This window comes from Pseudoalteromonas sp. S2893, from assembly GCF_005887105.1.
Classification (GTDB): Bacteria; Pseudomonadota; Gammaproteobacteria; order Enterobacterales; family Alteromonadaceae; genus Pseudoalteromonas; species Pseudoalteromonas atlantica.
Map to the genome: position 1 here is coordinate 1 of NZ_PNCY01000017.1, position 56,570 is coordinate 56,570.

The window sequence follows — 56,570 nt, forward strand, 5'->3', positions numbered from 1 at the left end:
ACTATTATGCTTGTTGAATAATTGCAGTTATCACAAGCTTCATGTTGATTTCCCTGATTGGTTACTAAATTTAGTAATGATTGAGCCAGCCCTTTTAGCTGGCTTTTTTTATGCCTTTAGTAAATGTTACGCCCTACCCCCCACTACCTTTATTCGTTATGATGGCATGTCTCTAAATTTTATAAGTTTATTTTATGTTTACTCAGTTATTAACGCATATAGATTGGTTAAGTGCCAGCGCAGGGCTTGCAACAGGGCTCGTACTATATGGCCTAGTGTCGCTCCCTTCTCGTAATAAATTAAAACAACACATTAGCGAGCAACAGCAACAGTTATCGTTATTACAAAACCAGTACGACAATAAACAGCTGCAATACACCGCCTTATTTGATGAGCACGAGCTGCTCGAGCAATCACATCAAGAGCAACGCGATGAAGCGCAGCATTTTAAAACTCGCTTTAGCGAGCAAGAAAAACAAAGTGTTCAATACAACCATTTTTGGCGTAAAGCCGAAGGCGAACTTAGTGCCTTGCGACAGCAATATAACCAGCGCGATATTGAGCTTAATAATATGCGAACTACGCTTGAGCAAAAGCAGCAAAACTTTACCGAGCAGCTTGCACAAATAGAGCAAAGCAAAAATGTGCTTAAAAAAGAGTTTGAAAACCTAGCTAATAAAATTTTAGAAGAAAAATCGCAAAGCTTTAAAAGCCTAAATCAAGAAAGCATTGAGCAACTATTAAAGCCAGTTCAAGGGGAGCTAAAAGGCTTTAGAGATAAAATGGAATCGATTCACGTTGAAGACTTAAAACAACGTGCTGCCCTTAAAACTGAGCTACTGCACTTGCAAGCTAAAAGCCAAGCTATTACCGAGCAAGCCGATAAACTTAGTAATGCCTTACAAGGGCAAAAAAAGACCCAAGGTAATTGGGGTGAACTGATGCTCGAAAACGTACTCGACAGCGCAGGCCTGCGCGCGGGTACCGACTACAAACGCGAAGTATCGTTTAATACCGAAGACGGTCGACTGCGCCCCGACGTAGTGGTGTATTTACCTCAGGGCCGCCACTTAGTGATTGACGCTAAAACATCGCTAAATGCTTATACTCGCTACGTTAATGCCGAAAACGAGCTAGAGGCTAGCCAAGCGATTAAAGAGCATGTAAATGCAGTTACCGCGCGTATTAACGAGCTTGCCAGTAAATCGTACGATCGTCTCCCAGGTATAAATTCGCCTGAAGTAGTTATTATGTTTGTGCCTATAGAATCTGCATTTGTAGAGGCGCTTAAATATCAAAGCGATATTTACCAACAAGCTATCGAAAAAAACATTTTAGTTGCTACACCAACTACTCTGCTTACAAGCCTTAATATTGTTAAACAGCTGTGGCGCTTTGAAGAGCAAACTAAATACTCTAAAGAGCTGGCGAATCGTGCAGAGCGCTTTTATAACAAGCTCAATGGCTTTTTAACGAGTATGGAAGGTGTTGGCAAACAACTAGACCGCGCAAAAGAAAGCTACGATAAAGCCTTTTCACAGCTTTACCGTGGTAAAGGCAACTTAATTAAACAAGCTTCAGAATTTAAAGAGCTAGGTGTATCGGTTCAAAAAGAGTTACCAAACGAAAGCGTAGAAAAAGCCCAATTAGAGCTGGATTAAGTTCGATTTATCTCTACTGTTTTATACATTAAAAGGAAGGTTAATGGTTTTTCCCTTACTCAATTCGCAAAGGTTAGCGTTAACCCCTATTAGTTATGAGGATAGAGACGCTATTTTTGCTCTTGGTACTGTGGAGCAAAAATAGCGTTATTTAAGTTTTATGGCTGAAAAGCTAGCAAACGCTGAGGCAAAAGTAATTGAATACATAGACGTATATTACGTAGAAACATTATTTTGGGGCGCAAGTTCTCATACTATTGCGGTTGGTTGGCCTCTAGTGCCTGCCAAATTACAAAAGCTTTATATCAATTTTCATGGTAAAGCGCCGCAAAACTAATACAACTTAAGCTCACATGTACTCGCTTACGCCTTCAATACTCCACCTCATTCAATAACTCATTTATTTTTTCATCGCCAATACACTCTCCATTAGACCAACTTGCATTAAGTAGTGTAATTAAATTACCAATACGCTCAGACTTACGCTGTAGCTGCTCAATTAGTGCATTAGCTTCATGTTGTTTTTGAGTGAGGCGCTCAATAATGGCGTTGTGATCTAGCTCCTCATTAGGCTTACGCAGGGAGGGGATTTCTTCAAGCGAAAACCCTAAACTTTGTGCAAACTTAATCATTTTAAGCTGCTCTACACTGGCTTTGTCGTATTGCCTATACCCGTTGTTATTTCGCGTGCCGTGTGGCAGCAGCCCTATACTTTCGTAATACCGTATGGTGCTTGCTGCAATACCTGAGTGCTTAGCTAGTTCACCTATTTTCATTATTGCCTCTACTATAAAAAAGCGGGTTGACCTTAAAGCTGACTTTAAGGTTATAGTGCCTGTAATGTCAATTTATGGTTTATATGTATGTCTGAGTTTGAACAATCTGCTGTATTTACGCCCTTTACCCTACCAAGCGGTTTAACGCTTAAAAACCGAGTAGTAAAAGCCGCTATGGAAGAGAACCTCGCAGAGGCCGACCTAACGCCATCGCAAGTGCTTAAAAATGTATACAACGAATGGGCAAAAGGCGGTTGCGGGTTAATTATTACCGGCAATGTTATGGTTGACCACCTTGCCATGACAGGGCCAGGCGGCCTTGCCCTTGAGCAGAAAACCGATATAGCGCCTTTTGCAGAGCTTGCTCGTTTAGGGCAACAAAACGACTGTAAAATTGTGATGCAAATTAATCATCCTGGCCGCCAAGTATTTAAAAAAATGGGGGGTAAAGCGCTAAGTGCCTCTGATATTGCGCTTAATATGGGTAAGCACTCTCACTTATTTGCCCAGCCAACAGCTATGGATAAAAGCGAGATTAGTGATGTTATCGCTCGTTTTACCCATACCGCGCAACAGGCCGAAAAAGCAGGTTTTAATGGCGTGCAAATACACGCTGCACATGGCTATTTATTAGCGCAGTTTTTATCTCCACTAACTAATAAGCGTGATGACGAATGGGGCGGTAGCCTTGAGAATCGCGCGCGATTATTACTTGAAATAACACGCAGTATTAAAGCGCAATGCAGCGCCGGTTTTTCGGTATCGGTTAAGTTAAACTCAGCCGATTTTCAGCGCGGCGGCTTTGAACCGCATGATGCGCAAGCAGTTGTTAATATGCTTAGTGCATTAAAGCTTGATTTTGTAGAGCTTTCGGGCGGAAGTTACGAAGCACCGGCTATGCAAGGTCAAACAGGCGATGAGCGTACACTTGCACGTGAGGCGTACTTTTTGGAATTTGCCAAAGCAATTAGCGAGCAATCAACCATACCCATTATGACCACCGGTGGCATTAGCCGATTAGATGTGGCAAATAAAGTAATTAGCTCAGGCGTAGCCCTTGCGGGAATGGCGACTGCGCTGGCTTATCAGCCTAATTTAGTTAATGCGTGGCAAAGTAACTCAGTGCAGCCGCGGTTAATGCCGCGCGTTACTTTTAAAGATAAAACCCTTGCAGGGCTTGCCACTATGGCGCTGGTAAAAAGACAAATTCGCCGAGTGGGCCAAGGCAAACGCGTTAAAGCAAATGCCTCGGCTATTTTTACTTTAATAAGTGACCAAATACGCGCTGCAAAGCTTACAAAGCGCTATCGAAAACGCTTTGCAAAAGAGCTAAATTAATTAGCTCTAGTTTAAACTGATATTTTCTATGCCACACTTGAAAGCGTTGATTGATGGGCGTTAGCATATGCCCAGTTAACGCACTCTTGCGCTAAAATAGCGATGGTATCTAGGCAGGTGTCTGGCGAGTGTTTGGCTTGTTCATTTAACACAAGCGGTATTTCGGTACAGCCAAACAACACGCAGTCAGCGCCTTGAGCAAGCATTAAGTCGTATGCCTTGCTTAATAAGTGGCGACCTTTATTTAAATCGCCCGCTTTTACGGCGGTTATGCCATCCATTATGGCTGCTTGTTGCTGAGAGTTTGGTTCAACAAAATCAATATTGTGCTGCTTAAACGCATTTTGATAAATGCCCATATTAAGCGTAGCGGTAGTGGCTAAAATACCAACCTTTTGTTTGCCCGTGGCTTTTACTTGTTTTATAACGCTTTTTACAATGCTAATGGTGTGTACATCGGCATTTTTAGTGAGCGCGTCGTACCAGTAATGTGCGGTATTACACGGAATAACAATACAACTAACACCTAAGCTTGTTAGCTCTTTAAAGCCTTTTTTAAGCTCAAAAAATGGGTTTTCGTCTTCAAGACCCATTAAAAATTTTGTTCTGTCAGGAATTTGCGGGATATTCCTTATAAACATAGGTATGTGCTCTTGATCATTTTTAGCGGGCGATAGCGCAATTACCTGATTCATAAATGAGGCGGTAGCCAAAGGCCCCATTCCACCTAATACGCCAAGAGTTCTAAGCATGATTGCATTCCGGTTATTGAGTTTATAGGCTTAATTTATAGTGTTTTATTTAGTTTGAATAATGCTATTATTTTACCACCCATGCACAAATTGCATAACTAAGTGGTCGCTATGAATATTGAAAGTAAATGGTTAGAAGATTTTTTAACGCTCTCGCACACAAAAAGCTTTTCGCAAGCGGCAAAGCTTAGGCATATTACGCAACCTGCATTTAGTCGGCGTATAAAAGCCCTTGAAGATGCCCTTGGCGCAGCCCTAATCGACCGAGAAAACTTGCCTATTACCCTTACCCCAAGCGGTAAAATATTTCATATAACGGCGCGTAATTTAGTTAACCAAATGAATACCTCGGTTAGCATGCTTGAGGAGTTGTCGGTGCAGCAAAATTATTCTGTAAAGGTCGCGGCCGCACATTCTTTAGCGAGTTTTTTAACCTTACAACTCGCTAACTTTCAAACACAAGATGAGCGCGACATTGTACTTAATTTAGAGGCTATAGACGTAGATAAAGCCACCGAAGCGCTAGAGCAAGGAGAATGCGACTTACTTATTGCCTTTGATAACGAACGCCTTAAACTGCCGCCGTTTAGTCATCAAAAAATAGGTAATGCTAAGTTGTTACCTGTTAGCGCCTGTGACGAGCAAGGCAAAGCCTTATATAACCTAGAAAGCGCAGCGCCTATACCGCATTTAGCCTACAGCCTCGACTCCTACATGGGGCGGCAGTTAGAGCCTATTATATCGGGCGCTAAGCTTAAAAAGGTGTTTGTTTCATCCATGACTGAGCTTTTAAAAGTGCACGCTGTTGCAGGTAATGGTATTGCCTGGCTGCCCGACTACGTTATATCAAACGAGCTTAAAAATAATACCTTGGTAGTTGTCGGGAGTGAGCACCACTGCGTGCCAATAACTTACTATGCTTACAGGTATCATGCGGCTTTGCACCCCGGTGGTGAAAGTGTCTGGAATAAATTAACCGAACTTAATATAAAGTAACTGTAAACCCCCGTTACAGTTTGGCGGTTTAGTGTACGAACCTTTGGCTTAGCATTAAGAGTAAACAGCTATAAGGCAGAATATAAATGTTTATTGGCACTATTTATAAAATTAAACAGTGCCAAAAGCTTAAGTAAGTTTAAAAGCCAAATTTTCCATTATTGTTTTGCCATTGTGACTTAGCAGGAATCGTTTGAATGGTGTCCCAATGTTCTACAATTTTGCCATTTTCAACACGGAATAAGTCATAAAACGATACGTGTTTATTCATAAATGTACCTTCGTTTACTGCTAGTACAAAGTTGCCTTGGCCTAAAATAATATGGTTTTTACTCACGACCATTGGCATGTCTAATTTAGCTAACTCACCCAACGCCTTACCTAAGCCATTTAAATCGTCTGCTATTGCTGGGTTATGCTGCATATACGCGCCTTTTCCATTGCTAATAAAGTCGTTTATTTTTGCCATATTACCGTTAATCAAAATGGTATTCACAAAGCCTTTAACTAGCGCTTTATTAGCGGCTGTTTTATCTAAGTCGGTAATAGTTGTTGCACCATCTAGCTGAGTACGGCCACTTGGATTTGCAGGTGCTATAGCTTGTAGATTATCCCAATGTTCAACAATTTGGCCGTTTTCAAATTTAAAAATATCAAAGCCTACTTTTGGGCCAAAAAAATTGTATTCGGTATGGGTTACTGTGTAGTTACCATCTGCAAAGGCGCGTTTTACTTGTGCTTTTGCACTGCCTTTTGGCAATTGCTGCATTGCTTGTGAAAAACCAGCTAGGCCATCTTTAACGTCTAAGTTATGTTGTGTGTATTGGTTTGGATTTATGTAGCTAATCGCTTTTGTATCACCTGTTTCTATACTTGAAATAACTGCAACAGCTTTATCGGTAATGCTAACAGCTGCTTGATCTGAAGTGTTTTTTCCAACGTTTGCACATGCACTTAAGCTAACAATTGCTGTGGCTAAAATACTGCGAGTAAATAGTGATAGTGGTTTCATTGTAATGCCCTAATATGTTTGTATGCGGGCATTTTATGTAATGTTTAACATTTACAGTAGAGTGTAAATGGGCGCTAAAATGGTAAAAGTCGAACCTAAGCCATTATTATAAAATAGCCTTACTATGAGCTGCCTGAAATTGACTTGGCGTTGCCCCTGTGTGCTTTTTAAAGTACTTAACAAAGTTGCTAGCGTCATCAAAGCCAAAGTCGTAGGCCAGTTTTTGGGTTGTTATATTACTTATAATTAGGCGGCGTTTTATTTCAATTAAGGTAAACGCGTCAATCATTTGCTTTGCTGTAAGGCCGGTACTTAATTTACAAATACTATTAAGGGTTTTATAGGTTGTATGCAGTTTGTTTGCATACCAGTTAGCATCGCGAATAGTTAAAAAGTGGCTTTGTAGCAACTTATAAAAAGTACCCAGTTTAATACTTTGCTCAGGGTTGATATTGTCGTGGCGCAGTTCTGGGCGAAGCCTATGCAATCCTAAAACCAGTGCGCTAAATAAATACATTACAATGAGAGGATCTGATTGTGAGTGCGCAATTTCTATTTTCATTTCGTTAATGGCATTTATTACACGCGCTTGGCTATGTTCATTAAGCTTAAGTAATGGCGTGTGCTGTTGGCTTAAATGAGTTGGCGTGTAATTAGGTAAGCGCATATTGGTATGTACACGGTCTAAAAATGTTTGTGTAAATAATACTACATAACCCGTTGGTTGTTTAGCAAAGTCAAACGCGTGCACTTGGTCGGGTTGTAAAAAAATAAGTGTGCCTGGAACAAACGGGTATTGTATAAAATCAACCATGTGACTCCCAATGCCCTGCTCTATACAAATAATCATATAAAACGAAACTCGGTGCGCCATTTGCGGGTCGTGAGAATGAATATTACGCTGATACAAATCACTCAGAGGTAATATTTCAAGCTCTGCATTTGCCGACTTTTCGTGGTTAAAGCCAATGTTGGGTATGTCCATTCGCACTTATTTTTGATGTGTTTTATAAAGTGTATGTGAGTTAGCTTGGGCTTATCAAGTACATTAGGAGTTATTAACCCACTTTTTATAAGGCTGGTACTTGTCGTACAGTACATTAAAAACGTAGGTGTATATGAGTATAAACACTAAAAATCTTGCCTCTAGCATAATGGCTGTAAACCAGCTTACATTTAAATACCAAGCAATTACGGGAAGCGTTATTACTACCATACCTAGCTCAAAGCCACATACATGAGTAATACGCGTTATTAAAGTGCGTTCTAAACGGTTATGGCCTGCTAACTTATCAAAAATAATGTTGTAAATATAATTCCAGCACATAGCAAATAACGATAAACCAATCCCTACTATACTCATTTTACCCGCCTCAAACCCTGCAAATAGTACAGTGCTTGGTATAACAATAGCTAAGGCTATTATTTCAAACATAACAGCCTGAAAAATACGTTCTAGTGTGTTCATAAATAACTAATTTAAAGAATGACGATACGGGTATTTTCATTCATTATTAAGATATTAAATAGTTAACTAGTATCGGTAAAAACGATATTTTTAGTGTTGAACAATTACATGCATTTGTGGCAACGGTGGATTCGGGGTCGTTTTCGGCAGCAGCAAGGCAATTAGCTAAAGCGCAGTCGGTAATAAGCCAGCATATAATTAACCTTGAAATAGACTGCAATGCCACTTTATTTGAGCGCACGGGTCGCTACCCACAATTAACCCAAGCGGGGCATAAATTGCTCCCTCATGCACAAGCTTTATTAAATCAGCATCAACGGCTTTTAAATTCGGCTCTAGCATTAAACGACTCAACCCCAAGCGAGGTAACTATAGCCTTAGATGAAGGGATACCATTTAGCGCTATGGCAAGTGTTGTTGAGGAACTAAATAATGCGTACCCAAATGTAACGCTTGAATTTTTAAGTGCCTCAAGCCTCGATGTTATTGATTTACTAAAACAAGAAACCCCACTAACAGGCATTATTTTTAGTGAGCTTAATTTACCCACAAACTTAGATTATGAGTGCATAGGTAGCGTTAACTTTGATTTATATGTAGCTAAATCGCACCCATTGGCAAAACAGGCTGTAAAAAATATTGATAGTTTACGTTTGTATAGGCAGCTGTTAATTCGCTCGCGTAATACGCAAACCAGTAGTTTTCAGCTAAAGGTAAGCCCCGACGTACTTTTTGCCGACAACTACTACTTATTACTACAGCTAACATTACAAGGGCACGGCTGGTGCCTATTACCAGAGCATGTAGCGCATGAGGCTCTGCAGGCTAATGAGTTGGTTAGGCTCCCCATAGAGTTTGAAAAAATGCAGTGGCACGCTAATGTTGATATTTTACAGCACCAAAAATACAGCGACCTCGCTATTTTTAAAACACTTAGAAAACTGCTACGAAATATTTTATAACGCTTATGTACAAGTTTTATTATGGATTTTTACGTCCATAATAATTGGGTGTTTTGTCTCTTTTTTAATAGCGTTGATAAAGCCAAAATAGCGTCATCAACACAGAGTATTAACTAGCTAACGAGGCAACTCCCATGAAAGCAATCGGATATCAAAAAAGTTTACCTATCGAAAACGAACTATCATTACAAGACATTGAACTTGAAACGCCAACAGCACACGGCCACGATATTTTAGTAGAAGTTAAAGCGGTATCGGTTAATCCGGTTGATTTTAAAATTCGCCAAGCAATGCCAGCAGCTGAGGGCGAGTATAAAGTAATTGGTTGGGATGCAACTGGGGTTGTTAAATCGGTTGGCGAAAACGTATCGTTATTTAAGCCTGGCGACAAAGTATGGTACGCAGGCGACATTACGCGCTCAGGCAGTAACGCGCAGTTTCAGTTAGTTGACGAGCGTATTGTTGGCCATATGCCAAGTTCGCTTTCGTATGGCGAAGCCGCAGCATTGCCGCTTACCAGCATTACTGCGTGGGAATTATTGTTTGACCGTTTAAACGTAGCTAAAAACGATGATTCTAAAAGCATTTTAGTTATTGGTGCCGCCGGTGGTGTGGGCTCAATAATGGTGCAGCTATTAAAGCAGCGCACTAAATTAAATATTATTGCCAGTGCTTCTCGTGCTGAAACAATATCGTGGTTAGAAGATTTAGGTGCCGACACTATTGTTAATCACCGTAACCCGTTAAGTGAAGAATTTGCAGCTAAAAACTTAAGCGAAGTGGATTACGTTGTTAGCTTAAACAATACAGAGCAGCACTTACCTGAAATTGAAAAAGTAGTGAAGCCACAAGGTCAATTTGCCCTTATTGATGACCCTGAAACACTTAATATTGTGCCATTTAAAAACAAAAGCGTGTCGGTACATTGGGAGCTTATGTTTACTCGTTCGTTATTTAAAACCGACGACATGCAAGAGCAACACGTTATTTTAAACAACGTAGCCACTATGATTGACCAAGGGCAAATTAAAACCACGGTAGGTGAGCACTTAGGTAAAATTAACGCAGCCAATTTACGCAAAGCGCATCAGCACCTTGAATCGCAAACCGCTAAAGGTAAAGTGGTGTTAGAAGGCTTTTAAGGCCTTTAGCTAATATGGTTTTTTTGAGTATACCCAAGCCCCTAACGGGGCTTTTTTGTGGCTATTATTTATATAACTGATTGTAATTAGGAATATGCTTTACCCAAAATGCAGGGCTGCCAATATACTCTTGTACAGTTTTTATAAATTCGCTCACCAGTGGTGTTTGTTTACGGTGAGGATACAGCGCATAAATACCGGTGCCCGATGCGCTGAGCTTATAATTAGTTAATAGCGGCACTAGCCCCATTTCGTCTATGGGTTTTTCTAGGTTAAATAAATCTAGCATCACATACCCTAAACCCGCTTTTGTGGCATCAAGCATGGCGCGTACATCGCTTACCTTATAGTTGCCTTTCATTTTGTGGGTTTTGTATTCATCACCATGAGGCTGAGTGCTTAATTTTATTTGATCTAGGCTTACATCGCCATTGCCATAAACCACCGCAGGTAAGGCGATAAGTTCTTCAGGTGTGCTTGGCATACCATGGCGTGCAATAAAGTCATTAGAGGCAACCAAAGCAAAGTGCATGTCAGATATTTTTTTTGCCATTAGATTGGAGTCATTCAATTTGCCAATTCTAAATGCTAAATCGTAATGATCGGCAATAATATCGTTGCGCTTATCATCAAGCATGAGGGTTATTTTTACCTCAGGGTATTTTTGCATAAATAAATTAATGGCAGGCTGCACATACTGCTGCCCAAAAAACATGCCCGAGGTAATGCGCAAAATACCTTTAGGTTTTGCTTGGTAGGAGTCGGCAATGCTATGAATATCACTGAGCGTATCAATTAAAATATGCGCTTGCTGGAGTATTTCCTCCCCTGCGGAGGTAAGCGAAAACGAGCGCGTAGAGCGATTAAGTAACTGAATACCTAAGCTGCTTTCTAGCTTTTTAATTTGCTTTGAAAGCGATGAGTTATCCATATCGTGCAGCGCCGCGGCTTTTGCAAATGAGCCTTGCTGTACTACATCAACAAATAACGCTAATTGGTTGGTGATTGACATCTCACTCTCCTAAATCCCAATAAGGTGTATCGGTGTAATAATTGCTCGCAAAATCAACAAACGCGCGCACTTTACTAGGTAAAAACTGCCTGTTTGCGTACACCATATAAAGCCCTATTGGCTCAGGCTCGTAGTCTTTTAATATACGCACAACTTTACCTTGTGCCAGCGCCTCACCAGCTATAAATGTTGGCTGCATGGCAACACCACCACCGGCTATAGCGGCATTGAGTAGCAGGTCGCCATTGTTAGCAACTAGGTTACTTTCAAGCTTTAACTCATTTTTAAGCTCGTTCGCTCCACGTAGCTTTTTGGTGGGCTCGGTGTGTGCGTAGCGTAAATAGTTATGTGATTGCAGCTCTTCTAAGGTAGTAGGTGTGCCGTGCTGCGCTAAATAAGAAGGAGAGGCAAACACCGCTAACCTAATAGGCGCTATTTTTTTAGCAATAAGTGATGAGCTTTTTAAAACCCCAATGCGCAGCGCTATATCAATACCTTGCTCAACAATATCAACAAACTGGTCGGTAAGGTTTAGATCTAATTTTAAATTTGGATAACGCTTTTGAAACTCAACCAATAGCGGTGCTAAGTGCTTTACCCCAAACGACATAGGGGCACTAATACTGAGCACACCAGAGACATTTTCGTTTAGGTTATCGAGCGAATTTTCCATGTCGTCTATATCGTCTAGCACCTGTAAGCAGCGGGTAAAATAGTGATCTCCCGCCTCGGTAGTGCTTACTTTGCGCGTGGTGCGGTGCAGTAATCGGGTAGCAAGCCCCTCTTCTAGCGCAGACACATACTTGCTCACAAGTTGCGGCGATATGTCGAGCTTATCGGCAGCTTTAGAAAATGACCCCTCTTGTACAACACTTACAAAAGTCTTCATGGTGGTTAGCTTATCCATTATTAGCAATGCCTTGTTTATAATTTTTAAATAAAGATCGTATTAATTATGTTTATAAAAACAGTTAAAGTCCACACATCGCATTTTTGCACAGTTAGTGAGTTTTTATAGCGTTATAAACACATTTTTTTGCGTAAATAACTATTTATTTACAACAAAATGGAGTTAATACGTGCTACTGCAGCAATCACGCTTCTTTTTATCCATTCTAACGCCAAGTCGGGTTTATTAATAATGCAGTATCGCTGTACGTGAATAAGCACGCTTATATTTTTATTAATGACTAAGAGATAAAGCCATGAAAAGATTAAACAACAAAGTAGCCATCGTTACTGGTGCAGCACAAGGTATTGGCGCTGCTTATGCAAAAGGTTTAGCTCAACAAGGCGCTAAAGTTGTGCTTGCTGATTTAGCCGACCCAAGCGCAGCTGTAGCTAAGCAATAGGCTGCAAAGTAGATGTAACGAATAGTTAATCGTTAGATGCCATGGTAAAACAAACCGAAGCTGAATTTGGCCCGGTTGAAATATTAGTTAACAATGCCGCTATATTTGCTGCGCTTGAGCTTAAGCCATTTTGGGAAATATCTGAAGACGAATGGGATTTAGTTATGCGCGTAAATGCCCGCGGGCCTTTTCAGTGTACCAAAGCAGTGTTGCCTAGCATGCGTAAATTAGGCCACGGTAAAATCATTAACATTGCATCGGGTACATTTTTACGCGGTGCACCTATGTTTTGCCATTATGTGGCATCTAAAGGCGCGGTTGTTGGGCAAACACGTGCGTTGGCCACTGAGCTTGCTAACGATAATATTTTAGTTAATTGCCTATTAGTTGGCTTAACCGAAAGCGAAGGCGTTAAAAATAACGCACAGTTTGATAAAGCTAAAAATAGCACACTAGGCTCACGAGTAATTAAACGTGCAATGGAGCCTGAAGACTTACTTGGCCCTATTTACTTTTTAGCCAGTGAAGACAGCGATTTTATGACCGGACAATGTATTAACGTTGATGGTGGCGCAATTAACTACTAACACGCCTGATTGCTTATTTAGTGTTAATTTAAAAGCCGATGTTTACGCATCGGCTTTTTAACGAGGGGGTAAATAAAAATCAGTTTAACAATACTGTATTTATAATATCTCAATGCGGGCTTTATTTATTAACAAATAAAAGCCAATAAAATAAGGGGATATTAATAAAATCCTTAGGTATTACCATGGCTCAACCTGCACTATTTATCTCTCACGGTTCACCTATTATGGCCGTACAGCAATCGCCAACGTCTGACTTTTTAAAAGCGCTTGGCAAGTCACTCAACACGCCACGCGCTATTGTTATTTTTTCGGCGCACTTTGATATGGCCCACGATGAAGCGGCTCATAATATTGTAATAACCGCAGGGCAAGCGCCTGAAACCATTCACGACTTTTATAATTTTCCTGCGCATATGTATGACATTAAATACCCTGCGCCAGGTCATCCTGAGATTGCGGGTAATATTGCAACGCTATTTAAAAATAAAGGCATCACAGCAATACTCGATGAACGCCAAGGCTGGGATCATGGAGTATGGATACCACTGCGCTTAATGTACCCGCAGGCAAATATTCCTATTGTACAAGTATCTATAAATACTCGATTAGGCGCAAAAACCATGTATGAATATGGGCAGTTACTTGCCCCTCTTCGTGACGATAATATATTAATTATTGGCTCTGGTGGCATTAGCCACAACCTACGAGAAGTGTTTAAAACCCCTGCTACACCTAACCGTGTACAAATGGTAAAAGCGTTTACCCAATGGGTTGAACACACGCTTCTAGCGCAAGACACGCCCGCACTTTTAAATTACTTAACCGATGCACCCCATGTGTTATTTAACCACCCTACCCAAGAGCACTTTTTACCACTCTTTGCTGCTTTGGGCGCAGGCGGCAAGCAAGTTGAAAAACTCTTTAGTGATATTGAAATGGATATTTTAGCGCTTGATACCTATAAGTTTTATTAATTTTAATCAGCGCGCTGCAAGCGCTTTGTGTTTTTTTAATCAAAGTGTAATGGGGGTTTACAAAGCGTATGTTGGGTTAAGAGCAGCAAAGCCCAACATAAAGTTATAAAGTGGGCTTTAACGCAGCTTTTTAATGTAATTAGATGTGGCGCTATTTTTATGCGCGTCACCATAAATAATTGGTGACGGATAGTATTCTGCGTCTAACTGTATGGTGGAGGCAACATCTTCACCAAAATAATCAGCAATAAAAGCAAGGCACATATCCATACCTGCTGAAACACCCGCACAAGACCAGATATTGCCATCTTCTACAAAGCGTTCTTCAACTACGGTTACGGTGTTATCTTTTTTAAGGTGATCTAGAAAAGCCCAGTGGGTGGTTACTTTTTTATGCTTAAATAGCCCCGCTTTTTGCATTAAATACATACCAGTGCAAATAGATAAAACACTGTGGCAGTTTTCAGCTGTTTTTTTAAGATAATTAATAACGTCAAGGTCTTCCATTGCTATACGTGCACCACTACCGCCAGGTATAAATAATACATCGGGCTGCACTGGGTCAGTAAAATGATAATCGGCACTAAAACGCATGCCGTGCTCACCTGAGGGAGTCATAGAATTTAGCGATATTAATTTGGGTTTTTCACATAACCCCTTTTCTGCCAGCAGACCTATTAGTTCCCATGGACCAACTAAATCCAGCTCTTCAACTTTGTCGTAAATTAAAAAATATATTTTCATACTATGTTATTTAGTCCTTTAATTTTTTAGCTTTTAAATAATTTGCCTAACAGGGCTTTCACATAACTGAGGGAGCCTTTTTATTTAAGCTATAGAGCCAGAATTTTATGCGTTTATTAAATCATTACTTGGGTCAATTTTATTTTTTTGGGCACATTTCTCTTCCTGTTGGGTCTGTGCCTAAAACACTCTCATAAAGGCCACTTAATTCTTTAATCGGCCGGCCTTCATCATCGGTTATAAATAACCCCCAATTTACATATTCGTTATCTTCAACAACTTCGGGGTCATCCATTAGGTAAGTCATACTAAATATCATTTCTGCACCAATACATCGAGCGAACTCTGTAATCGCATTTTTGCTAACACCTGCGTCTATCATTTCTTTGATGGAGTGCATCATTCCGCTGTATGGGCCATTATCAGTTGGATCATAATTTTTTAAGATGTGCTGAATCCATTCATCGTTGTCTGGAACGACATTACTCCACGCACCCTTTAAAAATAAAAACCTAGCCAGCTGAGGGATACCTTCTTCTATTTCGCTCTCTGCCCACTGTTCAGGGTTAGAAGCTCCAAACTTTCGAAAGGTTTCGGTTAACTCTTGTTTGTTCATTACGGGTACTCTAATTAGTTGTTAGATTTGGTTATAAACAATCTACTTTCACTTAATTTGTGATTCCACATAGCTTTAAAAAGTCATGTCGTTGTAGGTACAAGTGATCAATTAATTTTTACCACTGTTTTAGGATCTTTGTATCTAGCCTCTGGTTTATTTGGCTATAAAATAGGGGAGCTAGATGAGTCGTAATTACCTTCGATAGTCGTCATCTGAGTACTTATGAAGTAATCTACTTTTATAACCAGAGCCTGTGAGAAGGTCTTTTAGAAAGTTATCGAGATATATATTGTCAGCTTCTGTATTAGATACTGGGTTTGTCTTTGAAAAAAATAGAGTCCATGCGCAATCTTTCTGCTTAGCAAACCTGTATACACCTCTGAGATCTGTATTAGGTAGTATATCAAAATACCACCTAGGAGACTCTTTTATAAATTGCCCATATGTGTACTCAAGTTGCGGATCGCTCGATGGATCATCAATATTTTTGATCCCACCTTTATCCTTCCATTTGTATAATTTTCTGTAGCCCTTTTCAGCTAAATAAGCATTAACGTTTTTAACTATATCTTTTTCATCACTTCGGTCGCATATTAAACCATACTCAACAGCATCCATTTGAGACTCCATGTGTTTTAAATATTGGCATTTGTATTTATACAAAAGCTAGTTGCTCGAACTTATTGAAGGTCAGCATTTTCGTAACTATCTTATAGTTATAATTTTGGAGTTCCAAGCGTTTGTTAAACTTTAAATCCCTAATTAATGCTTGTTGATTTTTACAATAACTCTAATAGTTTTATTATGACTTTATTCCACCGCTAAATTTACAACAATTGCGAACTTTAATTTAAAAGGTATTAGTTTTTAGCTCTTAGATTGAGTTAGATCTGCCTTAATTTGTGTCCTCTTACCCAAAATTAATTATGGGCGGCTACTAAAATGATCATCCATATAGATAAAATCCTTTCAATTATTATGATTTTAATGCTCCAACTTTTAAAACAGATAAGCTTTATTAATTTGAGCAATCGTTCAAAGTAAGTTAAGCTCAAAACGACTAACCTACAAGTATCTTAAATTTATTGGGAGCAAACATGGCAACCACACTCGCATTTGACGTATACGGTACGCTTATAAACACTCACGGCGTGCTGTCTTTACTTGAAGATATGATAGGCGATAACGCGCAAAAATTTTCAAATACATGGCGCGAAAAACAATTAGAGTATTCGTTTAGGCGTGGGTTGATGCAAAACTATATTCCATTTTCGTTATGTACAAAACATGCCCTAGATTACGCGTGTTTAGCGCACAAAACGCAGCTTAGTGATGATCAAAAGCAGCAATTGCTTGAGCAGTATAAAATTTTACCCGCCTTTGACGATGTGAAAAAAGGCCTTGAGCAACTTAAAGCGCAAAATTACCGGTTGTTTGCATTTTCAAATGGCGCTGCTGATGCGGTAAATAAATTGCTCGAAACTGCAGGTATTAGTGAGCTTTTTGAAGGTGTAGTAAGTGCCGACGATATGAAAACATTTAAGCCAAACCCAGGTGTTTACAGCCATTTTTTACGCGAGACCAATTCAACGGGCGCAAACACGTGGCTTATTTCGAGTAACCCGTTTGATATTACCGGCGCTATTTCACATGGTATGCGCGGAGCATGGATAAAACGCTCTGAGGATTCTATTTTTGATCCGTGGGAAATTCAGCCAATCACCGTAGCCACCGATCTAGTGGATTTAAAAAATAAGCTTGAAGATATCAATTAAGCTGCATTTTTTCTTTTATATCCCTCTTTAGCACTTAAGGTTTAACCGAGTTGTAAAGGGGGGTTACCTCTTATAGTGGTACTGCCCACTTATAATACGTTCGCTTTTTGCTACCCCCTCTCATCTCTCAACTCTTATATTTTAACTATCGCACTATTTTACAAACTGTCATTATTTAGCACGCATTTTGGCACCTTCTCATAGCTCATTTTATACACTTTGTTAGTTTTAAAAGTAATTCCTTATAACTAATCAGTCACTCCTAATTGTGAAAATAAACCTATATCTAACCCTTAATCATTATTGTAAATGCAAATTGTTACCATTAAGATCCTCAACCCCAATACAAGTACAACCAAGGAGCGAATATGTCACAATTACAATCGGCGCAGCTCAGCCCTGTCGAAAATAAAGCAATATTTGAGCAAAACGGGTTACCTCCTCAATTTAATCTCGATCAGTTTATTAACTACCAAATAGCGTCGTTGCAGGGGCTTTCGGCTGTACAACAAGCTATGGCTAAAGCGCAAAAGCCGTTTTCTGGCGTGTCTGTTAATACGCTTGCCGCCACTGTAAATGATGTCGATTTAGCCAAACCTCTAGCTGATTTCCCAGCGGTATTAAACGAGCTTAAAAGTGTGTATTTAGATCACGCTGTGTATTTTCATCATCCGCGTTATATGGCGCATTTAAATTGCCCCGTTACGTACCCTGCGGTTGTGGCTGAGCACATCATTGGCGCAATCAACACTTCGGTAGACACCTGGGATCAAAGCGCTGGCGCGACCCTTATTGAACAAAAATTAATTGATTGGAGCTGTGAAAAAGCAAAATTACCTAGCACTGCCGATGGTGTTTTTACCAGTGGTGGTACGCAATCGAACTTAATGGCTATGCTTGTTGCTCGCGAAGTTGCAGTGAGCCGCTATGCACCTAATCATGAAGTAAAACTGCAAGGCTTGCCTGAAGTAGCCTCACGTTTTCGTATTTATTGCTCTGAGGTTGCGCATTTTAGTATTCAAAAGGCAGCGGCATTACTGGGCCTTGGTTATAACGCGGTAGTGCCCGTGGCTACAAACAATAAAATGCAAATGGATATGGACGCACTTAACCACGCAATTGCGGATTCTAAAGCTAAGGGCGATTTACCTATCGCTGTGGTAATTACCGCAGGTACAACCGATTTTGGCTCAATTGACCCTGTTGAGGACATAGCAAAACTTGCTAAAAAAGAGCAGCTTTGGTGCCATGTTGACGGCGCATACGGCGGCGGATTATTGGTAAGTGAGCATCACCGAAGTGCTTTAAACGGCATAGAACAAGTAGATTCAATTACCATTGATTACCATAAATCGTTTATGCAACCGGTTAGCTGCAGTGCTTTTTTATTAAGTGACAAACGCCACTTTAGCCATATTACCCTTTACGCTGACTATCTAAACCCGCTTGCTGAGGCCGGCAATGGCACGCCAAATTTAGTTGATAAAAGCTTACAAACCACACGCCGTTTTGATGCCTTAAAACTGTGGTTAACACTGCGCACCATGGGTGAAGCGCCACTTGGGCGAGCGTTTGATAAAGTAATTGGCCTTGCTCGTCAAACCCATATTGTGCTTAACGACCACCCTGATTTTGAAGTTATAAATTACCCAGAGCTTAGCGCACTGGTATTTCGCTTTGCGCCAGAGGAGCTAAAACATAACCCCGATTTACTCGACACCCTAAACCTGCACGTACGCCAAACATTCTTAAATACTGGTGAAGCCATGATTGCGCGCACCAAAATTAACGGCCGTCATTACCTTAAATTTACGTTACTTAATGCCCAGTGCCAATTGAGCGATGTACGCGCCGTGCTTGAACAAATTAGCACTATTGCGTGGCAAACGTATAAGGAGCAAAAATAATGAGTAACCAACCTTATGACTTTATAGCCATTGGCCTTGGCCCATTTAATTTATCGTTAGCGTGTTTAAGTGAGCCGCTAGAGGACGTGAAAAGCTTATTTTTAGAGCAGCGTAGCCAATTTGATTGGCACCCTGGAATGATGCTAGAAGGTGTTACCTTGCAAACGCCGTTTATGTCTGACTTGGTGACCCTTGCAGACCCTACCAGCAAGTACAGTTTTTTAAATTATGCCAAGCTTAATAATCGCTTATACCCATTTTATATTCGCGAGAGCTTTTTTTTACTGCGTAAAGAGTACAACCTCTATTGCCAGTGGGTGTGCTCGCAGCTTAGCAACGTAAGCTTTGAGCAAAGTGTAACTAAGGTTGAGTTTTGCCAGCAAAGTGAGTGCTATACCGTTACCTGTAAAACCCCAAATGGAGAGCAACACTATGTTACGCGCCACTTAGTGCTTGGCACCGGCCCTGCCCCATATATTCCTGATTGTGCAGTGCAAAGTAATTCTAATAATGTACTGCACAGTAGCGATTTTTGCCACCGCCTTGATGAGCTAAAAGCTGCTAAACGCGTTACGGTTGTAGGAGCTGGGCAAAGTGCGGCTGAAATTTATCACACCTTATTACAACAAGCTGTGCCACAAGGTTTACAACTAGATTGGATTGCACGATCGCCGCGTTATTTTCCGCTGGAATACACTAAACTCACCCTTGAGATGACCTCTCCTGAGTATGTTGATTACTTTTATAATTTAAAAACCGAGCAACGAGATTGGCTTAATCAAAATCAAAAAAACTTATTTAAAGGCATTAATGGCGATTTAATTAACGACATTTTTGACACCCTTTACACGCAAAGCCTAGATGGGCCCATTTCTACCACATTTAAAACTAACAGCAAGCTTACTAATACACGTAAAAGTGCTGGGCGCTTAGTCACTGAGTTTTATCATCAAGAGCTAAATGAAGCCTTTGAAATAAAAACCGATTACTTAATTTGTGCCACGGGCTTTAAATACAAGCGCCCTGCTTTTTTAAACCCCATTGCACAGCAACTTCCAGAAGATGAACAAGGCCGCTACTTAGTTAGCCGCGAGTATGCGGTAGATAGCGAACAAAAACGTATATTTGTACAAAATGCAGAGCAGCACACCCATGGTTTTGTAACCCCCGATTTAGGCATGGCGTGTTATCGCAATAGTATAATTTTGCGCGAAATACTCAGTTATGCGCCGTATCAGGTTGAACAAAAAATTGCTTTTCAGTGTTTTGATTTAAGCGATGTAGAAACCCATTCACAGCAAAAGAGTAACGCCGCATGAGTTTACGTTTAGCGCTTATTTTGCTTACGGTTATTTCGGTAGTGTGCGACACCTTATTACTGCCGTTTTATCCGCAATTTTTTGCCAGCGAATTTTCTGTAAGTAACCCCACACTTATTGGCGTGTTTGTAGCTAACTGTTGTATTACCGTTATGCTCGCGCTGCCACTGTGGGCAAAGGTTGCCAAAAAATACCACGAGCTGGCTCTTTGGCTTGTAACGCAAGTGATTGCCGCCTGCTTTGGTTTACTTTGTTATTTTGCAACTAACGTGTGGGAATTTTGGTTTTATTATCAGCTTATGTTGGTGCTTAAAGCCAGTTACCTGCTTATTTACCCGTTTGCACTGCGTTTAGAGCAGCAAAGTAAGCATCTTTCTATTATTGGCTTGTTTTCGGTACTTATGCACTTTGGTGCTATTGGCGGCGCGTTAGTGGGCGGGTACTTTTTTAGTATAAATGCACCGCGTTATGCATTGTTATTAAGTGCTGCGGGCGATGTTATACAAGTGCTGTTGTGTGCCTATTTAATGGTGAGCTTAAAGTTAGGTATTTATCAGCACGCGATTGAAAGCGAAAAACCGCGTACTCGTACGCCGTACTTTATTTGGCAATTTTGCTTTATAAGCGTGGTGGTTTATTTTAGCGCGTTTTTAATTAGGCCGTTTTTTACTACCCACTGGCAAGGTATGAGCGCACAAAGCAGTGCATTCCAAAGTGCGCTTGTGTACGCCATTCCTGCTTTTGCAGCCCTACTTATGCTGTTGTTTAACCACTTTAGGCAGTACTTACCTCTTCCTACGCTTAGCCGCACTAGCACGCTATTGTGTGCACTTATTTTTGGCGCTATTGGGCTTTATTTACAGGCGCAAGGGTCGGTGTGGTTAGTGGTTAGCTCACGCGTTTTATACGGTATAGCATTGTTTCAGGTCATGGTTTTATTAGAAGTGATGCTATTTGCTAAAAGCGAGCCTGCTCACTACGGCAGTGATTTTGCCAAGGTACATGTTGCGCAAAATATTGGCGTTATTTTAGCGTCGTTATTAGTGGGTATGAGTGTGGAATATTTTAATACCACCGTGCCTTTTTACTTTGCTGCCATTGGCTTTGCAAGCCTTGGCGCTATTTTGCTATGGCGCGTTAAATTTGTTGGCCAAGCTGCACACACAGCCACTTAATAATTAAAAAGATTTAGGAGTTTTTATGTATTTTTCATCTTTTGTAACCACGTTACAACACACTGGGAATGTGACTATGCGGTTACTACAGCAAAGCGATATGCCCATAATTTGCCAGTGGCTTACACTACCTTACGCCCATTTTTGGGGTATGAGTAAACACACACTCGAGCAAATGTGCAGCGCCTACCAAGATATAATTAACAACCCGCACCATCATGCTTATGTTATTGAGCAAAATAATGAGCTGCTTGCCTTAGTTGAGCTTTACAGCCCAAAGCACGACAAACTACTCGCAGCCGCCTATGAGGTACTGCCAAACGATACCGGCATGCATATTTTACTTGCCCCAAATACACAGCCTAAACGCCATTTTAGTTTTGAAATAATGCAGTGCGTATTGCACAGTATTTTTACTCATAATGCCGATGCACGCGTAGTAGTAGAGCCCGACATTGCCAATAGTAAAATTCATAGCTTAAATAAGCGTTTAGGCTTTGTGCATACTAAGCAAATAACCCTTGGTGATAAAAACGCCTACCTTGGGTTTTGTAATAAAGCTGCGTTTGAAACGCACGTTAATTTACATCACAAAGCGCAAACGCCAATAAACACCCACTATATAAAGTTTGACCACTGGCAGTGGGCTAACAGGCACTTACAAAGTAAAGCCATTAGCGAACTGGTACACGAGCGCTTATTGGTTGCAGAGCAAACCCCACAAGGTTTTAAAGTAAATATTGAAGGGGGTTATTTTATATTTAATGGCCGTGCTATGGCGCTTAATCATATAGATATAGACGAGCCAAGCTTATGCTTTTATAACCTTAATAATGAGCAAGCAGAGCTTGATGTACTGCACTTTTTTAGTGTACATGGCCCTGCGCTGGGTTTAACTGGCGAGCGTTTAGCCACTTACCTTGAAGAGCTTAACGCCACACTTGCGAGTGCCTGTTATAAACGCGAAAACAACACTCTTAGCGCAGCCGAACTTGCGCAATTAGGGCTACAACAAATAGAGGCCGCAATGAGCGAAGGCCACCCTGCGTTTGTGGCTAATAATGGCCGTATTGGTTTTAGCAAAACCGACTTTTTACGCTATGCGCCAGAGGTGGGTAAACCGTTTAAAGTATTGTGGTTAGCGGCGCATAAAACAGTATGTGATTTTGCTTATAGTGAATACTTTAGTGATTACCCAAGCCATATTAGTGGTGAGCTTGATTTAACCACCCGTGATGCGTTTACCAAAGCGCTAAAAGCGCAAAACCTAAACCCCGACGACTACCTATTAATACCAGCGCACCCGTGGCAATACCAACATAAATTAAGTGTGGTGTTTGCCAACGAGTTTGCCAATAACCGCTTAGTGTATTTAGGTGAAGGCGACGATTTATATCAAGCGCAGCAATCTATTCGTACGTTATATAACTGCTCGCATCCGCATAAGCCGTATTTAAAAGTGGCGCTGTCTATTTTAAATATGGGGTTTATGCGCGGGCTTTCGCGCGCTTATATGGCGGTAACCCCGGCTATAAATGATTGGGTGTTTAATAAAGTAAACTACGACCCCACGCTTAGTGCGTGCAATTTTACTGCACTAAGAGAGTACGCCACCTTAGGGTATGCGCATCATACCTTTGAGCAAAGCGCGTTGGGCGATACACCGTACCGTAAAATGTTTGCCTGTTTATGGCGCGAAAACCCAAACCATAACTTACAAAATAATGAGCAGCTCACCACCATGGCCGCACTACTGCACCTAGATAACAATGGTAAAAGTATGGCAGGTGCATTAATAGATCAAAGTGGTTTAAGCACACATGCTTGGCTGCAACACTATTTTAACGCCTATCTTATCCCGTTAGTGCATTGTTTTTATGCCCATAAATTAGTGTTTATGCCGCACGGCGAAAACCTCATTTTAAAGCTTAAAAATTCAGTTCCTGTGGGCGCCTACATGAAAGACATAGGCGAAGAAGTGGCGCTGCTTAATAGCAATGAACCTTTACCTGATGAGGTTTCGCGTATTCATATTGCTATGCCAAAAGAGCTTGAGTTACTGAGCATATTTACCGATGTATTTGACTGCTTTTTTAGATACCTAGTGGCTATTTTAGTAAGAGAAGAGCGCATTACCGAGCACGACTTTTGGCACGGCGTTGCGCAAAGTGTTAAAGCGTATCAACAGGCTAACCCTGCCTTAAATGCGCGTTTTAAAGAGTATGACTTTTTTAGTGATGAATTTGCACACTCTTGCTTAAACCGCTTGCAGCTTGGCAATAATAAACAAATGGTTGATTTAACCGACCCAGCAGGCAGTTTACAGTTTGCCGGAAGTTTAAATAACCCGGTATCGGCAAAGTTGTATGGCTAAGCCTGTAACCCTTGCGCACTTTTTATTTTGCCCAAATGAGCCAGCTACTGCGGCTCATCCAAGCTTACATTTAATGCGCACATTAGCGATTCATTGCAAGGCGCATTACCCACATGCGCCTGGGCAATTTATTAGTCGGCATTTATATTTGCAGCTTTGTTGGCAAACTATTTATGCCTATTGTTATTGGTATACGTGTAAACACAACGCGCATAGTCCCATGCAATTACAGCTTAAAATTAATGGCGCTTATAGCCGAGGGTTTAACCTCAGCGGTGCGCCTATATTAAGTAAAGCCGAGCAAAACACTGCACTTATTGAGTTTATTAGCTGTGTAGGTAAGTGGATCAATACAGATTATGCGCTGGGTGAAAAAGAGCAAGGGCGCTTATTAATCGACACCCTTAACAGTGCATTTGAGCGCGCACATAGCTTAAATTTAGCAAGCGCTGATCACACTACACATTGCCATCAACAGCTACACAATTTAATCAGCAATCACTTTAATTTACACACCCCATTTAAATTAACGCCTAAGCGCTTAACGTGCTGTTGTTATTATTTAGCTGGTTACAGCAAATGCCAAACCTGCCCTAAAAAGGATATTAAAACCAATGAACACACGTCTTAAAACGATAGACCTTGCCCGAGGTGCGAGCGTTTTTATTATGATTTTGGTACACACTTTATGGATGTACTCGAGCACAACGCTTCAAAGTGAGAGCCTATTTGGCGCTGTTATCCATATACTTGGCAAAGGCACGGCCTCGTTTTTAGTGGCGATGGGGCTGTCTATGGCGCTTTCGCGCAGGCAAACCCCCCTGCTGTTAATTAAGCGCGGCGTACAGCTTTTATTACTTGCATATTTAATGAATGCGGCAAAGTTTTGGCTACCCATTGAGGTATTTAATACCATGCCCGAGGCATTTATAAATGCCTATGGCTGGCAAAGCCCGCTTAGTGCTGGGCAGTTACAATTTATGGTGTTAACCGGTGATATTTTACAACTTGCTGGGGTGAGCTTAGTGCTGTTTGGCGCGCTTAATATTGCCCGCTGGAAAACCCCATGGATTGCATGTTTAGCCATGGCTATTGCACTTGTAAGCCAGTTTGTTAGGGGGCAGCAGTTTGCGCTTTCGCCTTACATTAGCGATTTGTTTTTTGCTAATAACTACCAAGTTTATTTTCCGGTATTTCCGTGGATAAGCGCTATATTAACCGGCTTCGTGCTTGGGCGTGTATATATAAATAGCCAGCATAATGCAGCGTATTTATTTAATGTGTGTGCAAAGTTAGGGGCCGCATTATTAGTGATTGGTTCAGTGTGGTTATTTATTGATTTTAAAGGCCAGTTTGGTAACTTTTTTCACTTAAATGGCGGCGGTATTATTTATTTAGTGGGTTTAAATTTATGTGCATTAGCCTTAATAGAATATGCCATTGCCAATAAATTTAATGGTCCTATTACACGCGCTCTTTTATATGCGAGCAAACATGTAACGGCCCTTTACATTATTCAATGGGTGCTAATTTGCTGGCTTATGGGCGTGTTTGGTTATCATACCCAGTCGCTTTGGCCAACGTTGTGCTTAATGGTACTGATGAGCTTATTAACCTTTGCAGTGCACAAAGTGTATTTGCAAGCTAAGCAAACCATATTCGCTATTAAGCAAAAGCCTAAGCGTACAGCATAAACTGTAAAGGGGCTTTACGGGCGCAGTTACACGCGCCCTAGCCGGCCTTTATTGCTTCAATCACTGTGTTCATGCGCTTTGCCATTGGCCTATTTCGGTGATGGCATACATAAATATTTTCACTAATCGGATTAGCTAAATGGTGCGTTTTAATAAGCGCAGGTTTATTAAATGCGCTAACAGCATGCGCAGGTAAAACCGTAAAACCCAGTCCTAAACTGACCGGCTCCAGTATTAAACTTATTTGGTTAGAAAACCCCGTGCGCTTAATTTGATCAACATGCTCAAACTCGCTGTAGTTTTCGCTAAGTAATAGCTGCGCGTGGTGTTTTGCATCGGGATGGCCAATAAAGCCAAGCTCACATAAAACCTCCCATGTTGGGTTTTTAATATGTGCGGGGGTTACTAATAATAAAGCTTCTTGGCCAATTTTGTGGCTGGTAACTTCGCTAAGCGTGGGGGCTTGGGTTAAAAAGCCTATGTCGGCACTGTGGTTTGCCACCGCTTGCTCTACACTGGTATTAGGTGCAAAGCGATAATCAATATTAAGCTCGGTATGCTCAGCCTGTAATGCTAATAATTGGCTATAAAATTGTAGCCCACAACTGCCTGGCGATTGTATTTTTACTAGGCCGCTGTAAGGCGAGTCATCTTTTAATTGTTGTTCTAAAAATTGCCATTCTTTTAATAACAAACTGCCTTGCTGATACAAGTTTTGCCCATGCACGGTAAGGGTAAATTGTTTGCCGTGGCGCTCTAATAGCGCGCAGTTTACTTGCTGCTCTAGCTTTTTAATATGCTGGCTTACGCCTGATTGGGTCATAAATAAGCGTTCGGCGGTTTGGGTAAAATGATTTACCTCAACCAACGTACAAAACGTGTTTAACCATGTCGGGTTTATCATTACAAAACGTACTCAAAATGATGATTAATGATAATTTTACTTAATAAATACGGGTTCGTAAACTAACTCCATCAACTAATCACAGTTAAAGAGGAAGCATTATGAGTCATACATATCCACGTAGTTTTTCGCACATTGGTATTTCAGTACCAGATGTTGAAAAAGCCGTAGAGTTTTACACTAAGGTGATGGGCTGGTACACCATAATGGAGCCTACCGTGATCACTGAAGATAACAGTCCCATTGGCGAAATGTGTACCGATGTATTTGGCCCAAATTGGGAAAAATTTAAAATAGCGCACCTTTCAACAGGCGACCGTATTGGTGTAGAAATTTTCGAATTTAAAAACCAAGAAAACCCTAAAGACAACTTTGAATACTGGAAAACCGGTATCTTTCATTTCTGTGTACAAGACCCAGATGTAGAAGGCTTAGCGGAGCGTATTGTTGCTGCAGGTGGTAAAAAACGTATGCCAGAGCCACGTTACTACTACCCTGGCGAAAAGCCGTACCGCATGATCTACATGGAAGACCCGTTTGGTAACATCCTTGAGATTTACAGCCACAGCTACGAGCTTATTTACAGCGCAGGCGCTTATTAAAAGCACTTAGTTAAAAACAAAGGCCGCAGTATTTATTTACTGCGGCCTTTTTGTTTTAAATAGACTTGTAGATTATTAATTTGGCTAATATTGGGTGTATAAAAATCAATATCTTCATTTGATTTATTATAGGTACATACACTTATAGCTTACTAATTGCACAAAGTTGTTCTAAAGGAAAAACATGAATCTGTCACTAGAAGACATCACCGCCGATAACTATGAAGCCATATGCGAATTGGATGTTACTAAAACGCAAGAAGAATACGTAGCGTGTAATATGTGGTCGTTAGTTGAGGCGCACTACAATAGCGGGTATACCTGTAAAGCGATTTACTTAAATGCTCTGCCAGTTGGCTTTTTTATGTGGGTACAAGAAACCCCTGCAAAGGTTTCTATTTGGCGCTTTATGGTAGATCAAACTCATCAAAATAAAGGCATTGGGCGCAAAGCACTGGCTATGGCAATTGAAGAGATTAAAACGATTTCTAAGCTTGAACAAATCGAGATTTGTTATAACCCGCAAAATCCTGTTGCTAAAAACTTTTATTCAAGTTTCGGGTTTGAGGAAGTGGGCCTCGATGAGGATGACGACGATATGTTAGCGATTATTAAGCTATAATTTTAATTATTAAAAAGGGATTTTTATGAAGCATCTTATTACTGGTTTAGTTGTACTTTGCCTATCTTATTCGGCTCATGGTAATGAAAAAACAGCGCAAAATTTTATTACTGTTTTTAACGAGGGTTCTCAGAGTGAAGTTATTGAGTACCTCTCAAATAATATGTCTCAGAGTAGAATAGAGACCTACGGCCTTGATGCTTATGTTGGAGTGTTTTTAAACGAGAAAAATACTTATGGAAAACTAAAAGTATTAGAGTACCTACCAGAAAAAAATAATAATGATCGTATACGTGTTATTTCTCAAAATAATAATTTTGAGTATGAACTTGTTATAAATAAACAAAGTTCTCCTCCTCACAAAATTAACTACAGCAGTTTTAATGATGTTGAGTCAAAAAATATAAAAAATGCTTCACTCACCCCAAAAAGCTTTAGCCAAGAATTAGCGCAATTTATTGATAACTTAGATAATAACAACGCGTTTTCTGGTGCTGTATTAGTCGCTAAAGGCCAAAATATTTTATTTAAAAAGGCGGTAGGTTATGCCAGCAAAGAGTGGCAGGTTAAAAATAATTTAGAGACTAAGTTTTCTTTAGGCTCTATGAATAAAATGTTTACCGCTATAGCGGCGTTGCAACTTATTGAAAAAGGCAAACTCAAGCTCGACGATAAGCTAGTTAACTTTGTAGATAAAAGCTGGCTTCCTGTAGGCGATACAGATTTAATTACTGTTAGGCACCTTTTAACGCACACATCAGGATTAGGTAACTTTTTTAATGAAGAATTTAATGCCAGCAACAAAGAGGCATATCGCGACCTTTCAGCTTATAAACCCCTAGTGGCAAGTACCCCTCTTCTTTTTAAACCTGGCACACGAAACCGATACAGTAATTCAGGAATGCTAATGCTTGGGCTTATAGTTGAAAGTGTAACTGAGGAGTCTTACTACAGTTATGTAGATAAGCATATTTATAAAAAAGCAGGTATGCAAAATTCGGGGAGCTTTGCACTAGATGATGTAAACAATAACCTAGCAACGGGTTATTTAAAGCGAATGTATAGTAGCGGCTGGGTGAATAGTATTTACACCAGAGCTATTAAAGGCAGCCCTGCCGGTGGAGGTTTTTCGACAGTTGGGGACTTACACCGTTTTTCTTTGGCGTTAACACAATTTAAATTATTAAATAAAGAGTTAACACAAGCAGCTTATAGTGAAAAAACACAGTATAATTCAGCGCCTTGGTATGGTTATGGTTTTTCAGTCGGTGGAAACGATACTAATCGAGTTATAGGGCATGGCGGTGCATATTTAGGTGTTGATGCGCGGTTAGATATACATTTAGACGATGACTTCATTGTTGTTATTTTAGCTAATCAGTCAGATGTAGTGTCACCGGTAAGAAGAAAAATCAATGAATTGATTTCTAGCTATAAGCCGTAACAAATTTCAAATTGGAGTAACAGCCATCATAAGGCCATTTGCAGAGAACGACTTTTTAGCCGTTCAAAATATTTATCAGCAAGGTATTGATACCGGCAACGCGACTTTTCAAACTAAAGCTAAAAATTGGGAGCAATGGAATAGTTCTATGCTCAACTGTTGTCGTCTTGTTGCAGTTGAGGATGAAAAGGTGCTTGGCTGGGCCGGGTTATCTGCGCTTTCTAGCCGTGAGGTTTACTCGGGCGTTGCCGAGGTAAGTGTATATGTTGCAAACCAAGCCCAAGGTAAAGGCTTGGGGCAGGCACTGCTTAAAGCACTCATTAATGAGTCAGAAAAAAGCGGTATATGGATGCTACAAGCCAGTATATTCCCTGAAAATACTAATAGTATTGCTTTACATGCTCGCAATGGTTTTAGGCCGGTTGGAAATCGAGAGAAACTAGGTAAATTAAATGGTGTGTGGCGCAATGTAGTTTTAATGGAAAGGCGAAGCGCCATAGTGGGTTTATAATCACACAAACAGCGCAATAAGTACGTATGTGCCTTTGATTAGTATTAAACCATATTAGCGGCCATTGTGGCCGCCGAAAAAACTAATCATTAAAGCAAAATATCTTGCCAATTATTATCAATATTTTAAGTTGTCGAGTGACTAAATAGTGCCATGAGCGGACGGTTGTAACCTTATTCACTTGTTATAACTCTATGAACTCAAGACAAAACTCTTCATTTGATATTCTTGCTTGTTTAATCGCTACGTGAGGATAATTTTTTCTTACCACCGTTAAAATGTTTTCTTTTACATTGTTTTCTATACATGCACCTAGAATTATCTCTTTAACCGCTGAGTTAGGAAATTGAAATAGGTGTATCGGTAAGGAGGTTGTTGTGCTGATAGTCTTTTCGCTATCCTCCAATACAGCACACATTCTCCATTCTTGCTCATATTCCCAAGCCTGTGACTTAATTAAAAATAGCTCGACACTATTCAATTGATTTAAAAGTTTGGAGGGTCTAATTTTACTGTATGTGACTTTACGCAAATGATAAAACTCATCGACCTCGCTTCTCTTTCTGTTGAAGAAGGGTGAAGTATTATCAAACCCGATACAGAACCCTTTATGAGAATACGCGTAATGCGACCACATCAGAAGATTGTCGTTTTTTTCCGTTAGAGAAAGAACACCAATTAATGTGTTTGCTTTATCAATAAAAACTCTAGTTGTTTCACTGCCCATTTCTTTAAATTTGGTTTCCAAAGAAGGCCAATGCTGTTCATATAATTTACGTGTAACTGCTTCTAGCTGTGCAGGTGAAATTTGTTTGCGTATTTCTGAAGGGAATTTTTGAAGTTCTTCTTGAACCATTGTTTTAAGATCTTCATCCATAGCCTTATCGAATTCTTCCTTTGAAGCCACTGACGAAATTACTGGTCGAAACTCAAAAGGATCATTAAAATCGGCTGGCTGAGTAAAACGTATATGACCAGAGGCTAAAACATCAATTCTATCGGGCTCTAGGTATTTGAAAAGCAAAATACTCTCTCCTTGAGTTGTAACGCCACCTTAAGTGGTGAGCGACAGTTTGCTAAAATGTGAAACGAAGTGGAATCGAGCAAACTGTTACGAATCCGACTTTAAGGCCTGTTATGCAGCTGCTTTTCGAGTTTTAAGTATTTCTCTTAAAGACATTATTCTTGCTACATCTTCTTGGCAGACCTCCTTTATTTTTTGTAACTCCATTTCGACATAATTTTTATCAATTTCACGTTTGTCTTTGACAAGCTGTCTAAGGAACGTTTCATATGAGTTTTGTCGGAATTTATTTTGATCATAATTATGATTAATATAAAGTTGATAACGTGATTCATAATCTATTATAAGGCTTTTATTGACCACTTTACCTTCTTTAACTGCATGGAAGTAAATTCGAGCACTTGCAATCGAGTTTTTAATTATGTCACACTCAATAGGAGTAGCTACACCGATTAACTGAGAAGTCATTTCATGATATGCGCTCTGAAGAAACTTTCTGGACTGCTCTACACTTGCCTCATTTATGTCCTTTTTGTAGCCCATGATGTTCTCCATGTGCTCAAGGCAAGTATCAATATAATCAATTACTCTTTGAGTTTTTTCTTTTTGTTTAGCACTTCGTATCCCAAAAGCTTGCAGCGCTATACCAATTAACTTTATCACTTTTAATATTCCGATATTTACAGGCTACTCATAGCTGCATAACAATTCAATAGTGTGCTCATCGCGCATATTTCTGCCGACTTAACGCTCATTTATCTACTTTTAACAAATTACCTAAGGTATTACTATAACTAAGTTTTCTAAAGTTTTTAGGTAAAGTTAAATAGAACAATATTAAAGGAGGGTGTCATTGTAAAAGTAAAATTTCACTCGGGATTTTTTTCATATTTAGTTAAGCTTTAGCTTAGCTAAACATAATCATTAGCCTTAATTTAGGAGTTTACGTGTTAGAAGCGCTATTTGTATATGGCACTTTGTGCCCAGGGCATCCGAACGAGCATATTCTTGCCAATATTGGCGGTACGTTTGAGCAAGGCAGTGTAGTTGGCAATTTAATTAACGAGGGCTGGGGCGCCAAATTGGGCTTTCCTGCACTGGTATTAGACGAAACAGGCCAAGAGATAAATGGCTATGTGTTTAGCTCAACTAATTTAAAAGATCACTGGCATGTGCTCGATGAATTTGAAGGCGATGCGTACTCACGCATTTTAACGCAAATAAAATTGTTAAACGGCGAATACGTTCTGGCAAATGTATATGCTCTTAACGTTAAGTAATCTATATAGCAGCGCTTTTTAAGCTAAAGCGCTGCTAGAATTTTTTAATTAACTGCAAAATCGCGAGTTTCTAAATAGCTTGGTACGCTTTTAAAACAGGTCTTTAGCTTACTTGCAAGCGTTGTGGTTACTGGCGCATCACATTTTAACTGGCCATTATATTTTCCGTTAGTTAGTGCTACTAAACTGAGTGAGTCATAGCTTGGTTTACTTTGTATTTTATGAATCACCACCCCCTGCTCTGCTGAAACCTTTATTAAATCAAACTCTTCTTTTTCAGGTTGTGTTATAGCGATCTTTTTTACATATAACGGATTTTTAAAGGTCAGCTTTGTCGAAAACAAAGCCGTACCTCCGCGCTCAAAATGGCCATTAAACACAGTGGTATTTAATGTGGGTGTCAGCTTATTTATTAATAAATTTAAATCAAATTTGGTTGGTAAAATGGTGATCTGAGTTTGTTTTTTTAGTGACTCGTTTAGTGCTTTTTTGATTATTTTATGATGGGTGTCATTGGTAGTTACTTCGTACACTATTTGGTAGTTGTGTGGGGGGGCGTATAAAGGCATGTGGCTGGCAAGTACTTTATCGCCGGCTAATATAAGCGCCATACCATGAAATCCCACGTAGCTGTGGGTTTTGTGTGTGTTATACGTGTTTTGTTGAGGGTCGCTTGCTAGTGCTGCGTTCGACAATAAAATAAAAAGTAGCAGTATGTGTTTCATGTTAATGCTCAAAAATAAATATAGCGTCACTATAAGCTGATTTATATGTATAAATAATCGATAATAAGTTGTTAGTTGTTTCCTTTTAATCAATACGGTTTGGCGCTATGCATTTAGATGACATTGAAAAAGTAATTCATATGGCGGGTTCGCAAAACCTGCACACAACCGCTAAGCATTTTAATATTACCCCAGGGGCGCTGTCTAAAACGCTAAAAAAGGTTGAGGCAAACTTAGCCACGGAGCTGTTTAATCGTGTGGGCAAAACCTTAGTACTTAATGATAAAGGCAAAGAGTTTGTTAAGCACAGTAGTGATTTAGTTCATAATTACCAGCAGCTTACTAGCCGCTTTAAAAGCGATAACCATAAATTTAATGCAGTTATTGCATGCCCTGCCATTTTACTTAAAAGTGGCTTAAAAAAGTTACTTACCCCTCTTAGCAACCTGCCCTGTTCGGTACGTATTAATAATGTGTTTGAAGGTGAAGCCATAAGCCAAGTTGCATCAGGCGCTGCGCATATTGCGCTAGTAACTCGCGAGGCATTAAATAACAGCTCACATACTAATTTAGTAGCGGTTGATGTATTTAATACTGGGTTTAGTGTGGCTGCGGCCGCTGCGCATCAGCTAGTACAAACAGGCTCTTTAACGCTTAATAAAAATCAATTACTAGAGCTTGCTTTTGCATGCCCATTGTTTTCACCCCTGTGCGGCTTAGAGCAAGGTATAGGCTCCGACGGCTGGCAAGATAATATTGCACCGCGCAATATTGTATTTAGATGTAGCGATTACAGTGCATTAATAGAGGTGGTTCAAAGTGGCTTGGCCTTGGCGTATTTACCAAACTTTGTGATTGATGATTTAGGGCTTACAAAATTAACTGTAAAGGGGGTTAACAGTCACTACAGTGAAAGCATTGTAATGATATACAAACCTTCAAAGGCCGATGGTTGGCTTAATAAACTTATGCATTCTTTATAAAAAAGCGCTTAAAAATATAAAGCGCCTTAACCACTACATTAAGACGCTTTAGGATGAAAACTTTTATTTGCTAGCTATTAAAAATTATACGCTAACGACATTTTAAATTGAGTTGGCGCACCTGGGTAAACCCATAAAGCGTTGTAGCTACTTTCGGCGTAATCTTCATCAAAAATGTTATTAACACTCACATTAAGCTCTGTTTGTTCGGTTAAGTTAACGTTGCCAAATACGCCTACTAATTGGTAGCTCGGTAACCTAAAGCTTAAATCGGCGGCATCACCTAAACGGCTGCTGGTGTATTGGTAACTTGCACCAAACTCAAGCTCTTTGCCCATTAATGCTGTTTGGTGGCTAAGCGTAAGGTTTAAGTTATTTTTTGGTACATTAACCAGCGGGCTGCCTTTTTCAATTGGCACGCCCCAATCGGCATTAATAATGTCGTTTGCTGTGGTGGCGTCTATGTAGGCGTACGATAAGTTAAACGCGGTTGCATCAGTAATATAGGTGTTTACATCAAGCTCAAACCCTTTACTATCGGCTTTACCAATAGGCGCTGAAAATCCAACGTTTACAGGGTCTGCCACTAACATATTACTTTTAGACGCATCAAAAAATGCCACAGTACCGTTTATGCCTAAGTATTCAAACTTAGCGCCAACCTCAAACGAGTCGCTGTATTCAAAGCCAAACGGGTCACCGCTTGCATCTGTGCCGCTCAGTGGTAAAAAGCCTTCTGAGTAACTGCTGTAAAAGGTGAGAGCGTTATTTAGCTCATACACTACGCCAACACGCGGGCTTACTTGGCTTTCAGAGCTGGTCGAAAACACGCCGCTGTTGGTTTCTAAAATATCTTGGTCTACGCTGTCAAACCTTAGGCCCACTAATAGCTTAAATTTGTCGGTAATATCCATTTGGTCTTGAACATAAATACCGTATGCTTTTTGCTCTTCGTCGTTTTCGTAAAGCAGGCTTACTGCTGGGCGTTCTACATCGTAATTTGGCTCAAAAATATCAACGGTATAAGTGCCGTTACCGCCTCGATAGCGAGAAAGCGCAGTGCGTAAATCGTACTTGTATGCATCGGCACCTATTAATAAATGGTGCGTAATACCGGCTGTGTCTACACTGCCGCTTAGCTCAAACTTAACACTCAAATCTTCTACTTCGTAGTCGCGATAACGCTGCTGGCGAGTAAGTGTTCGGCCATCGTCAAATAACGATTGGCGCGATGGCGAAAGCTCTGCATCTGACGAAAACCCCGTTAACGTAGAGCTACGGTAGTTTGCACCGGCCACTAACGACCATTCATCGTTAATATCGTGATTTAAAGTAATTTGGTGCCCGCGCGAATACACCTGCGTGTCGCCATCGTTAGGGTTACCTAAATAACGTGAGCTTGGTACGGTGTCAAAATCGTTATCGAGTACGACAACACCTCGGTCAAATAACTGCGCTAAATCTACGTATTCAAACTCATAAGTCACACTGGTTGATGCGTTTATTTGATGATAAATAGACGGCGTAATTACCTTTTTATTGGTGTACACCTCATCGCGGTAGCTGTCGCTATCTTGCCATGCGCCATTTATTCTAAACGCGGTGGTGTCGTTAATGCCGTTAGTGTAATCGCCTTCAACGCGATTAAAACTGTCGCTGCCTAAGCTTAGTTTTAACTCACCTTGCGGCTCAAACTGTGGCTTTTTAGTCACAATATTTACAGTACCGCCGGGCTCTGAGCGCCCATAAAGTGCTGAGCCAGGGCCTTTTAGTACTTCAATGTAATCAATGTTAGATACATCACGCGGGCCGCTAAAACCACGCCCACCGCTAAAGCCATTAATTAAATAGCCCGATGGCATGTTTTCGTTACCCGAAAGGCCCCGAATAGAAAAGCTATCCCATAGTGCGCCACTGTTATTTTTACGCGAAATACTCGCTGAAAAATCGAGCGCGTCTTGTAATTTAGTAATGCCTTTTTGATCAAGCGCAGCACTGCTAACACTTACAATAGATTGCGGCATTTGCTTTTGAGGAATATCGCCACGGTATGCTTGTTTATAAGTAACCGATATTTTTTCAATTTCGTCGTTTTGCTCTTGCGCCACTGTTTGCGCACTTATGCCTAAGCAGGCTAAATAAACTAAAGAATACTTCATGATAATAGGGAAATCGAAGGTGTTATATTATAACAACAAGTTTAACATGTGTTACTTTATAACAAAACAACTTTTTAAAAAATCACAGAGCGATTAATTAATGCACTAGCGACTGCCCCGCCATCACGTTAGTATGGAGATCTCTTTAGGTTACATAACGATAATTACATGAGTATAAAAACAAACGCGTTAATCTATTTTCTAGCCTTTTGCAGTGGCTTTTGCATTATGGGTATTGAGCTATTAGGCGGGCGTATTTTAGCGCCTTTTTTTGGCAGTAGTGTGCACATTTGGGGCAGCATAATTACCGTATTTATGCTTAGCCTTTCTTTTGGGTATTTACTCGGCGGTAAGCTAAGTACTAAAAATGCATCGCTTACAAAATATGGCTTAATATTTTTAACTGCCAGTATTATGGTGGTGCCTATTGCGCTTTTTTCGCAGCCAATAATGGAGTTTATTTTTACCCACATTGAAGATACACGCTACGGCTCGTTACTTGCCTCTACGGCGTTGTTTTTTATTCCTACCGTTATTTTAGGCATGATCTCGCCTTACTCGGTGCGTTTATTAGTCACCGACAGCCATAAAAGTGGCCAAGTGGCGGGTATTTTATATTTTGTAAGCACGTTGGGCAGCGCCTTAGGGACTATTATTACCTCGTTTTACTTTGTACTGGCGTTTGATGTAAACACCATTATAAGTGCCTTTGCGTTAACCTTGGGCCTGTTAGGTGTGCTGGCAATTACTGTTAATAGCCTTGCTGGTAATAAGGAGCTTGCCCATGCGTAACTGTTTATTATTTTTAGCGGTACTGTTTTCGGTTGCGGCGCACAGTAATGTAGTGCACGAGGAGCGTTCTTTATATCGCAATATTATTGTTGATGAAACAGGTGACCTTCGCTGCTTAAAATTTAATACAAAAAGTAGCCAAACCAGCCAAAGCTGTATGTACAAAAACAACCCCGACAAACTCGTTTTTAATTATACAAAACTTACGTTTGCCAGCCTTTTAGTAACCGACAACCCTAAAAATGTGCTTATTATTGGCCTAGGTGGCGGTACGCTTTCTAATGTCATTCATGCGCTTTACCCTGCAGCTAAAATTCATAATGTTGAAATAGATCCCGCCGTTTTAAAAGTAGCCCGTAACTATTTTAACTTTATAGAAAACGATGCGGTCACCTCAAGCGTGCAAGACGGGCGTATATTTATAAAGCGCGCAGCCATTAAAAAGCAAAAGTACGATTGGATTATTCTTGATGCGTTTAACGGCGATTATATTCCTGAGCACTTACTCACCAAAGAGTTTTTTGAAGAGGTAAAAAGCGTATTGGCCGAGGGCGGTGTTATTGCCGCTAATACGTTTTCGAGCAGTAAATTATACGAGCATGAGTCGGCAACTTACCACGCCGTGTTTGGCGATTTTATTAACGTAAGCCGTGCTAATCGCTCTAACCGTATTATTTTGGCGGGTGTAAACTCTATGCCTACTGAGGCGCAAATTAATCAGCGTATTAAAGCACTTAACCCGCGTTTAAAAAAATACGATGTCGATTTAAAAGCAATTAGTACCTACATGAAAAGTACCAAAAACAAGCAAGATTGGCCTGCCAATACAAAAGTGCTTACCGATCAGTACTCCCCTGCTAACCTCCTTAATTTTTAAATCCACAAATTTATGTAGCCCCAGTTTTGGGGCTTTTTTATTTGCAACACCCCTCAATATTTACTTAGCACGCTAACCAATGCTAAAATACTTAGCATGCTAACTAATTTGAGGTAGTTATGACTACTCAAAAACCTTTTCACGAAACGCTCGATTTAACCATTATTGGTAACATGGGGCGGGTTCATAGGCTGTGCCGCGAGGCCATCACTTTAGCTGTAGAACCTTTAGGGCTTACGCAGTCGCGCTGGACGGCACTAACCCATATAAATATGTTGGGCGAGGGCATAACACAGCTTGAGCTTGCGCAGAGTTTAGGAATAGAAATGCCCTCGCTTACTCGCACATTAAAGCAATTAGAAGAGCAGCTTTTAATTACCCGTAAAGTTGATGAGCACGATAAACGCAGTAAAAAAATTTACTTTACCGAGCAAGGTGGCGCAATTTTACAGTCGCTAAACGAAAAACTCATTGATATTAAAAGCCAGCTATACAGCGGGCTAAGCACACAGCAACTCGATGCGCTTGCTTATGGCATCGTCAATATGGAAAAAAACGCACTAAACTGTATTAAAAATCAAAGTAAAGAGTAAGAGAGACAATGACACCAGATCAAAAATTTACTCGTTATGTAAGGCTTTCGTTAGCGGGTTTTGTTGTTATATTTATTTACTATTTAATTGCCGACATGTTTATGCCGGTAACGCCGCAAGCGCGGGTTTATCATCCTGTGGTGCAAATTGCCCCGCAAATAAGTGGCCGTGTTACTAAGGTATTGGTTAATAATAATCAAACCGTAAAAGCTGGCGATGTATTGTTTGAAATAGACTCAGGCCCGTATAAATTAGCGCTAGAGCAGGCACAGCTTGCCCTTGACGACGCTAAATTACAAAACAAACGTTTAGATACCAATGTAAAAGCACTGGAGGCGCAAATTTCGGCGGCCAAGGCAAAGCTGCACGAACAGCAATTACTAAATAACCGTGGCGAAGCATTATTTAAGCAGCGCTCTATTTCAGAGCAAGAGCTTGAAAGCATTAAAGCTAACTTTCAAGCAAGTAAATCAAATGTCGCCTCATTAGAAGCGCAATTGGCAGAAGCCGTACTTGCCCGTGGCGAAAGCGGCGCGCAAAACTTAGCGCTTCGCCATGCTGCAAACCAATTAGCACAAGCCGAGCTTAACTTATCGTACACCCAAGTGCGTGCGCTAAGCGCTGGTGTGGTTTCTAACTTACAACTACTAGATGGCGCATATGCGCTAACGGGTAGCCCGCTTTTAGCTATTGTGGCTAATAAGGCCGACCTTGTTGCCGATTTTAGAGAAAAATCATTACTAAATATGAAACCAGGTAGTTTGGCGCGAGTGGTATTTGATAGCCGTCCAGGTGAGGTTTACAACGCGCATATAAGCACGTTTGAGGCAGGCGTAAGCGATGGGCAACTCAGTGCAAATGGCTCGCTTAGTAGTACCGAAACCAGTAATCGTTGGGTGCGCGACGCTCAGCGCCAGCGTATTCATTTAGTGATGCCAGATAACGCTAAATTAATTGCTAATATGCCAAGTGGTGCCCGTGCCACTGTGCAACTATTGCCAGAGTCAACAATTGGGCAATGGTTAGCATCGGCTCAAATTAGGTTTATTAGCTGGCTACACTACATTTATTAATGGAGGTCGAATGACTCAAGCTGTTAGCCAAGCACCGCAATTAGACTCAAACGGTTTACGCCAAGCGCTGCGCATAGCCGGTGGTTGCACCATAGGGTTTACTATTAGTAAATTAATGAACTGGCCATACGGTATATTTTTTACTGTTTACCCTATGTTGCTACTTGGTTTAGTGCCTGTGTTAAATAAAAGCATTGTGCGCCAGTTTTTAGCCAGTGCTGCCATTAGTATTCCAATGGTTTTAATTATGCAGGGCTTGTTTTCGCACCTTCCGGTACTGATGACCATTATTGTATTTTTAGCGTTTTGCTTTTTGTTTTATCAAATGAGCTCAGGTGCGGCTTTTTTATTTGGCGCACTAGGCGTGGTTGGGTTGTCAATTCAACTGCACTTTTCAAGCTATGTAACCGGTACAAGTAGTGTATACCCGCTTATTTTAAGTAATGGTTTGGCTACTGTTCTCTCTATTGTTATTGCGTTTGTTATGCATGGTGTTTTTCCTGATGTAACCGCGCGTGCCGTGAGAGCGGTACCCGCTAAAGCCAAAGAAAGCATTCGCCATGAGGTATTATTATGCGCAACGGTTGCTACGCTTTCGTTTGTGGCGTTTCAAGTCCTCGATTTACAAGATTCAATATCGGCGCAAGCCTCATCGGTATTAATTTTGTTTTCGCTGTGCTGGAAAGCCGCAGGTATGGCCGGTTGGCAGCGCGCTATTGGTACATTAATTGGCTGTAATGCTGCGTTGTTGGCGCAAGTGTTATTGTATAATCACTCTGACTTTTTATTGTTTCCGGTGCTTATACTGTGGACGTTATCGTTTGTATTTAGCCGTTTTCATATTATTGGTGGCGGCGCACCGGGCATAGGGTTTGGTGTGTTAACCACGTTTGGTATTTTGTTTGGCAACTCACTAGGCCCCGGGCAAGACCTTGTTTATAGTGCCATGTATCGCTTTAGCTCTGTTGCGGTGGCTATTGTGGCAAGTTTATCTGCGGTGTATGTAATGCACCATATATTAAATCGCTTTAGTGCCACCCGCCATCATACCTACGAATAACCCACTTACGCCTACGGTTAACTATTAGCTGTAGGCGTAAATTAAGCATACTTTACTGTAAAGCCTTATAAACTTAGTGAGTTATAACTTAATGTTACCGCGCAAGGCTTTGGTTTGCCCATGTTTGGTTTTTTTATCCATGCGCTTGCGCTGCGAGTTACGGCTTGGCTTGGTTGCGCGGCGGGCTTTATTTACCTTGGTTGCGCTTAAAATTAAATCTTTTAAACGTTTTAGTGCATCTTCTCGGTTAAGCTCTTGGGTGCGAAAGCTTTGGGCTTTAATTACCACCACGCCCTCCTTGGTGATCCGAGAGTCGTTTAGCTTTAATAGACGTTCTTTGTAAAAATCGGGTAACTTTGAGCGGTTAATATCAAAGCGTAAATGAATGGCGCTGGCTACTTTGTTAACGTTTTGGCCACCGGCACCTTGCGAACGTATAGCAGTTAGCTCTAGTTCCCATTCATCTATAGTGACAGTATTTGAAATAGTTAACATTACGTTCAGCTCTTATCGACAAAAATGCAGTATAACATTTGTAACTATATTTGTGCTGAATCAGCTTAAGTTATAGAACTTTAAAGTATTTATACTACTTTATAGCCTAAATACAGCTAATACTTTAGTTATGTATTGGCAAGCGCTTACATTTAGTTTTTAATGGCTTTAATTAAATAATAGGAAACGCCCAATGAAAAAAATAATTTTATCACTTAGCTTATTAGCAATGAGTTTTTCTAGCCTTGCTGAAGATATTAGCGAAGGCCAATTACAAAGCTACATGAAAGCACTGCCGGCTGTTTCAAGCTGGGCTAGCAGCCAAGATTCGTTAAAAAACCTAGATTTAGCAAGCATGCTAGGTGGCTCTGCTGATCAAAATGTTGAAGAGCAAAGCTCTCTTGCTAATAGCGCATTAAGCATGATTAAAGAGCAAGGTTTATATAAAAGCTTTGCCGATATTACTAACCGTTACGGTTTTTCGCCTGAAGAATTAGTATCTGTTGGCTCAGAAGTATCTATGGCTTACATCGAAAACCTTAAATCGGGTCTTTCAGCTGAAAACCAAGAAACAGCAAATAAAGTAATGGGCGGCCTGCAAAGCCTTAAAAGTGCTAAAAGCAGTGACGCTAGCTCGTTAATGGGCTCGTTTGGGAAGGCTTCAAGCGCGGCTGAAGAATCTACAGACCCACTAGTAAGCGAAAACAACCTTGAGCTTGTGAGCGAGTACATGCCACAGCTGCAAAAGATTTTTGCACTACTATAATTTTACAAATAACCTAAACGTAGGTTAAGTAAACACGTACATAAAGGGTGGCATTTGCCACCTTTTTTAATGCCTAAAATTTAAAAACCTTACGACATTTTACGAATTGTACTCAGCGGTGCTATTCGTAAAATCCAATGCAGGAATGCCCACGGCCAGCTTGGCACAAAGCTGTTGGCTTTTTCTTTATTTATTGCTTTTACCAGTGCTTTGCAGCCAGTTTCGGTATCAACAATAAACGGCACTGTTTTTACTTTTTCGTTTATTTCGCTTCTTATAAAACCTGGATGTACACAGCTTACTTTTATAGGCGTGTGCATTACATCTATGCGTATGCCTTCACTTAATGAGGTAATAGCCGCTTTAGTCGCGGCGTAAACGGTCATGGCGCGCCTAAAACCTCGTACAGCACTAATAGATGAAATAGTCACTAAATGACCATGGTTTTGCGCTCTAAAAATTTCCATTGCGGCCTCAGCTTGCGCAAGTGCGGCCACAAAGTTAGTTTGTGCGGTTTGTTTGTTGGCATTAAAATAACCCGTACCAATAGAAGCACCTTTGCCCATACCAGCGTTTATAATCACTCTATCAAGGCCGTTAAGCTCTTCTTTAAAGGCGTTAAATACGCTAAATACTTGCTCGTGGTCGTTAACATCAAGCACTTTTATGCTAATGGTTATATTTGGGTTTATTTGTTCAAGCTCACTTTTTAGCTGCTCTAATAGCTCAAAGCGCCGAGCACATAAAGCAAGATTACAACCTTGTTTTGCAAACTCTTTTGCCATGCCTTTGCCTAAGCCTGAACTTGCACCTGTTATTAGTATGTTTTTGCGCATAATTAGATCCTTAGGTGTATGTAATTAATTTTTGTTGTGGGTGGCACTCTAAAAAGTGATGCTCGTTTAAACTACTTATCGTTAATTTTTGATTTTTTCCTTTGCCGCGCGCCACTACTTTGGTTACGCCTGCGTTTACTAAGCTCCAATTAATATCAATAAAGCGCTCGAGCTTTAGCCCCATTAAATGGCTGGTTATAATGCTAATAGGCCCGCCAGAGGTATAAATAATTACTTTTTTACCGTGGTTTTCATTGGCTATTTGTTCAAGCGCGCCAAGTACACGGGCAGTAAATGCATTAAAGCTTTCGTTATATTGAGTGCTATCGGGATTGAGTACCCATTGCTGTATGGCGCTAATAAATACCGTTTTAAAGTATTCCATAGGCTCGGCTTGCTTGCTAAGTGCGGCGCGAACTTGGCTTGGGGTGGCAAGCTGTGGGTTATAAACGGCTAAAATATGCTCGTGATCGTATTCGTTTAATCGCGCATCGTTTATTAGTACCGGCGCATTATTAGCACTTGCTAAACTCAGCTCTGCGGTTTGGTTATGGCGCAGCATACTGCCAGCAAATACAACATCGGGTGTTAGCTGCTTTTGTGCTAAATATTCACCTAGTAGTGTGGCTTGCTGTTGCCCTTTTGTTGAGAGCGTATCGTAATTATCAGCCGAAAAACTGGCCTGCCCGTGGCGTACTAAATATAAAATACACATTAGACTTTACCTTGGTTGTTAATGGCTTTTTTACAGCGCCATAAAAGGTAATGTACAAACACCCAAAAGTGTTTAAAGGCGGGGTTTTTAGTTTGCCCATGGTGATAGCGGTAATAAATTTGCTGCACAATGCCGGCAAGCCTAAATAGCCCGTACACTTCGTAAAAGGTAAAGTCATCTACGGTTATATTCATTTTTTTACAGTAGTAGGCCACTACTTCTTTGCGCGTTAGCATACCCTCTAAGTGAGTGGGTTGACGGCGCGTAGCTTGGGCTAAAAAGTCATCTGCTGGCTCTACCCAGTAAGCCAATGTATTGCCCAAATCCATAAGTGGGTCGCCAAGGGTGGCAAGTTCCCAATCTAAAATACCCAGTACGTTGGTGTAGTCGTTTGCATCAAGCACAACGTTATCAAACCTAAAATCGTTATGTGTTATGCAAATACGCTCGTTACTTGGCATGTTGTTTTCAAGCCACTTAATGACTTTTTTACCGCTGGGTACATTCCAGGTTTTGGCTTTAGTAAAGCGCTCGCTCCAGCCGCAAATTTGGCGCTGGGTGTAGCCTTCGCCTTTGCCTAAATGACTTAAATTGGCCTGTTTGTAATCTACTTTGTGTAACTCTACTAGGCAGTCGAGTACGTTTTCGCACAGCTTTTTAGTGCGCTCGGGCGTGGGGGTTAATCCGCGTGGTAAATTTTTACGCGGAATAATACCCGTAAGCTTTTCCATAACGTAAAAGTCGGTGCCGAGTATGTTTTCATCGTCGCAAAACGCCTCCATGTTTGGCACATAGCTGTAAACTGGTTTTAGCGCTTGCTGCAGCTTATATTCACGGGCCATATCGTGTGCGCCTTTGGCTTTGGTGCCTTTGGGCGCACGGCGTAAAATAAGCGATTGCTCTGGGTACTCTAGGCAGTAGGTCCAGTTTGATGCCCCCCCTGCGTATTGAGTAACACTGGGCTCGCCAGTTAGCTGTGTAAGGTGCTGTTTAAGCCAGGCATCTACTTTTTGTATGTCGAGCTCTTCGCCTTGGCGTACGTTTTTGGCTTGGTCTAATAATTGTGTGTTCATTGCTAGCCTTTATTATTTTGATTTTAAACGTTGCATAGAGCGTGTTTTTTTCAGCATGTTTTTAATGTACCACTCAATGGGGAGTAGTTTTTTCATTAAAAAGGCCTGTTTACCTAATTTATGGGTCAAAATTAAAAATGGGCGGTTAAGCGACTGCTGATAAATAATATCGGCAACTTGCTCTGCGTTTATGGGGGAGCGCTCAAAGGCACGGTTAAGCATGGTTTTCATGGCCGGCTCGCTGGTGCGCATGGATTCATCAAGATTGGTTTTAAAAAAGCTCGGGCACACAACACTTACATCTATATTATCGTGGGCGAGTTCGAGCTTTAGGGTTTCGCTAAAGCCTATAACCGCCGCTTTTACGGCGTTATAACTGCTCATAAACGGAATAGGGGTAAGCCCTGCTTGTGAGGCTATATTAATAAAGTAGCCACCGCCTTGTTGCACAAAGGCGGGGTAAAACGTTTGGCACACCCGCACCATAGAGAGCAAATTAATATCCATAATCCACTGCCATTGCTCAAGCGATTCGCCCTCAAGCGAGCCGCCCGTGGCAACGCCTGCGTTATTAATGACAATATCTACGCCCTGCCACTTGGTTTGGATAATATCGTAAAGCCCCTTTACATCTGCTTGCTTGGTTACATCGCAGGCGTAAAAAAAGGCATTGCTTTTTAGTGCTTGCAGCTCACTAATGGTTGTGGCTGCACGCTCGGCGTTTATATCGGCAATACAAATTTGTAAGTTAGCGCCCAAATTACTTGCGTAACTCAGGGCTAACGCTTTACCCAGCCCTGTGGCTCCACCTGTTATTATTAGTCGTGTTTTCATGGTGTTGCCTTAGCGGTATTTGTTAAGTTCGAGGCGCGAAACCATGCCCATATGTACTTCGTCTGGGCCATCTGCAAGGCGTAAAATACGCCCCATTGCATTAAACGAGGCAATAGGAAAGTCGCTCGACACCCCAGCGCCCCCAAACACTTGTATCGCCATATCTGAGACCATTTGCAGCATATTAGGCACGACTACTTTTATGCTCGATATTTCGGTCATGGCGTTTTTAACGCCTTGGGTGTCTATTTTCCATGCCGCGTGCAGGGTTAATAAACGGGCTTGGTCTATCGCCATACGCGCTTGCGCTACACGTTCTAAATTACCGCCTAATTTAAGTAAGGGGTTACCAAAAGCACTGCGCGACAGCCCGCGTTTAATCATGAGCTCTAAACAGCGCTCTGCTGCGCCAATTGCGCGCATACAATGATGAATTCGCCCAGGCCCTAAGCGCCCTTGTGCAATGGCAAAACCTTTGCCTAACCCTAAAATAAGATTTTGTTTTGGTACGCGTACGTTATTAAATTCCATTTCACCGTGGCCGTAGGGGGCATCAAAATCGCCACAGGCACTTAGCATGCGCTTAATGTTTACACCGGGCGTGTTTAGCGGCACAAGTACCATTGAGTGCTGGCTGTGTTTATCGTTTTCGGGGTTAGAAAGCCCCATAAAAATAGCCACCTGGGCATTAGGATGACCAAGGCCGGTGGTCCACCACTTTGTGCCATTTAAAATAAGCTCGTCGCCATCAACATCTATGGTTGCTTGCATGTTTGTCGCATCTGATGAAGCGACATCGGGCTCGGTCATGGCAAATACTGAGCGAATATCGCCATTTAATAATGGGGTTAACCACTGCTGTTTTTGCTCATCATTTGCAAAGTGATAAAGCACTTCCATATTGCCGGTGTCGGGGGCATTACAATTAAATATTTCTGATGCAAATAAACATTTACCCATTTGCTCAGCAATAGGGGCGTACTCTAAGCAGGTTAAGCCTTGGGCTAAATCGGCATCGGGTAAAAATAAGTTCCACAGGCCAGCGGCTTTTGCTTTCGCTTTTAATGGCTCAATGTGCTCACTTAACTGCCAAGTGGACCAATCGTTTGAATTATTTTTAGCATGGTTATGCGCAACTACTGCTTGCTCAATAGGCAATACGTGTTCATCCATAAAGGCGGTTACACGCTTTAGGTAGTCTTGGCTTTTTTGGCTTGGCTCAAAGTTCATTAGGGTTGCCTGTTTATTTTTTAGTTAACCCAGCATAAAACATTCGCCCCAATGAATTAAATGAAATATATTACCAGTTAAGTGTGAATTGCATTCATAGTTTGAGTGGGTAATAATGATTGAAGCTAAAAATATTCAGCAGTTAGATTTAAATTTACTTAAAATATTTGAATGCCTATACCGTGAAAAAAACATGAGCGAAACCGCAAAGGTGCTATACATAACACCCTCAGCAGTCAGCCATGCTATAAAACGTTTGCGTTGTGTATTAAACGATCCGTTATTTGAGCGCCAAGGGCAATTAATGCTCCCCACCCCTGCGTGCCAACGTATGGCACCCGAGCTAATAGATTTACTCGAAAAATTACGCCAAGTGCTACAAGCCTGCGGTGATTTTAATTTAGCGACCACTGCACAAACTTTTAAAATAGCCCTGCACGATGCAATAGAGCCTATTGTTTTGCCTAAATTGCAACTTGCACTGGCAAAACATGCTCCCAATGCAAGCTTAGCGAGCGTAAAATTAAGCCGTGAAGATATGCATAAGCAATTAGCTAATCATCAAATAGATATGGCAATTGATGTAGCACGGCCAATAAAAGCGCCCATTAGCCATGCTGTTCTCTCAAGTGATCACTTTTGTGTACTCATGAAAAAAAACCACCCGCTTAAAAACCAACTCAATATAGACAATTATTTAGCGGCTAAGCATGTTGCGGTATCTAACCGAGCAACCGGTACTGTTATTGAAGATATTGCGTTATTGCAATTGAGTTTTAATAGGCAGGTGGCTATACGTTGTCAAAATTATTTTGCCGCGAAAGAGGTAATAAAAGACGCGCCATTTTTACTTACTTTACCTTCAATGGTGGCAAGCCAACTGCTAGACGACACGCTAATAGCACGGCCAGTTCCCACCACTATGCCTGCTATTTATCAGCATTTATATTGGCATCAGAGTACTGATAAAGACGACGCTTTAGTATGGTTACGTGGGCAAGTGCAGCCTATTTTTAAACGTTAATAGCTATAAAAAAAGCGCCAAACTTAGTGAACTTAATTTGGCGCTTCGCATTATTTTTTAAGCGTTTACAAGGCGTTTGTTTTTAAACTTAAGCCCAGCAATTAATAACAGCGGCCCAATAAACATGGCAAGGCCATATACACCGCCTGTTACTGCGTATTCTGGCTTATTTAAAAAGCTTATAGCAATTAAAATAGCCAGCGATGCGTTTTGAATCCCCACCTCAATCCCAAGTGTAAGCGAATCGGTCAGGTTAAGATTTGAAAGCTTAGCTATGAGCAAGCCAATGACCATTGAGCCAATATTTAATGCAAGGCAGGCCCAAAATACAGCATCAAACGAGCTTGCCAGTAAGGCGCGTTCTTTTATTACTAACGCGGCTATCATGGCGAGCATAAAAAATAACGAAAAACGCCTAAAAAACGGCTCACTTTTAATCGCAAATTCGCTTTTAAAATGGCGCAGGCTTATCCCTATGGCTACAGGCACTAATGTAATGACAAACAGCCCAAGCGATGTAGTTAATATAGAAAAGTTAGCATCGTCTTGCGGCGCAAATTGGTGCATGGCAAAGCCAATAATAAACGGGGTGGTAATAATGCTAATAGCAGTTGAGGCAGCGGTTAAGCTTACCGACAGCGCTAAATTAGCCTTTGCCAGCTGACTCACTACGTTTGACATAGTACCACCCGGGCACGCGGCTAAAATCATTAACCCTATTGCTATAGGCGTGGGTAAATTAAGTAAATAACACAAACCTAAAGCCAGTAGCGGCATGGCAAGAATTTGGCCTAGTAAGCCCATAGCAATTGCTAAGGGCTTTTTAAAAAGCCGCGTAAAGTCGCCAACTGTAAGCCCAAGCCCCATGCCAAACATAATAAGGGCAAGGGCGAGTGGGAGTATGATTTCTGTTAAAAATGATGCGTTCAAATTAGGCGGCCTCTGTTGTTTTTAATGCCAGCACTTCGTAGTTAAATGAGTACGGGGTTAGCTGCGTTTTTATCTGTTGTTGCAGCGCGTTTAACTCATCTTCATTAACTAAAATTGTGGCTTTTATGCCTAACTTTTTATCAGCAAACACATTTATTTGCACGGTTTTGTTGATTAATTGCTCGCTAAGAGCCTCTGTAATGGTTTGTTTTATTTCTAGGCAAACCAGTTCGGGCTTATAAATTTTACCTACGGCAGTAAGCGGTATTTCATCAATTATATAAATAGCTTTTGGTATTGCTGCTCGCTCAGGTATGTTGGCGCTAACATACGCGGTTAGAGCGTCAAGTTTAAGCGTGCTATTTGGGCTTAGCGTTACGTAAAGTACGGGTACTTCGCCTGCGTAGCTGTCGGGGCGTGGCACGGCGGCTGCAAGTGTTACTTCGGGGTGGCTGGTTGCGGCATCTTCTATCATTTTGGGGTCTATATTGTGTCCGCCACGTATTATTAGCTCTTTTTGCCTACCACATAAAGATACATACCCGCTCTCATCTATTTTTCCTAAATCGCCGGTTCTAAAATACTGTTGGCCGTTTTCATCAACTACCCATGCGCCTTGGTTATGCGCATCTTCTACGTAACCGGGAAATACGTTATTACCGGTTATTATTATTTCGCCAACATCGAGTGTATCGCAAATTTTAACAAGCGTGCCTTGCTCGTTTATATCGGCAATTTTAAGTGTAATACCAGGTATTGGTAGCCCTACAGAAGCCTCTTTATTAATTGGGTTTACAGGCATTAACGTACTTACCGAGCTGCCCTCAGTTGAGCCATAACCCTCTACCAGTGGGGTGTTTGTGAGTTTAGTAAACAGGGCTTGTAAATCTGATGAAAGCGGCGCGGCCCCACAAATGGCAAACTTCATTTTAAGCGGTGGCACCGATATTTTTTGCGAGGTAATTTGCTCAACCATAGCCGCGTAAACAGTAGGTACAGCGGTCATAACGGCTACATCGTAATTATTAATTAGGGTGAGTAAGTTTTGAATGATGTTTTTACCTCTAAAGCCAGAAGGGCTTGCGAGTAAAATTTTACAGCCTTTCATAACCGAGGCAATGCCTGTTGCCACTGCCGCATTTACATGAAATATGGGCAAACCTACTAGCATGGTATCGCCTGCGTTTACTGGCGAAAGTAAATTAACCTGCCCTGCATTGGTAAGCTGGTTTAAATGTAAGTGTTTGGCAAGTTTTGGTAAGCCGGTGGTACCACCCGTATGAAAATACGCGCACACATCGCTTTGCTCAGGCAAAGTAAAATTAGCTGCTTGCGTACTTTGCGCCGCGAGTAACTTTTTAAACCCATACACGGGTACTTTATTATTTTGCGAGCACGCTATGTCGTCACCAAATAAGCTAATAACCGCTTTTAGGCCGGGTATATGCTCTTTAATTGCCATTACTTTTTGCCAAATATTGCTACCAGGGACTGGGCCTAGGGCAATAATTACTTTGGTATTGGCTGAGATCATAATTTCTTTCATTATGGACTCATCAAGCAAGGGGTTTATGGGGTTTGCAATGCCAGCAGCCTCTGCTGCCCAAAGCGATACATAGGTTTCAGGGAAGTTAGGTAATACCAGCGAGGTTACCTCGGTTTTTGTAATACCCAACGAGTGCAATGCATTGCCAAGCCCTGTTACGTTTTTTGCGAGCGCTTTGTAACTCATTTTACGGTGCGGATTAGCAAAGCTTTTACCTTTAAAGGTCATTAAAATGCGGTGAATTAGCTTTTTTGCAAACGGAATTTGCGCTTCGCTAATGCAGTCGCCATCTAAAATGTATTCAATAGCGGTTGCATCACCAAAGTTTTTTGCCGATTGTAAAATGGCATGATAAGTAGAGCGAGGAAGTTGCTCTGGTGATATTTCAGCAAGGTTTAAATTGCCAACATCGGCGTGGTTTTTAATTGTTGTTATATTCATAAAACCCTCAACGTATCTTTATAATGTGTGTGTTTGCGTGTGAGTGCATAGTATTTAAACGCGGCTTTGGGTGTGTGGGCCATTACCGCGCAAATTTTAGTCTATCAAAATTAAGCTATTGCCAGTGTTTTAATCTAAAAAGCTGTTATCTTTTGCGGCAACAACCTGATACATGGGCTGAAAGTTCCCCCATGTAACTAGCTCTGAGCCATTGGCTTGTTTAGTGTGTAGCGCAACATCGTGAGAAATAAGCTTAGGCTCGCCTGCGGCTTGCGCTAATAATTGGCTTTGGCAGCAGCTATCTAGCAATACAAAATTGGCAACTGCGGCATCAACCGACGAACCGACGGTAAGTAAACCATGGTTTTGCAAAATAACAGCGCAGTGATCAGCCAGTGATTTAGCTATCATGTCGCCCTCTTCGCTGTCGGCCACTACGCCGCTAAATACATCAAATACACTGTGGTTTTCGTAAAATACGCAGGCATCTTGCGAAATTGGTTTAAGTAACTCTCCTAATGCCGAAAACGCACGGCCATAACGTGTATGGGCATGGGCTACTGCGTTTACGTCGGGTCGTGCCATGTGTATGCGTGAATGAATAGCAAACGCGGCATTATTAATCGGTGTGCTGCCTTCAATAATATTACCTTTATGATCAACCCGAATAAGATCTGATGCTTTAATATGCGCAAAATGCATACCCACAGGGTTTACCCAAAAAGTATCGGGCTCTATGCAGTCGCGAAGTGTTATGTGCCCCGCAAGTCCTTCATCAAAACCGTACATGGCAAATACTCTAAACCCAGCGGCTAGGCGTTGTTTTTCGTAGCTGCGTTGCTCCTTAAGGGTGTTAAATTTAGGCGGCATAATAAGTTTAAATTTGTCGCTGCCTATGGTCATTTTTGCGGCTTGCTGCTCTAGTGTATTGCTCATAATAATCCTAAATTAAACTCTGTTGACTTTAGTTTAGCCTCGCTTAAGATAAATAGAAGTGATGTTAATTAATGGTTAAACATAAATACTATGCATGGAAAGATAGATTTAAACCTGTTTGTAATACTTAAAACGGTATACCAAGAGGGCAGTATTACCACTGCAGCGGATAAACTGCATTTAACGCAACCTGCTGTTAGCCATGCGCTTTCTCGCCTTAGAGAAAAGTTTGACGACCCATTATTTATTCGCCACGGTCGGCGTATGGTGCCCTCTCCTTTTTGCCAAAAAATAATAGCGCAAGTTATTGAGTCGGTGCAGGTATTAGAGTCAACCTTAAATAACGAACGGCTTTTTGATATAGCCGCCTTTAAGCGCGAAATTAAATTTGGCTTTAGAGATATTTTAGAATCGATATTTTTTCCGCCGCTAATGAGCGACCTACTCACAAACACCCCCAATATCACGATTAACAGCCGACAGGTGTCACATGTTGATATGGAAAAATCACTCGAAAACCAAGAGCTCGATATAGTCATTGATGTGCTTACCCCTACCAGTAACCACATAAAAAACACCTTTATTTGTAATGAGCATTTTTCGCTAATTTGTAGGCACGATCACCCAATATTAAATGACTTAACCGTACAAAATTACGCAAAGGCATCGCACGCGTTGGTGTCGTTAAAAGGTGCGCAGGTAGATATTATTGATATGGCGCTGGCAAAGCATGCACTTGCCCGTAATGTAGTGCTTAAATGTGAACATTATTTTGCGGCGACTAAAGTGATTAGCCAAAGCGACATGATAATGACCATGCCAAACGCATACGCGCAGGTATTAAAAGAGCAAATGCCTGTGCATGTAACTAGCTTGCCGTTTGATGTGCCGTTAATGCCCGTGCACATGTATTGGCACGAACAAGCCGATGACGATTTAGTAAATAGTTGGATGCGAGAAAAGCTGCTAGGTTTAGCCCAGCAACTTATCCCTGCTGACAAACTTAAAAGCGGTAATTAAATTGTGCGTGATAACTGCGCCCACGCTCTGATAAAAAACGGTGTGCGTAGCTAATTACTGGCACATCGTTGGCCTGCGAAAAAGTTTGTTTATCGGTTAAATTTTTAGCCAATAACGCCACCGACCAATCTCCTTCACTGCTACCTAGCTCTATGCGTAAATTTAGCTTTTCAAAAGCGCTTTGCTTGGCTATTGGGTCAAGATCTTGCTCTAAAAAGTAATCGTCACTAAAGTTAAGCGCTAAATTGCTACTTAAAGTAAGGTTTGAAAACACCTCGGTATTGTAACCAATCGCTATATTGCCTGAGTAATCGGGAGCAAACGCGCCAGTTTGCCCGGTTAAATCTTGAAATGCTTGGCCAAGTAGCTCGCTTTGCATAACCGTTGGCGATGCACTGGCGTATTGTTCGTATTCAAAATCAAGCACCGCAAGGTTTGCCGATAGCTGCCAACTTTGATTTATTGCCCAGCGCGAATCGAGCTCAATCCCTTTTACTTTGGTTTCGGCGGCATTTTTAACTACAAATGCATTACCATTAAATTCAGATACTTGTAGGTCATCGTACAGAGTGTAAAACAGTGTAGCATTTACTTGTAGAGTATTTTTAATTGGCTCGGCTTTTATGCCAAATTCAAAGTTTGTGGCTTTTTCGTCGTCAAACTCAAAGCCTGAGTTTTCATCAACCGTGTTACCTTGTGAGCCATTTAAGCCAGAGCCATCAAAACCACCGGCTTTGTAGCCTATGCCAGCGCTTGCAAATAACATGGTGTTGTTAAACCCTAAATATTGCACACTAATATTGGGTGATAAGTGCGATTCATCACGCTTAGCGTTAAGGTTATGTACCCCCGCGCCCGAAAGCTGCCCTGCAATAGTGGGCGCAGCGGCATTAGCAAATTGTTGTACGGCTTGCGGTGTGTTTGGCTCAAATACGCTATACACACTTTGTACGCTGCTTACTTCTTTTTCTTCTTTTTGATAACGCAGGCCAAAATTAGCGCGCCATTGCGCGTTTACATTCCAAGTAAGGGCGGTAAATGCTGAGTAGCTTTGTTGGTCTTGATCAAACAGCGCATTTACGCCCAATGATGTACCCACTAAATCAGGAATAAGTAACGATGCACCAAATAAAATATCGTTTGGGTGTTCAAGCTCGCTGCTCATGTAAAAAATGCCCGCTACGTATTCAAGCGTGCGCCCTGTTGGCGAGCTTACTCTAAACTCTTGCGTAAACTGGTTATAGGTTTCTAAGTAGTCTTGTTTTATAAGCGGGATTTCTGAAAAGTCGGCGTCAAAGGTTGAGTCCCAATCGTACTCGCTATACGTGGTTACAGAGGTAAATTCGTATTCGCCATGGTTATGGGTTAATTTAAGTGATGCGTTATCAAGCGTGGTTTTACTTTGCTCATTAAGCCCACCTGGGTGACCATCGCCCGATACCGAACTTGTGTAATCAAGGCCCGAGTTGTCGCTTAATAAAAGTGAACGATACCCTACATTGCCTGGGTTAGTAGGGTCATTTGCTATTTGTAAATCTCGGTTGGGGGTATCAATAATGTATTGGTAGCGCGAGCCATGCGATTCAAACTCACCGTGTTCCCATTTAAACAATGCGTTTATATCATCGTTTATTTGCCAATCTATTGATAAACGTGCACCTGATGAGTCGTTAGATTGCTCATCACTTTGGCGTGCTTGGTTATATAAAAAGCCATCAACAGAATGATCAAACGCGGCAATACGAATGGCTAAATCATCGTTAATAGGAATATTTATAACGCCGGTAAAGCGCTTTTCGTTATCAGAGCCAAACTCTGCCGATACGTTGCCCTCAAGTACATCGGTTGGCGAATTTGAAACCATACTAAAGGCTCCTGCTGTGGCGTTTTTACCAAACATAACCGACTGCGGGCCTTTTATAAGCTCAAGGCGCTGCATATCTAAAAATGGAAATTTAGCCTGATGCCCGCGCCCTAAATACACGCCATCTTTATACATAGCAACCGATTGCTCAAAGCCTGAGTTAGTACCCGAGCCAATGCCGCGTACAAAAATACGTTTGCTGCTTGAGGTTTCGGTTATATGCACGTTAGGTAGGTTTTCGCTTAGGGCGAGTAAATCGTCAACACTGTTTTGCTCGAGGTAGTCGCCAGAAAGCGCTTGAATAGAGGTAGGAATATCTTGTAGCGATTGCACCCGCTTTTGCGAGGTGACGGTAATGGTTTCAAGCTCGCTGTTATTTACTTTTTGCTCGCCAGCTTGTGCCATACCCACGCTTAATGCGCTGAGCGTAAATAAAGTCAGTGTTTTTTGTTTTAAAAAGCTAGGTTTTAAACGTGTGTGTGACTGTGTGTGTTCAGTTGTCATAGCTGCAACTCCATTATAGAGGTTATTTTTATTGGATAATTTTGCGTCTATTTCATACTGACGAGTCTTAAAATAAATAACAGTGATGTTTATTTATTCAACACTATTAGTAATATTTATAGTTAAGCGAAAAAGTGTTGTGTTAAATGGGGTTATAGCGGGTTTAAAGCGGGTTAAAAAATATCAGTGGGTTATCGGTTTTATTAGCGATTGCCGAGCTTGGAGTGTTTGCTGCATTGATAAAGGCGGTAAGCTGTGGTGCATTTTCGCAAAAAATAATATCCAGTGCTAAACGGTTTTTGCCGTATAAGCCACGGTGAATCATATTGGCTGAAAACAACAGTAAATCTCCCGCATTAAGTTTAATAACTTTGCCTGTAGTTAGGTTATCGCTTGGCAGCTTATTATTTTTTGCAAAACGTACATTTAGCTCCTCTGGTGTATCCCAATTTTTATGCGAGTGGGGCACAAGCTCTATACCTGGCTCGTCTTCAAGGGCTAACCGGCAGTGCACTACGTCGGGCCCGTTTAACGCAGCTTGTTGCTCTTGCACATTTAAATGGTATTGCATATCGCGATGCCAATAATTTTTTTGTGTAACATTAACGGGATTAAAAAATAACTGAGTATTTAAAAACAGTGGCTCACTAATCGCCTGTTTTACACGCTTAATTAATTTGTTATCAGCTATTAAACTAAATAAAAACTCATTTTGCTGCGCCGTTAAATATTCACTATTTGTTATGCCCGAGCTATTAATTGCACGGGATTGATAAAACTCACGGTTATTAGTTTTCCACTGTGTATGAAAGGCATTAACTAGGAGCTTAATTTTATTTAGCTCTTCGGTGCTGTAAAGCCCCTTTACAAGCATATAACCGTTTGATTTATAGTTGTTCATTGTGGTTCTTTATTTAATATTGCAGCAACACGTTCAGCAAGTTCTGGCAGTACATCTTGTGCAAACCATGGATTCTTTTTAAGCCAAATATTATTGCGTGGGCTTGGGTGTGGTAGCACCAAATGCTCCGGCCAATACTCACGCCACGATTTTACTAACTCGGTTAAGGGCCTGTTTTTAGTATGCGGTAAATGATAAGCCTGCGCGTATTTACCAAGCACGATTGTAAGCTCTAAATTTGGCAGAGCGGCCAGTAATTGCGCTCTCCAAGCAGGTGCACATTCTTTACGCGGGGGTAAGTCGCCCGACTTACCTTTACCAGGGTAACAAAAGCCCATAGGTAAAATAGCTATTTTTTGCGGATCATAAAACTCATCAACACTTAGCCCAAGCCATTCGCGTAGGCGGTTTCCGCTGGCATCGTTAAAGGGCTTGCCAGTTTCGTGTACTTTTATGCCCGGTGCTTGGCCGGCAATTAAAATACGCGCATTGGCATTAAATTGTATAACGGGGCGAGCACCTAACGGTAAATGAGGTTCACAGATCACGCATTTACTAACTTGCTCAATTAAATTGATCGGATCCATATAAATCTGGCCTTAAATGCTTAAGTTTTGTTCTAAATGGCCATTTAGACCTAATGAGTTGGTAAAAAATCGGTTTATTTTACTCAAATTAGTTATTAGTTGGTAAAATCGTGATCTCACTTGAAAATAACAACTAATTATTTGATATATTTATTGTTTTTCTGACCATACGGCAAATTCGTTACCACTGGGCTCGGTAAAGTGAAATCGGCAGCCACCGGGGAACTCAAAAATAGGTTTTACTATTTTGCCGCCATATTGCGCTACTTTTTTATAGGTAGCGTGAATGTCGTTACTGTAAAACACCAACAGTGCGGCCCCATGTTGAGTAAGTGATTTAAGCGGTGCTTTAAAAAAGCCACCATCAAGCCCCTGGCCGCTAAATGCCGTATACTCTGGGCCATAGTCGGTAAATTGCCAGTTAAACACGTTAGTAAAAAAGCTTTTTGTAGCTGTTAAATCGCACGCGGGAAACTCTACATAATTTAGTTTTTCGTGGTTGCTCATTTTAAATTTACTCATTGGCTTGCCAGTATTGACCACTGTAAACCTTCGTTATTAGCTAAGCAATAACCCT

General features: G+C 41.1%; 57 protein-coding genes and 1 pseudogene. 30 read left to right on the forward strand and 28 right to left on the reverse strand.

The genetic code is table 11. The features are described from left to right. Positions 1-194: 194 nt before the first annotated feature. Together CWC04_RS10785 and CWC04_RS19680 are read left to right on the forward strand one after the other, a co-directional pair. Entirely contained in the window at positions 195-1,661 is a 1,467-nt protein-coding gene (locus CWC04_RS10785; protein WP_138685407.1) for a DNA recombination protein RmuC, read from the forward strand. Positions 1,662-1,818: 157 nt separating this feature from the next. Further along, positions 1,819-1,998 (forward strand): annotated as a pseudogene (locus tag CWC04_RS19680) (DUF7674 family protein); the annotation flags it as partial. A 34-nt stretch (positions 1,999-2,032) separates the two neighbouring features. Here CWC04_RS19680 and CWC04_RS10790 read toward each other — a convergent pair. Then, on the reverse strand, positions 2,033-2,437 hold the full coding sequence (locus CWC04_RS10790; RefSeq protein ID WP_138685408.1) for a MerR family transcriptional regulator: 405 nt from the start codon (positions 2,435-2,437) through the stop codon (positions 2,033-2,035). An 87-nt stretch (positions 2,438-2,524) separates the two neighbouring features. Between CWC04_RS10790 and CWC04_RS10795 the strand changes: the two genes are divergently transcribed. Further along, positions 2,525-3,775, forward strand: coding sequence for an NADH:flavin oxidoreductase/NADH oxidase family protein (locus CWC04_RS10795; protein WP_138685409.1), 1,251 nt, complete (start codon positions 2,525-2,527; stop codon positions 3,773-3,775). Positions 3,776-3,801: 26 nt separating this feature from the next. On the opposite strand, the gene cuyB is transcribed toward CWC04_RS10795, so the two are convergent. After that, complete coding sequence (cuyB, locus tag CWC04_RS10800; protein WP_054981991.1) at positions 3,802-4,527, reverse strand: cysteate racemase; 726 nt, start codon at positions 4,525-4,527, stop codon at positions 3,802-3,804. Between the two features lie 111 nt (positions 4,528-4,638). On the opposite strand from cuyB, the gene CWC04_RS10805 reads away from it, so the two are divergent. After that, positions 4,639-5,523 carry a LysR family transcriptional regulator gene (locus CWC04_RS10805; RefSeq protein WP_138685410.1) on the forward strand — a complete coding sequence of 295 codons (885 nt, stop codon included), beginning with the start codon at positions 4,639-4,641 and terminating at the stop codon, positions 5,521-5,523. 139 nt (positions 5,524-5,662) lie between these two features. Here the strand turns inward: CWC04_RS10805 and CWC04_RS10810 are convergent, their stop codons facing one another. The 3 genes from CWC04_RS10810 to CWC04_RS10820 all read right to left on the reverse strand — a co-directional run bounded on the left by CWC04_RS10810 (position 5,663) and on the right by CWC04_RS10820 (position 8,003). Further along, positions 5,663-6,535, reverse strand: a complete 873-nt coding sequence (locus CWC04_RS10810) for a nuclear transport factor 2 family protein (protein WP_138685411.1) — start codon at positions 6,533-6,535, stop codon at positions 5,663-5,665. Positions 6,536-6,641: 106 nt separating this feature from the next. Further along, on the reverse strand, positions 6,642-7,520 hold the full coding sequence (locus tag CWC04_RS10815) for an AraC family transcriptional regulator (protein WP_138685412.1): 879 nt from the start codon (positions 7,518-7,520) through the stop codon (positions 6,642-6,644). Between the two features lie 63 nt (positions 7,521-7,583). After that, complete coding sequence (locus CWC04_RS10820; RefSeq protein ID WP_138685413.1) at positions 7,584-8,003, reverse strand: PACE efflux transporter; 420 nt, start codon at positions 8,001-8,003, stop codon at positions 7,584-7,586. 86 nt (positions 8,004-8,089) lie between these two features. Between CWC04_RS10820 and CWC04_RS10825 the strand changes: the two genes are divergently transcribed. Together CWC04_RS10825 and CWC04_RS10830 are read left to right on the forward strand one after the other, a co-directional pair. After that, on the forward strand, positions 8,090-8,965 hold the full coding sequence (locus CWC04_RS10825) for a LysR family transcriptional regulator (RefSeq protein WP_138685414.1): 876 nt from the start codon (positions 8,090-8,092) through the stop codon (positions 8,963-8,965). Between the two features lie 134 nt (positions 8,966-9,099). Beyond that, positions 9,100-10,107 (forward strand): zinc-binding alcohol dehydrogenase family protein, encoded by a 1,008-nt coding sequence (locus CWC04_RS10830; RefSeq protein ID WP_029771784.1) that lies wholly within the window; start codon positions 9,100-9,102, stop codon positions 10,105-10,107. A 64-nt stretch (positions 10,108-10,171) separates the two neighbouring features. On the opposite strand, the gene CWC04_RS10835 is transcribed toward CWC04_RS10830, so the two are convergent. Then, positions 10,172-11,119, reverse strand: coding sequence for a LysR family transcriptional regulator (locus CWC04_RS10835; RefSeq protein WP_054981994.1), 948 nt, complete (start codon positions 11,117-11,119; stop codon positions 10,172-10,174). 1 nt (position 11,120) lies between these two features. Beyond that, complete coding sequence (locus CWC04_RS10840) at positions 11,121-12,026, reverse strand: LysR family transcriptional regulator (protein ID WP_055254245.1); 906 nt, start codon at positions 12,024-12,026, stop codon at positions 11,121-11,123. 298 nt (positions 12,027-12,324) lie between these two features. On the opposite strand from CWC04_RS10840, the gene CWC04_RS20005 reads away from it, so the two are divergent. From CWC04_RS20005 to CWC04_RS10850, 3 genes are all read left to right on the forward strand, one after another. Continuing rightward, positions 12,325-12,471, forward strand: coding sequence for an SDR family NAD(P)-dependent oxidoreductase (locus CWC04_RS20005; protein ID WP_276537831.1), 147 nt, complete (start codon positions 12,325-12,327; stop codon positions 12,469-12,471). 41 nt (positions 12,472-12,512) lie between these two features. Continuing rightward, on the forward strand, positions 12,513-13,058 hold the full coding sequence (locus CWC04_RS10845; protein WP_283235105.1) for an SDR family NAD(P)-dependent oxidoreductase: 546 nt from the start codon (positions 12,513-12,515) through the stop codon (positions 13,056-13,058). Positions 13,059-13,243: 185 nt separating this feature from the next. Then, a complete protein-coding gene (locus CWC04_RS10850) occupies positions 13,244-14,035 on the forward strand; it encodes a DODA-type extradiol aromatic ring-opening family dioxygenase (RefSeq protein ID WP_138685415.1) in 792 nt (263 codons plus the stop codon). Positions 14,036-14,152: 117 nt separating this feature from the next. Here CWC04_RS10850 and CWC04_RS10855 read toward each other — a convergent pair whose 3' ends face one another. The 3 genes from CWC04_RS10855 to CWC04_RS10865 form a co-directional block, all read right to left on the reverse strand. Further along, entirely contained in the window at positions 14,153-14,779 is a 627-nt protein-coding gene (locus CWC04_RS10855) for a DJ-1/PfpI family protein (protein WP_138685416.1), read from the reverse strand. Between the two features lie 139 nt (positions 14,780-14,918). After that, positions 14,919-15,395: a hypothetical protein gene (locus CWC04_RS10860; RefSeq protein WP_138685417.1), complete on the reverse strand. Its 477-nt coding sequence runs from the start codon at positions 15,393-15,395 to the stop codon at positions 14,919-14,921. 195 nt (positions 15,396-15,590) lie between these two features. Continuing rightward, positions 15,591-16,016, reverse strand: coding sequence for a hypothetical protein (locus CWC04_RS10865; protein ID WP_138685418.1), 426 nt, complete (start codon positions 16,014-16,016; stop codon positions 15,591-15,593). Between the two features lie 479 nt (positions 16,017-16,495). Between CWC04_RS10865 and CWC04_RS10870 the strand changes: the two genes are divergently transcribed. From CWC04_RS10870 to CWC04_RS10900, 7 genes are all read left to right on the forward strand, one after another. Then, entirely contained in the window at positions 16,496-17,173 is a 678-nt protein-coding gene (locus CWC04_RS10870) for a haloacid dehalogenase type II (protein ID WP_138685419.1), read from the forward strand. Between the two features lie 368 nt (positions 17,174-17,541). Beyond that, entirely contained in the window at positions 17,542-19,080 is a 1,539-nt protein-coding gene (locus tag CWC04_RS10875) for a pyridoxal phosphate-dependent decarboxylase family protein (protein WP_138685420.1), read from the forward strand. Continuing rightward, positions 19,080-20,399, forward strand: a complete 1,320-nt coding sequence (locus CWC04_RS10880; protein WP_138685421.1) for a lysine N(6)-hydroxylase/L-ornithine N(5)-oxygenase family protein — start codon at positions 19,080-19,082, stop codon at positions 20,397-20,399. Before CWC04_RS10875 ends, CWC04_RS10880 begins: the two co-directional genes overlap by 1 nt. Then, positions 20,396-21,574 carry an MFS transporter gene (locus tag CWC04_RS10885; protein WP_138685422.1) on the forward strand — a complete coding sequence of 393 codons (1,179 nt, stop codon included), beginning with the start codon at positions 20,396-20,398 and terminating at the stop codon, positions 21,572-21,574. Before CWC04_RS10880 ends, CWC04_RS10885 begins: the two co-directional genes overlap by 4 nt. Before the next feature lie 25 nt (positions 21,575-21,599). After that, the gene (locus CWC04_RS10890; RefSeq protein WP_138685423.1) at positions 21,600-23,948 is read left to right on the forward strand and encodes a GNAT family N-acetyltransferase; all 2,349 of its coding nucleotides are present in this window, start codon (positions 21,600-21,602) and stop codon (positions 23,946-23,948) included. Further along, a complete protein-coding gene (locus CWC04_RS10895; RefSeq protein ID WP_138685424.1) occupies positions 23,941-24,579 on the forward strand; it encodes a hypothetical protein in 639 nt (212 codons plus the stop codon). The genes CWC04_RS10890 and CWC04_RS10895 overlap by 8 nt, the downstream gene beginning before the upstream one ends. Then, positions 24,563-25,642: a heparan-alpha-glucosaminide N-acetyltransferase domain-containing protein gene (locus CWC04_RS10900; RefSeq protein WP_138685425.1), complete on the forward strand. Its 1,080-nt coding sequence runs from the start codon at positions 24,563-24,565 to the stop codon at positions 25,640-25,642. The genes CWC04_RS10895 and CWC04_RS10900 overlap by 17 nt, the downstream gene beginning before the upstream one ends. 37 nt (positions 25,643-25,679) lie before the next feature. Here the strand turns inward: CWC04_RS10900 and CWC04_RS10905 are convergent, their stop codons facing one another. Further along, complete coding sequence (locus tag CWC04_RS10905) at positions 25,680-26,546, reverse strand: LysR family transcriptional regulator (RefSeq protein ID WP_138685426.1); 867 nt, start codon at positions 26,544-26,546, stop codon at positions 25,680-25,682. A 101-nt stretch (positions 26,547-26,647) separates the two neighbouring features. On the opposite strand from CWC04_RS10905, the gene CWC04_RS10910 reads away from it, so the two are divergent. From CWC04_RS10910 to CWC04_RS10925, 4 genes are all read left to right on the forward strand, one after another. Further along, positions 26,648-27,148: a lactoylglutathione lyase family protein gene (locus CWC04_RS10910; protein WP_004586277.1), complete on the forward strand. Its 501-nt coding sequence runs from the start codon at positions 26,648-26,650 to the stop codon at positions 27,146-27,148. 184 nt (positions 27,149-27,332) lie between these two features. Continuing rightward, on the forward strand, positions 27,333-27,770 hold the full coding sequence (locus CWC04_RS10915; protein WP_138685427.1) for a GNAT family N-acetyltransferase: 438 nt from the start codon (positions 27,333-27,335) through the stop codon (positions 27,768-27,770). 25 nt (positions 27,771-27,795) lie between these two features. Further along, positions 27,796-29,214, forward strand: a complete 1,419-nt coding sequence (locus CWC04_RS10920) for a serine hydrolase domain-containing protein (protein WP_171038576.1) — start codon at positions 27,796-27,798, stop codon at positions 29,212-29,214. Positions 29,215-29,242: 28 nt separating this feature from the next. Further along, positions 29,243-29,725 (forward strand): GNAT family N-acetyltransferase, encoded by a 483-nt coding sequence (locus CWC04_RS10925; RefSeq protein ID WP_283235106.1) that lies wholly within the window; start codon positions 29,243-29,245, stop codon positions 29,723-29,725. A gap of 184 nt (positions 29,726-29,909) precedes the next feature. Here the strand turns inward: CWC04_RS10925 and CWC04_RS10930 are convergent, their stop codons facing one another. Both CWC04_RS10930 and CWC04_RS10935 read right to left on the reverse strand, forming a co-directional pair. Then, a complete protein-coding gene (locus tag CWC04_RS10930) occupies positions 29,910-30,749 on the reverse strand; it encodes a DUF2971 domain-containing protein (protein ID WP_138685430.1) in 840 nt (279 codons plus the stop codon). A gap of 111 nt (positions 30,750-30,860) precedes the next feature. Beyond that, on the reverse strand, positions 30,861-31,412 hold the full coding sequence (locus CWC04_RS10935) for a hypothetical protein (protein WP_212747127.1): 552 nt from the start codon (positions 31,410-31,412) through the stop codon (positions 30,861-30,863). Positions 31,413-31,696: 284 nt separating this feature from the next. On the opposite strand from CWC04_RS10935, the gene CWC04_RS10940 reads away from it, so the two are divergent. Then, the gene (locus CWC04_RS10940; protein WP_138685431.1) at positions 31,697-32,029 is read left to right on the forward strand and encodes a gamma-glutamylcyclotransferase family protein; all 333 of its coding nucleotides are present in this window, start codon (positions 31,697-31,699) and stop codon (positions 32,027-32,029) included. A gap of 44 nt (positions 32,030-32,073) precedes the next feature. Here the strand turns inward: CWC04_RS10940 and CWC04_RS10945 are convergent, their stop codons facing one another. Beyond that, a complete protein-coding gene (locus tag CWC04_RS10945; protein WP_138685432.1) occupies positions 32,074-32,754 on the reverse strand; it encodes a hypothetical protein in 681 nt (226 codons plus the stop codon). A gap of 107 nt (positions 32,755-32,861) precedes the next feature. On the opposite strand from CWC04_RS10945, the gene CWC04_RS10950 reads away from it, so the two are divergent. Continuing rightward, positions 32,862-33,737, forward strand: coding sequence for a LysR substrate-binding domain-containing protein (locus CWC04_RS10950; RefSeq protein WP_138685433.1), 876 nt, complete (start codon positions 32,862-32,864; stop codon positions 33,735-33,737). Positions 33,738-33,814: 77 nt separating this feature from the next. On the opposite strand, the gene CWC04_RS10955 is transcribed toward CWC04_RS10950, so the two are convergent. Further along, on the reverse strand, positions 33,815-35,896 hold the full coding sequence (locus tag CWC04_RS10955) for a TonB-dependent siderophore receptor (RefSeq protein ID WP_138685434.1): 2,082 nt from the start codon (positions 35,894-35,896) through the stop codon (positions 33,815-33,817). 168 nt (positions 35,897-36,064) lie between these two features. Between CWC04_RS10955 and CWC04_RS10960 the strand changes: the two genes are divergently transcribed. The 5 genes from CWC04_RS10960 to CWC04_RS10980 all read left to right on the forward strand — a co-directional run bounded on the left by CWC04_RS10960 (position 36,065) and on the right by CWC04_RS10980 (position 40,291). Further along, entirely contained in the window at positions 36,065-36,688 is a 624-nt protein-coding gene (locus tag CWC04_RS10960; protein WP_004586267.1) for a fused MFS/spermidine synthase, read from the forward strand. Continuing rightward, on the forward strand, positions 36,681-37,565 hold the full coding sequence (locus CWC04_RS10965; protein WP_138685435.1) for a spermidine synthase: 885 nt from the start codon (positions 36,681-36,683) through the stop codon (positions 37,563-37,565). Before CWC04_RS10960 ends, CWC04_RS10965 begins: the two co-directional genes overlap by 8 nt. A 119-nt stretch (positions 37,566-37,684) precedes the next feature. Continuing rightward, the gene (locus CWC04_RS10970; RefSeq protein ID WP_054982034.1) at positions 37,685-38,158 is read left to right on the forward strand and encodes a MarR family transcriptional regulator; all 474 of its coding nucleotides are present in this window, start codon (positions 37,685-37,687) and stop codon (positions 38,156-38,158) included. A gap of 8 nt (positions 38,159-38,166) precedes the next feature. Then, the gene (locus CWC04_RS10975) at positions 38,167-39,231 is read left to right on the forward strand and encodes an HlyD family secretion protein (protein ID WP_138685436.1); all 1,065 of its coding nucleotides are present in this window, start codon (positions 38,167-38,169) and stop codon (positions 39,229-39,231) included. Positions 39,232-39,241: 10 nt separating this feature from the next. Beyond that, the gene (locus CWC04_RS10980; RefSeq protein ID WP_004586263.1) at positions 39,242-40,291 is read left to right on the forward strand and encodes a DUF2955 domain-containing protein; all 1,050 of its coding nucleotides are present in this window, start codon (positions 39,242-39,244) and stop codon (positions 40,289-40,291) included. Between the two features lie 81 nt (positions 40,292-40,372). Here the strand turns inward: CWC04_RS10980 and arfB are convergent, their stop codons facing one another. Further along, positions 40,373-40,786, reverse strand: a complete 414-nt coding sequence (gene arfB / locus CWC04_RS10985; protein ID WP_024033019.1) for an alternative ribosome rescue aminoacyl-tRNA hydrolase ArfB — start codon at positions 40,784-40,786, stop codon at positions 40,373-40,375. A 193-nt stretch (positions 40,787-40,979) separates the two neighbouring features. Between arfB and CWC04_RS10990 the strand changes: the two genes are divergently transcribed. Next, a complete protein-coding gene (locus CWC04_RS10990; RefSeq protein ID WP_004586261.1) occupies positions 40,980-41,552 on the forward strand; it encodes a hypothetical protein in 573 nt (190 codons plus the stop codon). Positions 41,553-41,641: 89 nt separating this feature from the next. Here the strand turns inward: CWC04_RS10990 and CWC04_RS10995 are convergent, their stop codons facing one another. Genes CWC04_RS10995 through CWC04_RS11015 form a run of 5 tightly spaced genes read right to left on the reverse strand, consistent with a single transcriptional unit; the run spans position 41,642 to position 46,240 of the window. Then, entirely contained in the window at positions 41,642-42,388 is a 747-nt protein-coding gene (locus CWC04_RS10995) for an SDR family oxidoreductase (protein ID WP_170865589.1), read from the reverse strand. A 10-nt stretch (positions 42,389-42,398) separates the two neighbouring features. After that, entirely contained in the window at positions 42,399-43,103 is a 705-nt protein-coding gene (locus tag CWC04_RS11000; RefSeq protein ID WP_138685437.1) for a histidine phosphatase family protein, read from the reverse strand. Beyond that, a complete protein-coding gene (locus CWC04_RS11005) occupies positions 43,103-44,176 on the reverse strand; it encodes a phosphotransferase family protein (protein WP_138685438.1) in 1,074 nt (357 codons plus the stop codon). The genes CWC04_RS11000 and CWC04_RS11005 overlap by 1 nt, the downstream gene beginning before the upstream one ends. 12 nt (positions 44,177-44,188) lie before the next feature. Further along, a complete protein-coding gene (locus CWC04_RS11010; protein ID WP_138685439.1) occupies positions 44,189-45,010 on the reverse strand; it encodes an SDR family oxidoreductase in 822 nt (273 codons plus the stop codon). A 9-nt stretch (positions 45,011-45,019) separates the two neighbouring features. Continuing rightward, a complete protein-coding gene (locus CWC04_RS11015; RefSeq protein WP_138685440.1) occupies positions 45,020-46,240 on the reverse strand; it encodes an acyl-CoA dehydrogenase family protein in 1,221 nt (406 codons plus the stop codon). A gap of 115 nt (positions 46,241-46,355) precedes the next feature. On the opposite strand from CWC04_RS11015, the gene CWC04_RS11020 reads away from it, so the two are divergent. After that, positions 46,356-47,264 carry a LysR family transcriptional regulator gene (locus tag CWC04_RS11020; protein WP_138685441.1) on the forward strand — a complete coding sequence of 303 codons (909 nt, stop codon included), beginning with the start codon at positions 46,356-46,358 and terminating at the stop codon, positions 47,262-47,264. A 57-nt stretch (positions 47,265-47,321) separates the two neighbouring features. Here CWC04_RS11020 and CWC04_RS11025 read toward each other — a convergent pair whose 3' ends face one another. The 3 genes from CWC04_RS11025 to CWC04_RS11035 form a co-directional block, all read right to left on the reverse strand. Continuing rightward, positions 47,322-48,194, reverse strand: a complete 873-nt coding sequence (locus CWC04_RS11025; protein WP_138685442.1) for a bile acid:sodium symporter family protein — start codon at positions 48,192-48,194, stop codon at positions 47,322-47,324. A 1-nt stretch (position 48,195) separates the two neighbouring features. Beyond that, positions 48,196-50,181 (reverse strand): AMP-binding protein, encoded by a 1,986-nt coding sequence (locus tag CWC04_RS11030; RefSeq protein WP_138685443.1) that lies wholly within the window; start codon positions 50,179-50,181, stop codon positions 48,196-48,198. A gap of 129 nt (positions 50,182-50,310) precedes the next feature. Next, positions 50,311-51,117 carry a class II aldolase/adducin family protein gene (locus CWC04_RS11035; protein WP_138685444.1) on the reverse strand — a complete coding sequence of 269 codons (807 nt, stop codon included), beginning with the start codon at positions 51,115-51,117 and terminating at the stop codon, positions 50,311-50,313. A 90-nt stretch (positions 51,118-51,207) separates the two neighbouring features. Between CWC04_RS11035 and CWC04_RS11040 the strand changes: the two genes are divergently transcribed. Next, positions 51,208-52,137 carry a LysR family transcriptional regulator gene (locus tag CWC04_RS11040; RefSeq protein WP_024033009.1) on the forward strand — a complete coding sequence of 310 codons (930 nt, stop codon included), beginning with the start codon at positions 51,208-51,210 and terminating at the stop codon, positions 52,135-52,137. Here the strand turns inward: CWC04_RS11040 and CWC04_RS11045 are convergent. The 4 genes from CWC04_RS11045 to CWC04_RS11060 all read right to left on the reverse strand — a co-directional run bounded on the left by CWC04_RS11045 (position 52,121) and on the right by CWC04_RS11060 (position 56,500). Continuing rightward, positions 52,121-54,505, reverse strand: a complete 2,385-nt coding sequence (locus CWC04_RS11045; RefSeq protein WP_138685445.1) for a TonB-dependent receptor — start codon at positions 54,503-54,505, stop codon at positions 52,121-52,123. The two genes, CWC04_RS11040 and CWC04_RS11045, sit on opposite strands and share 17 nt — an antisense overlap. 163 nt (positions 54,506-54,668) lie before the next feature. Beyond that, entirely contained in the window at positions 54,669-55,406 is a 738-nt protein-coding gene (locus CWC04_RS11050) for a phytanoyl-CoA dioxygenase family protein (protein ID WP_126009614.1), read from the reverse strand. Next, entirely contained in the window at positions 55,403-55,993 is a 591-nt protein-coding gene (locus CWC04_RS11055; protein WP_024033006.1) for a uracil-DNA glycosylase family protein, read from the reverse strand. Before CWC04_RS11055 ends, CWC04_RS11050 begins: the two co-directional genes overlap by 4 nt. Positions 55,994-56,143: 150 nt before the next feature. Then, positions 56,144-56,500, reverse strand: a complete 357-nt coding sequence (locus CWC04_RS11060) for a VOC family protein (RefSeq protein ID WP_006793291.1) — start codon at positions 56,498-56,500, stop codon at positions 56,144-56,146. Positions 56,501-56,570 lie beyond the last annotated feature (70 nt).

What these genes read in the sequence shown, in the direction of transcription:
- CWC04_RS10785 (WP_138685407.1), top strand. Translation starts at nt 195, where the DNA reads ATGTTTACTCAGTTATTAACGCATATAGATTGGTTAAGTGCCAGCGCA.
- CWC04_RS11020 (WP_138685441.1), top strand. Translation starts at nt 46,356, where the DNA reads ATGATTGAAGCTAAAAATATTCAGCAGTTAGATTTAAATTTACTTAAA.
- CWC04_RS10990 (WP_004586261.1), top strand. Translation starts at nt 40,980, where the DNA reads ATGAAAAAAATAATTTTATCACTTAGCTTATTAGCAATGAGTTTTTCT.
- CWC04_RS10945 (WP_138685432.1), bottom strand. Translation starts at nt 32,754, where the DNA reads ATGAAACACATACTGCTACTTTTTATTTTATTGTCGAACGCAGCACTA.
- cuyB (WP_054981991.1), bottom strand. Translation starts at nt 4,527, where the DNA reads ATGCTTAGAACTCTTGGCGTATTAGGTGGAATGGGGCCTTTGGCTACC.
- CWC04_RS10795 (WP_138685409.1), top strand. Translation starts at nt 2,525, where the DNA reads ATGTCTGAGTTTGAACAATCTGCTGTATTTACGCCCTTTACCCTACCA.
- CWC04_RS11055 (WP_024033006.1), bottom strand. Translation starts at nt 55,993, where the DNA reads ATGGATCCGATCAATTTAATTGAGCAAGTTAGTAAATGCGTGATCTGT.
- CWC04_RS10885 (WP_138685422.1), top strand. Translation starts at nt 20,396, where the DNA reads ATGAGTTTACGTTTAGCGCTTATTTTGCTTACGGTTATTTCGGTAGTG.
- CWC04_RS10915 (WP_138685427.1), top strand. Translation starts at nt 27,333, where the DNA reads ATGAATCTGTCACTAGAAGACATCACCGCCGATAACTATGAAGCCATA.
- CWC04_RS11030 (WP_138685443.1), bottom strand. Translation starts at nt 50,181, where the DNA reads ATGAATATAACAACAATTAAAAACCACGCCGATGTTGGCAATTTAAAC.
- CWC04_RS20005 (WP_276537831.1), top strand. Translation starts at nt 12,325, where the DNA reads ATGAAAAGATTAAACAACAAAGTAGCCATCGTTACTGGTGCAGCACAA.
- CWC04_RS10980 (WP_004586263.1), top strand. Translation starts at nt 39,242, where the DNA reads ATGACTCAAGCTGTTAGCCAAGCACCGCAATTAGACTCAAACGGTTTA.
- CWC04_RS10905 (WP_138685426.1), bottom strand. Translation starts at nt 26,546, where the DNA reads ATGATAAACCCGACATGGTTAAACACGTTTTGTACGTTGGTTGAGGTA.
- CWC04_RS11060 (WP_006793291.1), bottom strand. Translation starts at nt 56,500, where the DNA reads ATGAGCAACCACGAAAAACTAAATTATGTAGAGTTTCCCGCGTGCGAT.
- CWC04_RS11015 (WP_138685440.1), bottom strand. Translation starts at nt 46,240, where the DNA reads ATGAACTTTGAGCCAAGCCAAAAAAGCCAAGACTACCTAAAGCGTGTA.
- CWC04_RS10910 (WP_004586277.1), top strand. Translation starts at nt 26,648, where the DNA reads ATGAGTCATACATATCCACGTAGTTTTTCGCACATTGGTATTTCAGTA.
- CWC04_RS10870 (WP_138685419.1), top strand. Translation starts at nt 16,496, where the DNA reads ATGGCAACCACACTCGCATTTGACGTATACGGTACGCTTATAAACACT.
- CWC04_RS10840 (WP_055254245.1), bottom strand. Translation starts at nt 12,026, where the DNA reads ATGGATAAGCTAACCACCATGAAGACTTTTGTAAGTGTTGTACAAGAG.
- CWC04_RS11000 (WP_138685437.1), bottom strand. Translation starts at nt 43,103, where the DNA reads ATGTGTATTTTATATTTAGTACGCCACGGGCAGGCCAGTTTTTCGGCT.
- CWC04_RS10965 (WP_138685435.1), top strand. Translation starts at nt 36,681, where the DNA reads ATGCGTAACTGTTTATTATTTTTAGCGGTACTGTTTTCGGTTGCGGCG.
- CWC04_RS10970 (WP_054982034.1), top strand. Translation starts at nt 37,685, where the DNA reads ATGACTACTCAAAAACCTTTTCACGAAACGCTCGATTTAACCATTATT.
- CWC04_RS10850 (WP_138685415.1), top strand. Translation starts at nt 13,244, where the DNA reads ATGGCTCAACCTGCACTATTTATCTCTCACGGTTCACCTATTATGGCC.
- CWC04_RS10830 (WP_029771784.1), top strand. Translation starts at nt 9,100, where the DNA reads ATGAAAGCAATCGGATATCAAAAAAGTTTACCTATCGAAAACGAACTA.
- CWC04_RS10880 (WP_138685421.1), top strand. Translation starts at nt 19,080, where the DNA reads ATGAGTAACCAACCTTATGACTTTATAGCCATTGGCCTTGGCCCATTT.
- CWC04_RS11005 (WP_138685438.1), bottom strand. Translation starts at nt 44,176, where the DNA reads ATGAACACACAATTATTAGACCAAGCCAAAAACGTACGCCAAGGCGAA.
- CWC04_RS10955 (WP_138685434.1), bottom strand. Translation starts at nt 35,896, where the DNA reads ATGAAGTATTCTTTAGTTTATTTAGCCTGCTTAGGCATAAGTGCGCAA.
- arfB (WP_024033019.1), bottom strand. Translation starts at nt 40,786, where the DNA reads ATGTTAACTATTTCAAATACTGTCACTATAGATGAATGGGAACTAGAG.
- CWC04_RS10835 (WP_054981994.1), bottom strand. Translation starts at nt 11,119, where the DNA reads ATGTCAATCACCAACCAATTAGCGTTATTTGTTGATGTAGTACAGCAA.
- CWC04_RS10855 (WP_138685416.1), bottom strand. Translation starts at nt 14,779, where the DNA reads ATGAAAATATATTTTTTAATTTACGACAAAGTTGAAGAGCTGGATTTA.
- CWC04_RS10920 (WP_171038576.1), top strand. Translation starts at nt 27,796, where the DNA reads ATGAAGCATCTTATTACTGGTTTAGTTGTACTTTGCCTATCTTATTCG.
- CWC04_RS10865 (WP_138685418.1), bottom strand. Translation starts at nt 16,016, where the DNA reads ATGGATGCTGTTGAGTATGGTTTAATATGCGACCGAAGTGATGAAAAA.
- CWC04_RS10975 (WP_138685436.1), top strand. Translation starts at nt 38,167, where the DNA reads ATGACACCAGATCAAAAATTTACTCGTTATGTAAGGCTTTCGTTAGCG.
- CWC04_RS11050 (WP_126009614.1), bottom strand. Translation starts at nt 55,406, where the DNA reads ATGAACAACTATAAATCAAACGGTTATATGCTTGTAAAGGGGCTTTAC.
- CWC04_RS10895 (WP_138685424.1), top strand. Translation starts at nt 23,941, where the DNA reads ATGGCTAAGCCTGTAACCCTTGCGCACTTTTTATTTTGCCCAAATGAG.
- CWC04_RS10875 (WP_138685420.1), top strand. Translation starts at nt 17,542, where the DNA reads ATGTCACAATTACAATCGGCGCAGCTCAGCCCTGTCGAAAATAAAGCA.
- CWC04_RS10845 (WP_283235105.1), top strand. Translation starts at nt 12,513, where the DNA reads ATGGTAAAACAAACCGAAGCTGAATTTGGCCCGGTTGAAATATTAGTT.
- CWC04_RS11040 (WP_024033009.1), top strand. Translation starts at nt 51,208, where the DNA reads ATGCATGGAAAGATAGATTTAAACCTGTTTGTAATACTTAAAACGGTA.
- CWC04_RS11010 (WP_138685439.1), bottom strand. Translation starts at nt 45,010, where the DNA reads ATGAAAACACGACTAATAATAACAGGTGGAGCCACAGGGCTGGGTAAA.
- CWC04_RS11035 (WP_138685444.1), bottom strand. Translation starts at nt 51,117, where the DNA reads ATGAGCAATACACTAGAGCAGCAAGCCGCAAAAATGACCATAGGCAGC.
- CWC04_RS11045 (WP_138685445.1), bottom strand. Translation starts at nt 54,505, where the DNA reads ATGACAACTGAACACACACAGTCACACACACGTTTAAAACCTAGCTTT.
- CWC04_RS10950 (WP_138685433.1), top strand. Translation starts at nt 32,862, where the DNA reads ATGCATTTAGATGACATTGAAAAAGTAATTCATATGGCGGGTTCGCAA.
- CWC04_RS10810 (WP_138685411.1), bottom strand. Translation starts at nt 6,535, where the DNA reads ATGAAACCACTATCACTATTTACTCGCAGTATTTTAGCCACAGCAATT.
- CWC04_RS10960 (WP_004586267.1), top strand. Translation starts at nt 36,065, where the DNA reads ATGAGTATAAAAACAAACGCGTTAATCTATTTTCTAGCCTTTTGCAGT.
- CWC04_RS10815 (WP_138685412.1), bottom strand. Translation starts at nt 7,520, where the DNA reads ATGGACATACCCAACATTGGCTTTAACCACGAAAAGTCGGCAAATGCA.
- CWC04_RS10890 (WP_138685423.1), top strand. Translation starts at nt 21,600, where the DNA reads ATGTATTTTTCATCTTTTGTAACCACGTTACAACACACTGGGAATGTG.
- CWC04_RS10820 (WP_138685413.1), bottom strand. Translation starts at nt 8,003, where the DNA reads ATGAACACACTAGAACGTATTTTTCAGGCTGTTATGTTTGAAATAATA.
- CWC04_RS10860 (WP_138685417.1), bottom strand. Translation starts at nt 15,395, where the DNA reads ATGAACAAACAAGAGTTAACCGAAACCTTTCGAAAGTTTGGAGCTTCT.
- CWC04_RS10790 (WP_138685408.1), bottom strand. Translation starts at nt 2,437, where the DNA reads ATGAAAATAGGTGAACTAGCTAAGCACTCAGGTATTGCAGCAAGCACC.
- CWC04_RS10805 (WP_138685410.1), top strand. Translation starts at nt 4,639, where the DNA reads ATGAATATTGAAAGTAAATGGTTAGAAGATTTTTTAACGCTCTCGCAC.
- CWC04_RS10995 (WP_170865589.1), bottom strand. Translation starts at nt 42,388, where the DNA reads ATGCGCAAAAACATACTAATAACAGGTGCAAGTTCAGGCTTAGGCAAA.
- CWC04_RS10900 (WP_138685425.1), top strand. Translation starts at nt 24,563, where the DNA reads ATGAACACACGTCTTAAAACGATAGACCTTGCCCGAGGTGCGAGCGTT.